The organism is Arenibacter sp. S6351L (genome assembly GCF_023016025.1).
Classification (GTDB): domain Bacteria; phylum Bacteroidota; class Bacteroidia; order Flavobacteriales; family Flavobacteriaceae; genus Arenibacter; species Arenibacter algicola_B.
Map to the genome: position 1 here is coordinate 1 of NZ_JALKBB010000023.1, position 57,671 is coordinate 57,671.

Annotated in this window: 36 protein-coding genes (1 of these 36 running past the window's edge); 18 read left to right on the top strand and 18 right to left on the bottom strand. The window is 38.0% G+C overall.

The window, feature by feature from the left end; translation table 11 throughout:
- The 3 genes from MWU82_RS16950 to MWU82_RS16960 all read left to right on the top strand — a co-directional run.
- On the top strand, positions 1 to 2,811 hold a 2,811-nt coding region (locus MWU82_RS16950; protein WP_247097291.1), incomplete at its 5' end, for a gliding motility-associated C-terminal domain-containing protein.
- A gap of 8 nt (positions 2,812 to 2,819) precedes the next feature.
- A complete protein-coding gene (locus tag MWU82_RS16955) occupies positions 2,820 to 3,812 on the top strand; it encodes a type IX secretion system membrane protein PorP/SprF (RefSeq protein WP_247097292.1) in 993 nt (330 codons plus the stop codon).
- A 13-nt stretch (positions 3,813 to 3,825) separates the two neighbouring features.
- Positions 3,826 to 5,757 (top strand): OmpA family protein, encoded by a 1,932-nt coding sequence (locus tag MWU82_RS16960; RefSeq protein WP_247097293.1) that lies wholly within the window; start codon positions 3,826 to 3,828, stop codon positions 5,755 to 5,757.
- A gap of 69 nt (positions 5,758 to 5,826) precedes the next feature.
- Here MWU82_RS16960 and MWU82_RS16965 read toward each other — a convergent pair whose 3' ends face one another.
- The 5 genes from MWU82_RS16965 to MWU82_RS16985 all read right to left on the bottom strand — a co-directional run bounded on the left by MWU82_RS16965 (position 5,827) and on the right by MWU82_RS16985 (position 10,127).
- Complete coding sequence (locus tag MWU82_RS16965) at positions 5,827 to 6,018, bottom strand: hypothetical protein (RefSeq protein ID WP_085496579.1); 192 nt, start codon at positions 6,016 to 6,018, stop codon at positions 5,827 to 5,829.
- A 139-nt stretch (positions 6,019 to 6,157) separates the two neighbouring features.
- Positions 6,158 to 7,417 (bottom strand): divalent metal cation transporter, encoded by a 1,260-nt coding sequence (locus MWU82_RS16970; RefSeq protein WP_281502447.1) that lies wholly within the window; start codon positions 7,415 to 7,417, stop codon positions 6,158 to 6,160.
- 23 nt (positions 7,418 to 7,440) lie between these two features.
- Complete coding sequence (locus MWU82_RS16975; protein ID WP_215950191.1) at positions 7,441 to 8,076, bottom strand: ElyC/SanA/YdcF family protein; 636 nt, start codon at positions 8,074 to 8,076, stop codon at positions 7,441 to 7,443.
- A 179-nt stretch (positions 8,077 to 8,255) separates the two neighbouring features.
- Positions 8,256 to 8,708, bottom strand: a complete 453-nt coding sequence (locus MWU82_RS16980; protein WP_215950192.1) for a hypothetical protein — start codon at positions 8,706 to 8,708, stop codon at positions 8,256 to 8,258.
- Between the two features lie 573 nt (positions 8,709 to 9,281).
- Positions 9,282 to 10,127 (bottom strand): DUF1080 domain-containing protein, encoded by an 846-nt coding sequence (locus MWU82_RS16985; protein ID WP_247097294.1) that lies wholly within the window; start codon positions 10,125 to 10,127, stop codon positions 9,282 to 9,284.
- 618 nt (positions 10,128 to 10,745) lie between these two features.
- On the opposite strand from MWU82_RS16985, the gene MWU82_RS16990 reads away from it, so the two are divergent.
- The gene (locus MWU82_RS16990) at positions 10,746 to 11,960 is read left to right on the top strand and encodes a site-specific integrase (RefSeq protein ID WP_247097295.1); all 1,215 of its coding nucleotides are present in this window, start codon (positions 10,746 to 10,748) and stop codon (positions 11,958 to 11,960) included.
- Positions 11,961 to 12,183: 223 nt separating this feature from the next.
- Here the strand turns inward: MWU82_RS16990 and MWU82_RS16995 are convergent, their stop codons facing one another.
- Positions 12,184 to 12,495, bottom strand: a complete 312-nt coding sequence (locus tag MWU82_RS16995; protein ID WP_247097296.1) for a hypothetical protein — start codon at positions 12,493 to 12,495, stop codon at positions 12,184 to 12,186.
- Between the two features lie 389 nt (positions 12,496 to 12,884).
- Between MWU82_RS16995 and MWU82_RS17000 the strand changes: the two genes are divergently transcribed.
- Positions 12,885 to 14,054 carry a PAS domain-containing sensor histidine kinase gene (locus MWU82_RS17000; protein WP_247097297.1) on the top strand — a complete coding sequence of 390 codons (1,170 nt, stop codon included), beginning with the start codon at positions 12,885 to 12,887 and terminating at the stop codon, positions 14,052 to 14,054.
- A 423-nt stretch (positions 14,055 to 14,477) separates the two neighbouring features.
- On the opposite strand, the gene MWU82_RS17005 is transcribed toward MWU82_RS17000, so the two are convergent.
- Positions 14,478 to 15,170, bottom strand: coding sequence for a LytTR family DNA-binding domain-containing protein (locus MWU82_RS17005; protein WP_247097298.1), 693 nt, complete (start codon positions 15,168 to 15,170; stop codon positions 14,478 to 14,480).
- A 700-nt stretch (positions 15,171 to 15,870) separates the two neighbouring features.
- Between MWU82_RS17005 and MWU82_RS17010 the strand changes: the two genes are divergently transcribed.
- The 4 genes from MWU82_RS17010 to MWU82_RS17025 all read left to right on the top strand — a co-directional run bounded on the left by MWU82_RS17010 (position 15,871) and on the right by MWU82_RS17025 (position 21,269).
- Complete coding sequence (locus tag MWU82_RS17010) at positions 15,871 to 18,204, top strand: TonB-dependent receptor (RefSeq protein ID WP_247097299.1); 2,334 nt, start codon at positions 15,871 to 15,873, stop codon at positions 18,202 to 18,204.
- Between the two features lie 101 nt (positions 18,205 to 18,305).
- Entirely contained in the window at positions 18,306 to 19,022 is a 717-nt protein-coding gene (locus MWU82_RS17015; RefSeq protein WP_247097300.1) for a DUF4198 domain-containing protein, read from the top strand.
- Between the two features lie 357 nt (positions 19,023 to 19,379).
- The gene (locus MWU82_RS17020) at positions 19,380 to 19,682 is read left to right on the top strand and encodes a hypothetical protein (RefSeq protein WP_247097301.1); all 303 of its coding nucleotides are present in this window, start codon (positions 19,380 to 19,382) and stop codon (positions 19,680 to 19,682) included.
- 3 nt (positions 19,683 to 19,685) lie between these two features.
- Complete coding sequence (locus MWU82_RS17025; protein WP_247097302.1) at positions 19,686 to 21,269, top strand: PepSY-associated TM helix domain-containing protein; 1,584 nt, start codon at positions 19,686 to 19,688, stop codon at positions 21,267 to 21,269.
- Between the two features lie 945 nt (positions 21,270 to 22,214).
- Here MWU82_RS17025 and MWU82_RS17030 read toward each other — a convergent pair.
- The 11 genes from MWU82_RS17030 to MWU82_RS17080 all read right to left on the bottom strand — a co-directional run bounded on the left by MWU82_RS17030 (position 22,215) and on the right by MWU82_RS17080 (position 43,182).
- Positions 22,215 to 23,639, bottom strand: coding sequence for an L-serine ammonia-lyase (locus MWU82_RS17030; RefSeq protein ID WP_247097303.1), 1,425 nt, complete (start codon positions 23,637 to 23,639; stop codon positions 22,215 to 22,217).
- 520 nt (positions 23,640 to 24,159) lie between these two features.
- Entirely contained in the window at positions 24,160 to 24,693 is a 534-nt protein-coding gene (locus MWU82_RS17035; RefSeq protein ID WP_247097304.1) for a sigma-70 family RNA polymerase sigma factor, read from the bottom strand.
- 1,196 nt (positions 24,694 to 25,889) lie between these two features.
- The gene (locus MWU82_RS17040) at positions 25,890 to 26,930 is read right to left on the bottom strand and encodes a carbon-nitrogen hydrolase family protein (RefSeq protein WP_247097305.1); all 1,041 of its coding nucleotides are present in this window, start codon (positions 26,928 to 26,930) and stop codon (positions 25,890 to 25,892) included.
- Between the two features lie 207 nt (positions 26,931 to 27,137).
- Complete coding sequence (locus MWU82_RS17045; protein WP_247097307.1) at positions 27,138 to 28,535, bottom strand: mandelate racemase/muconate lactonizing enzyme family protein; 1,398 nt, start codon at positions 28,533 to 28,535, stop codon at positions 27,138 to 27,140.
- Between the two features lie 36 nt (positions 28,536 to 28,571).
- Positions 28,572 to 30,908 (bottom strand): c-type cytochrome, encoded by a 2,337-nt coding sequence (locus MWU82_RS17050; RefSeq protein WP_247097308.1) that lies wholly within the window; start codon positions 30,906 to 30,908, stop codon positions 28,572 to 28,574.
- Between the two features lie 219 nt (positions 30,909 to 31,127).
- Positions 31,128 to 32,873, bottom strand: coding sequence for a RagB/SusD family nutrient uptake outer membrane protein (locus MWU82_RS17055; protein ID WP_247097309.1), 1,746 nt, complete (start codon positions 32,871 to 32,873; stop codon positions 31,128 to 31,130).
- Positions 32,874 to 33,167: 294 nt separating this feature from the next.
- Positions 33,168 to 36,566: a TonB-dependent receptor gene (locus MWU82_RS17060; protein WP_247097310.1), complete on the bottom strand. Its 3,399-nt coding sequence runs from the start codon at positions 36,564 to 36,566 to the stop codon at positions 33,168 to 33,170.
- Positions 36,567 to 36,872: 306 nt separating this feature from the next.
- Entirely contained in the window at positions 36,873 to 38,036 is a 1,164-nt protein-coding gene (locus tag MWU82_RS17065; RefSeq protein ID WP_247097311.1) for a FecR family protein, read from the bottom strand.
- 919 nt (positions 38,037 to 38,955) lie between these two features.
- Positions 38,956 to 39,996 (bottom strand): Gfo/Idh/MocA family oxidoreductase, encoded by a 1,041-nt coding sequence (locus MWU82_RS17070; protein WP_247097312.1) that lies wholly within the window; start codon positions 39,994 to 39,996, stop codon positions 38,956 to 38,958.
- A gap of 267 nt (positions 39,997 to 40,263) precedes the next feature.
- On the bottom strand, positions 40,264 to 41,577 hold the full coding sequence (locus MWU82_RS17075; RefSeq protein ID WP_247097313.1) for a gluconate:H+ symporter: 1,314 nt from the start codon (positions 41,575 to 41,577) through the stop codon (positions 40,264 to 40,266).
- Positions 41,578 to 42,615: 1,038 nt separating this feature from the next.
- Positions 42,616 to 43,182, bottom strand: coding sequence for an RNA polymerase sigma-70 factor (locus tag MWU82_RS17080; RefSeq protein WP_247097314.1), 567 nt, complete (start codon positions 43,180 to 43,182; stop codon positions 42,616 to 42,618).
- Between the two features lie 104 nt (positions 43,183 to 43,286).
- Between MWU82_RS17080 and MWU82_RS17085 the strand changes: the two genes are divergently transcribed.
- From MWU82_RS17085 to MWU82_RS17125, 9 genes are all read left to right on the top strand, one after another.
- Positions 43,287 to 44,426 (top strand): FecR domain-containing protein, encoded by a 1,140-nt coding sequence (locus MWU82_RS17085; protein ID WP_247097315.1) that lies wholly within the window; start codon positions 43,287 to 43,289, stop codon positions 44,424 to 44,426.
- Between the two features lie 112 nt (positions 44,427 to 44,538).
- Positions 44,539 to 47,970, top strand: a complete 3,432-nt coding sequence (locus MWU82_RS17090) for a SusC/RagA family TonB-linked outer membrane protein (RefSeq protein WP_247097316.1) — start codon at positions 44,539 to 44,541, stop codon at positions 47,968 to 47,970.
- A 32-nt stretch (positions 47,971 to 48,002) separates the two neighbouring features.
- Positions 48,003 to 49,562 (top strand): hypothetical protein, encoded by a 1,560-nt coding sequence (locus tag MWU82_RS17095; protein ID WP_247097317.1) that lies wholly within the window; start codon positions 48,003 to 48,005, stop codon positions 49,560 to 49,562.
- A gap of 215 nt (positions 49,563 to 49,777) precedes the next feature.
- Positions 49,778 to 50,506: a GDSL-type esterase/lipase family protein gene (locus tag MWU82_RS17100; protein ID WP_247097318.1), complete on the top strand. Its 729-nt coding sequence runs from the start codon at positions 49,778 to 49,780 to the stop codon at positions 50,504 to 50,506.
- A gap of 310 nt (positions 50,507 to 50,816) precedes the next feature.
- On the top strand, positions 50,817 to 53,177 hold the full coding sequence (locus MWU82_RS17105) for a hypothetical protein (protein WP_247097320.1): 2,361 nt from the start codon (positions 50,817 to 50,819) through the stop codon (positions 53,175 to 53,177).
- Between the two features lie 118 nt (positions 53,178 to 53,295).
- Complete coding sequence (locus MWU82_RS17110; protein ID WP_247097321.1) at positions 53,296 to 54,519, top strand: Nramp family divalent metal transporter; 1,224 nt, start codon at positions 53,296 to 53,298, stop codon at positions 54,517 to 54,519.
- Positions 54,520 to 54,525: 6 nt separating this feature from the next.
- Complete coding sequence (locus MWU82_RS17115; protein WP_247097322.1) at positions 54,526 to 55,689, top strand: M20 family metallopeptidase; 1,164 nt, start codon at positions 54,526 to 54,528, stop codon at positions 55,687 to 55,689.
- The gene (locus MWU82_RS17120) at positions 55,658 to 56,695 is read left to right on the top strand and encodes a hypothetical protein (protein WP_247097323.1); all 1,038 of its coding nucleotides are present in this window, start codon (positions 55,658 to 55,660) and stop codon (positions 56,693 to 56,695) included. The genes MWU82_RS17115 and MWU82_RS17120 overlap by 32 nt, the downstream gene beginning before the upstream one ends.
- A 113-nt stretch (positions 56,696 to 56,808) precedes the next feature.
- Positions 56,809 to 57,671: the 5' portion of a dihydrodipicolinate synthase family protein gene (locus MWU82_RS17125; RefSeq protein ID WP_247097324.1), read on the top strand. 205 nt of this gene lie beyond the right edge of the window; 863 of the gene's 1,068 nt are visible here — the first part of the coding sequence; the start codon lies at positions 56,809 to 56,811; its stop codon lies off the right edge, out of view.

The following is a 57,671-nucleotide window of genomic DNA, read 5'->3' on the forward strand; positions in this document are numbered from 1 at the left end:
ATTGTCGAGGGCACGGAGACCTTTACGGTCACTCTTACCTCTAGCAATTTAGCTGTGGACGATAGCGATACGGCCACAGGTACTATCACGGACAATGATTCGGTCGGCGTTACGGTATCTACGATCAGCGGTAATACAACGGAGGCGGGTGGCACGGCTACCTTCACGGTGGTTCTGAACAGCCAGCCTACGGCCAATGTGACCATACCCCTTAGCAGTAGCAATACCTCTGAAGGGACTATAGCTGTACTAAATGTAGCTTTCACGCCAGCTAACTGGAACGTAGCCCAGACGGTGACGGTGACCGGGGTTGACGATATGGTTGCTGACGGTAACGTTGCCTATAACATAGTTACCGGGAATGTAACCTCTGCGGATACGAATTATAATGCTCTTACGGCTGCCAATGTTGCGGATGTTGCGGTGACCAATGTGGACAACGATGCGGTCGGGGTTACGGTATCAGCGATAAGTGGTAATACTACGGAAGCAGGAGGCACAGCTACCTTTACATTGGTTCTGGACAGCCAGCCCACAGGGAATGTAACTATACCCTTGAGCAGTAATAATACTGCAGAGGGTACACTTGCGGTATCCACAGTGGTCTTCACACCAAGTAACTGGAACGTTGCACAAACGGTGACGGTCACCGGAGTAGATGATATTGTGGTGGATGGCGACATTTCCTATGCCATTGTTACCGGTAATGTTACCTCTTCGGACACTGGCTATGACGCACTAAACGCTGGAGGCGTTGCGGATGTTGCAGTAGTTAATATTGACGATGATACTGCTGGTATTTCCATAAGCGATGTAACCGTAAATGAAGGGGACGGAACTGCAACTTTTACGGTAATTTTAAATAGAGGTGTGTTATTTGGCACTTCGGTGAAATACGAAACCGCCAATAATACGGCCTCGGCGGGATTCGATTATGTTAGCAAATCAGGTACCCTTACCTTTTTGGGCTTAAATGGGGAAACAAAGACTGTTGTAATTGATATTTTGGAGGATGTTATTGTAGAAGGCACGGAATCCTTTTATGTAAACCTTTCCAATGTTACTGGGTTTGCCCAAATAGCAAAGGCACAGGGAGTAGGAACTATAACGGATAATGATAATTGTATTGAAGCTCCATTAATTAATGATACATCAACTATATTTTGTGGTGCCTTTACCCAGGATTTGGATGCTTATACGGATACTGCCATACCTTCTGGTTTTGAATTGATATGGAGCAGTAACAGTGATTTTTCAGTTACCGGCGCCAGGTTAAATACCAGCGTAATAGATTTTGAGGCTACCTTTTATGGCTTTTTGTATAATGAAGGTACGGGCTGTGTTAGTCCGCCGCTGGAAGTTACCCTGGTACGTAATGAACCTCCTGAAATATTAAGTACTACTCCAACCACTATTTGCGGACAAGGTATTGCTACAATTAGTGCTACGGTAACTGCAGGAGGTAGCTTGTTTTGGTTTGCTTCTGAATCAGGTGGGGATTCATTGGAAGAGGGAAGTAGCTTTTCGCCCAATGTCAGTGCAACTACTACTTATTACGTAGAGGCTTTTGCCAATGGTTGTTTCTCGGAGCGTGTTGCGGTAACAGTTACTGTTGCGGATCCGGTCGAGACTGGTACAACAACAGCTACTTCGGCTTGTAGTATAAGTGGTGGTGGAGCAACAACAACCATTGATTTGGATACTACTAGATCGGGAGGAGATACTGGAGTTTGGTCCATTGTAGGCACTCCCCCAACCGAGGTCGCAATAGCTGCTGGCAATATTGTTGATTTTGAGGGAGCCGCAGACGGGGACTACATTTTTAGATTTACGACGAATACCGCTGTTTCTCCATGTGTAAACGAAAGTGTAGAGGTGACCATTGCCGTAACTACTTGTACTATGGATAGTGATGGGGATGGCCTTATAGACAGGGACGAAAGAGCTTTGGGCTTAGATCCCAATGATCCGGATACGGACGCGGACGGAATCAATGATGGAGATGAAGTAGGACCCGATGTAAGCAACCCTATTGACACAGATGATGACGGAATAATAGATGCCTTGGATTCCAATATCTTGGATTCGGACAATGACGGTGTAGTGGATCAGTTGGATCCAGCGAACAATAATCCTTGTATCCCCAATATTTCTGATGCCTGCCAAATCGATCTTGGTATAGAGAAAGTAGTGGACATGGAAAGTGTATTGGTAGGACGTGAAGTTACATTTACAATAACTTTAACCAATTTGAGTCAGATCATGGTCACCAATATTGCGGTTAATGATCTTGTAAGTCCAGCACTGGGTTTTGAGTATATTAGTAGTGCGGTTACTAGCGGGGCATACAATGAAATGGCTGGAGTATGGCAATTGGATGAGATTTTGGCGGAGGAGGTGAATACATTAACCATTACGACCAGGGTACCTGAAGTCGGCATTTATCAGAATGTTGCAGCCATTGTGGACTCTTTTCCAGAGGACTCGGATGCTACCAACAATACGGCTTCCGTTACCGTAACAGTGACACCTAGGTCATCGAGCGAATGTGGATTCTTGTTCAATCAGATATCCCCCAATGGTGATGGAATAAACGATTCGTTGTATATTAACTGTATTCAGGATTATCCCAATAATACCTTACAACTTTATGATCGCTATGGCAATGAGGTCTTCACGGCCAGTGGTTATGACAATACTTGGATGGGGACAGGAAAAAATGGAGATTTGCCAAAAGGAACCTACTTTTATATCTTGGATCTAGGTGATGGAACGGAAGTTCGAAAAGGTTGGATCCAAATCATAAGATAATATAGATTATGAATTTAAGAATATACAGAATAGGGTATAGGGATATTTTATTGCTTTGTAGCGTACTGTTTTTTTCTGCGGGCATGCTTTTTGCTCAGAAAGAGCCCCAGTATACCCAATATATGTACAATATAGGCAGTTTTAACCCTGCCTATGTGGGTACAGTGGAGAGTCCGGATATTACCGGTCTGTACCGTGTGCAATGGTCCGGAATCCCGGGAGCGCCCAGAACCATGCGGTTCGGAGTAAATCTTCCCTTGGCCAATGAAAAAAATGGCTTGGGATTTAATGTGGTAAGTGATCAATTGGGGCCTACTACCCAAACGTACATAGATGTTGCTTATTCATTTCAAGTAAAACTGTCAGAGGAAACTAAGCTGTCCTTTGGTGTGGATGCGGGTGGTTCTTTATTGGATGTGGATTATACCAAAGGCGACTTTGAAAATCCAAATGAGCCCTTGTTGAATAATGCGGATACCTTTAATAAATTTTATCCTACTGTAGGTGCCGGTATATTTATGTATCAGGAAAACTGGTACTTAGGATTGTCCGTTCCCAACTTTTTAACCTCTGGCTTGTACGCGGATGAAGTGGCCAATATTGTGGAGGACAAGATGCAGTTTAATTTTATAGGGGGGTATGTTTTTGATTTTTCCGAAGGCCTCAAATTTAAACCGGCTTTCTTAATGAACTATTTAAATGGGTCGCCTTTAAACTTAAATTTATCTGCAAATTTTTTAATTAGCGATGTCGTAACTTTAGGGGCATCCTATAGATTGGATAACGCTATAAGCGGTTTGGCCGGATTGCAGATTTCCAATAGTCTATTTCTAGGGTATTCCTATGATTACAATACCAATGGACTTGGGGAGTACAGTCAGGGTTCACATGAGGTAATATTGAAGTTTTATTTAGGAAAGGGAAGTAGCAAAGTTAAAAAGGAGAGTAATAGAGATCAAAAAGGGAAACCTAAACAAATAGATACCCCTAGGTTTTTCTAAAATTAATATGAACATGAAGTTTAAATTAACAATTGTATTTTTTATCCTTTTGTCATCCTTCGTTTTTGCACAGCAAAAAAAATCTAAGGGGGATATACTGTTTTTTGAGTATTCCTATAATCAGGCCATTGTAGAATATCAAAAGGAATTAAGGGACGGGGTACTTAGCAATAAACAATATTTGAACCTAGCGGATTCCTATATGAAGATTGGCAACTTTAAAAAGGCCTCGGAAATTTATGTAAATATTTTCCAGAAAGACACTACTATGTCTTCCTTCCATTTTAATAAAATGCTGCAATCTTTGTCCAAAACTTCTGAAATTGAAAAGGTAAGGGCTTATTTGTCTACAAAAAAGGATGAATTGGCCCCAGAATTATTGGAAAACGCGGATTTTAATTATGAATTGATAGCAACCAACACTAATGAGGAGTTAGATTTTGAGATATTTAATATAAGTGGAAATAGTCCGCAGGCCGACTTTTCCCCTGCTTTTTATAAGGAAAAGTTATTGTTTTCCAGTAGCAGGCCTGATGGCACCAAGAGGATTTATAATCCTTCTGGTGAATCGTATCTAAATATATATGAGTCCAACATTGAGGCTCAGGGCGACATAAAAAGGCCTCAGGTTTTTAAAGGCATATCCAATACCAATTTTCATCGTGCAACGCCTTATTATTCTGAGGAGCTCAATTATATATTTTATGTACTTTCCAATGCCGATGGGGAGGTTTTACAGTTTAGTGAAAACGGTAAAAACACTTTGGCCATGGGGAGGATTGATGAAAGTGGGGCTTTTCAGTTCATATTAAGAGATTTAAACACTTCTTTTTATTATCCCTTTTACGAAGCAAGTACAGGAAAATTATTTTTTGCGGCAAATTTTGAAGACGGTTATGGCGGCACGGATATTTATTATGTGTACACCAACAATGGGCTTATTATGTCTGCTCCGGTAAATTTAGGTCCAAGAATTAATACCCCTGGTAATGAAATAGCGCCTTATATTTTTGAAAACAGCCTCTATTTTTCTTCGGATATTTTTTATGGGCTGGGAGGAATGGATATTTATAAATCCAATATTATTTCCGATAACAGTTTTAGTATTCCTATAAACCTTGGAGAGGGTATTAATTCTTCCAAGGACGACTTTGGGTTTATTATTAGGAATAATGATACTAATGGGCTATTGGGTTATTTTTCGTCCAATAGGGATGGCGGTAAGGGCAATGACGATATATATGGCTTTAATGTTACCGAAAAGCCTGGATTAAAAACCTTGGCCCTTAAAGGGAGAGTGGTGAATCTTACCTCCAATAATGGGATATCGAAGGCCCAAATCCGATTGTTGGACAAGAACGGAGAGCTTGTTAAGGAGGTGTTTACTAATGAAAATGGTGATTATAGCGTTGAGGTTCCTTTTCAAGATATCGTTACTATTGAATCGACTAAAGAAAAACATTCAATATTTTCTATGACCTATCAGGGCAAGGAATTGGACGAAATCCAAAATAAAGCTTTTAATATGGGCATTAAATTTTTGGATGATCTGGTAGAGGAACAAGAGGACCAAACCGTAGTGAAATTGAAAAAGTTCTATTTTGATAAGGGAAAGAGCAATATCAATTCAGACATTGCCCAAGAATTGGATAAGGTTGTAGATCTTATTGAGAGATTTCCCCAATTACAGCTTAGGATAGAATCCCATACCGATAGTAGGGGAGGGGGAAGTTACAATTTTACCTTGTCACAAAAAAGATCGGATGCCATTAAAGATTATCTTTTACAACAAGGAGTGCCAGCAGGGAATATACTCTATTCCGTTGGTTATGGGGAAGATAAACTACTAAACGGGTGTAAGAATGGTGTTTTTTGTTTGGATATGCTACACAATAAGAATGAGCGATCATTAATAGTTGTGCTTAATTACAATCTCCTGTATTAAGGGTATTTTGTAATATTCTAAATTCTTTGCCTTCGGCTTTGTGGTATATAATGAAGGACGATTGTAAGGTTACCTTGCTAAATTACAGGCACTACAGTCCTTGATTTCGCCGTAATAGGTTTCCCTGTATTTATGGAGAGTCCTCACGGGAATACCGAAAACCACTTCTTTTATATAGGTCACCCGTGTGTATAAGATCCCCATTTTAGAATTATAACGCTTTTCGTTCCTTGTATTTCTCTTTATACGTATCAATTTCATTATTCTGCGCTTCTTCTTCATATCGTACAAAGATTAAAGATAGAATTTCCAAAAGCAAATTTTGGGTGTTAAGTCTTTATTAAACACTTAGAAATGATCTAGATCCACTAATATGAATGTTGTTTATAGATGCTTTCTATTAAAACAATAGCATCCAACAATAATAAATGGAAAAGAGGGTGAGAAAGATTATACCGAGATAGGTTAATATTTGCAGGTTTCTGTTGGGCCTGTCTTTTACAGGTATTTCGAGGCTCGTGACGTTCTTTAGATTCATGTACCCTATGATTGGTGCCATAACAAATGAAACAAAAGTGGCCAGGGCAACGAGGATCCCCATATTGGCAGAAAAGATACTTATGACCATAAAATTTATTACAGCGAGCAACAACACTCCGATAGTAAAGCCTTTATTTTTTATAACCTCCTTTTCAGGGAACAGCAAGCTCAAGATGTCAACGCTTACCCGGCTAAGGGCATCGTGCGCTGTAATGCAGGTACTAAACATGGTGGCAAACGCGGCTATTGCTATTAAAATATAAGCCCAGGATCCAATATTAACAGTAAACAGTTGAACCAGTTGGTCTGCAAAAACTACTGAGCTATTACTCAATTCCGTGTTAGTTCCATAGAGGGTAAACCAGCCAATAATCATAAAAAAAATGGCCAAAATAGCTGTTGTAAAATAACCGAATTTAAATTCTTGGAGGGCCTCTTTTAGAGTGGGTTTTTGTTTGGAATTCTTAAATTTTTCAATGCTCCAAAGACTTATCCAACCAGAGGCCTCGACAGCTGTTGGCATCCATCCCATTAGTCCTATTAGAAAAAGGATTCCCACTTCATTGAAAATTGTGGGTGTTTCAAAGTTTTCTACTGCAGTAACCTTCCCATTGAAGATTACCAAAATTGTTGTGACCAAAAGGGCCGAAAATAAAATGGATATCACATACTTCAGTGAGATTTCCAGAAATTTATATCGTCCAACGATAAGTAGAACGCAGATTAGTATAAAAAGTCCGCCGGCTACAACACTTACAGGTGTATTGGTTAATTGAAAAAGATTTATTAGTAATCCGGAGGTAACCACATAGAGCGCGGCTAGAATGGTGAAGGTACTGAACAAGGTAATAATGGCATAGAAGATTAGATAAGCCTTGCCACGATTAAGATAACCTTCTATAAGTGTTTTGTTGGTGATATTCGTATATCTCACCCCAAATTCAAAAAAAGGATACTTCAAGATATTAGCCAATATAATGGGAATAACCATAATCCACCCATATTGTGCTCCTGCCTTGGTGGATAACACTAAATGGGAAGTTCCTATGGCCGTACTGGCAAAAAGCAGGCCAGGACCAAGGTTTTTAATTAGATTTTGTATGGAAGCCACAATTGACATAGCGGGAGTAAATATAGCTAAGTTTACTTGATTTCAATTTTGTCCCCAAAGAATTTTGGTTGGGTATTGAGTGCTAAATCAATAAACACTTTTACGCGGGCAAAATATTCCCTTATTTGTACTTTTAAACCGTGTTTTATGGAAAGATCTTCAGCATTGTAACCTATGGCAAACAATCCTTTTTGCTCTGCTATATAAATAGCGCGTTCGTTATGGAATTTTTGGGAAATAATGGTGACACTGTCCAATCCGAAAATAAACTTAGCCCTGACCATAGAATCCAAAGTGCGAAAACCCGCATAATCCAAAAAAATCTTTTCGCTGGGAATGCCTCCTTTTACAAGATCTTTTTTGAAAACGGTAGGTTCATTGTAGTATTGCGTACTGTTATCCCCACTGACCAATACATAATCTATTTTTCCGGCCTTATATAGTTCCAGGGTTGCTTTGATTCTATTCGTATAATAGGGGTTGGGGCCTCCCCCAACAAGTCTGTTGGAAGTTCCTAAGACAAGGCCCACCCTGTTTTTGGGGATATTTTCAACACTCCAGTAAGTCCTGTTTTCGGCCGCTTTTTTAATGACTTTGTTACAAGAAAGCAATATGACATATGTGGATAATATCCCTATAAGAATCGCAATGCCAATTTTCTTAATCATTCGTCAATATAATCAATATAAAAAAAATAAATCAAAGCTTATGCTTGGCCGGAACGTATGCGGTTTTGTTCAATCTTATTTAGGATATTAGGCAATAATAGTAATAATAAATACCAAAAAAAATAAACCCCAACTTTTATTTAGTTGGGGTTGAAATAGTTGTTTAAAATCAATAAAATTTAATTGGCATTGGCACCAATATTACCTTGAGTAATAATTATTTCAAGATGCTCCTCGTTTTGATGAATCTTAATATGACCATCAAATTTAAGCAATTGTTCGTAGGTAATGGGTGTGCCATCATCCAACGTAGTTACAATTGTGCTACTGGATTCGCAATCGCAATCAATCGGTTCTAGTGTTATCGCAATTTCACCACCTGTTGCCGCATTGTTAAAATAAATAAAAGCAGGATGCACGTCTGTCGAAGAACCGTTTATCTCCAATAGAACGGTAGTTGATCCGTCTTCATTCTTTTTAAAGGTAACTTTACCTGTAATTTTGGAATTGGAAACAGAGCTCAGTGTGTACACTTTAACACTTGTGGAAGATTTTGCAGTAGAATCATCTTTGCTACATCCAGTAATAATTAAAGAGATCGATATCAAGAATAAGTAAACGTATTTTTTCATTTTATGGAGGATTTATATGTCAAATTTTCAGAAATAGTTATTACAATATTCTATAAATACTTTTATCGGTATAAATAATCGATGAATTGTAAATAAATGCTCAAATACGGTGCATTTCATCCAAGATTATCGCCTTATATAGGGAAGGTCTAACCTAGTTAAATAAAAATAAGAGTGGTCTTAATTCTGTATTTAAGGAGTGTGGTCCTGGTTGGTTATGTATATATAAGCCTCTCTAAACTAAGGTTGATAACTATAAAGTTGGGGCGTATATTTTTTAAAATCTTTAAAAGGTAAAAATTGAGATGGTCCTACCTAATTAGGATTTTTTAGACTTCTTTTCTCTTTTTGCAGCTTTCTTTTCCTTGGCGGATAAAACTGGCTCCTTTTTCACATTCTTTTTTGCGTCTTGACTCTTTGCCATAGCGTTTGTTTTTATCAAAGATACTCAATAATCGCACCGCTATTATCTTGGAATCGACTTTTGTGCAAAAGCGAGGGCAAAATAAATTTTGGATGAAGTGCCTAAATTCTAAAACCAATATTGATTAACGTAGATGAAATAGGCTATTGTTACAGCGCTGTACGTTTTTTGGCCATTAGTTTTCCGATTACCTTTTTCAGTTTCTTGGGTTTATCGGCGTACTTTTCCAAATCAATAATTTCTACTTTTCTGAAGTCTACCGGGTGACTTTCACTTTGTAAGGAAATACTTCCGGACTTTAGGAGTTCTCCCTGCTCTAATCCCTTTTTGGGGTCCAACTGGGGTTTGGTATAACGCATAACTTCTTCTCCATTTACGTAGTGGATAATTAAAGAGTCCCTTAAAACAAGGACTTCTACCCTTGTCCATTGATCTCCGTGGTAGGTCTTGGAGGTGGAATTGATGCAGTGTTGTTTTATAATTTTTCCATCTTTTACAAATTGGGTGCCCGGGGTGCATAAATTGGCCGTAGAACGATCGTCCTTGCCATTTCCACCCAATAATTGCACTTCAATGGAATTTGGAAAATCCTGGTCTACGGTCATGGTTGCCGGTTCTTGGCCATGAACCATTATGCCACTGTTTCTATAGGCCCAACCTGGCCCTCCCTTAACTTGATCACCAACAAATCTATATTCAACCCCAATTAAATAGGATGAAAATGGTTCCTTGTAAAACAGATGTCCAAATTGCTCGTCAAAATTGGTATATTGGTCATATCTTACCTGTATATTTCCGTCGTTGACCTGAAAAGTATTGCCGAAGTTTTCGTTCAAATTATGGTGCCTTATTTTTATTTGCCAGTCATTTAAATCCTTTCCGTTGAACAGCTGTTTCCACTTCATATTTTTTTGTGCTGAACATTCAGTGGAGATTAGACCTAGTCCAATGATAAAGAAAATGGTGAAAAGTACTTTGCTGGATTTGGCTTTCATAAGATGAATTATAGTTTGAAGGGTCTAAAATAGTATTTTAAATTAATAGTCAAGCCTGAAAATACTGGGCATTTGTGTTATATCTTAAAATGTCGTTGGTATTCGGTTAATTGGGTAAGCTACCTAAACGCTCTATTCGTTTTCGCTCAAATAAATTTGGCTCATCGTCCAAAATAAAAACGCCCATGGCTTCCACTTTGGTATAACTAATAAGGGGTTATGTGATATTACAGTGGCGGGAATTACCTCACTTCGTTCGGTGAGTCCCGGTCGAACATGTTGATAAGAAAAGACCAGTCCTTGCAGGACTACTATTTTTGCTTCCTGCATTTTTACCCAAATAAATTTGGCAAAAATGAAGGCACAAAAAAACCAAAGCTTTCACTTTGGTCTTTCTTCATTTGTACTCGAGGCGGGACTTGAACCCGCACGGACTAATGTCCATTGGATTTTAAGTCCTCGAATTGCAATTCAAAATCGCATTAAATTATCTGATAATCAATTAATTATGAATATTTTAATATTTTATTATACCAAAGAATATCATATAATATCATAAAATGTTGTACCTATGTTGTACCTGAAAATTCCTATATTAGTATAGAAAATTAGTAAGCAATGTCTTCAAAAACAAAAATTGTTCTCAGAAAAAAGGCAAATAAAGAAGGTCTTTTTCCACTTGCAATTAGAATTACAAAAAATAGACGTTCCAGTTATATGTTTATTGGTCATTATATAGACCAAAAATATTGGGATGAAAAAAGGATGAATATACGTAAATCTCATCCCAATTCGGAATTGCTAAATACATTGTTGAGTTCAAAACTGGCCGAAGTAAATAAGACCTTAATGGAATTACAATTTGAAAACAATGATGTTTCTTCTTTCCGCATAAAGAAGGAGCTTTCGGCTTCTAACAGTGACAAAAGTTTCTCCAGTGTTTCAGATGAATATCTTAATGAATTGGAAAGTAATAATAAGCTGACCAGATTAAATGCTGACAAGGTTAGGGTTAATCATGTATTAAAATTTTATGAATCTAAACATTTAATGTTTCAAGAAATTGACGAAGGCTTTTTGGTAAAATTTCAAACATACCTAAGACGCAATAAAAAGTTGTCAGAAAGGTCAATAGTCAATAATCTTGTTGTAATTCGAACGCTTTATAATAGAGCTATTAAAATGGGTATTGTTGACCAAAAAGCTTATCCCTTTGGTGCGGGTAAAATTCAAATTAGATTTCCTGAGACCGAAAAAATTGGTTTGACCATAGTCGAGATAAAGATTATTGAAAGCTTGCAAAACCTCACCAAAATGGAGGAGCACACTAGAAACGTTTGGCTATTTAGCTTTTATCTGGCCGGGATAAGGGTAGCGGACGTTTTAAAAATACGCTGGAGTGATCTGTATGATGGTCGAATTCACTACAGAATGAATAAGAATGCTAAATTGGTATCATTAAAATTACCTGATAAGATCATACCAATCTTGGAGTATTATGAGCCGGATAGAATAAATTCAAATGATTTTATTTTTCCTGAACTTAAGCGGTCGAATTTTAGAGATCCAAAGGACGTATATGCTAAAACCAATACGGCTACGAGCAAGTTTAATAAACATTTGAGAGGCATAGCTGACAAGGCTGGTTTAGATAAAAAACTTACCATGCATATCGCAAGACATAGTTTTGGGAATATAGCTGGTGACAGGATTCCTGTACAAATGCTGCAAAAACTTTATAGACATACTACCATAACCACTACAATGCAATATCAAGCCAATTTTATTAGCAAAGAAACTGATAAGGCTTTAGAGGAAGTCGTTAATTTTTGATTCTTATGAATTGAAATTGGCCAGTATTGTTATTGGATTTTATCATAAAATGCAAATGGCAGCTTGTCGGAGCTAAATGTATAATATCAACTTCATAGATGAGCCCAAAAAAGTATATTAAAGGCATAATCATACTATTGAGGTTATATTTGGGGATAGAACGTAATTATTATACATTCATGTTCAAATCTTTTTGGATTACTTAGGGGCACAAATTCTCGATTTATAAATGTTTATTGTTTAGTTCTACATATTCGTTCCTAATTTCGTCATAAAGCTGGCCCAATCTTTCATGAAGGTCCTTGGTCATTTCTATTTGAAACTCTCTAATTCCTATCTGCAATTTGAAGTCTGAATCGATCTTTCCATATATGTAATCCAAAGGTAACTCCCGATGTATATCGGATTTGATCGGTTTGGCTGTAAAAAATAGGTTACTACAATCATTTCTCCTATAAGTAAAGGAAACAGTGAAGTCTATGGCCTTATAATGTCTTGTGTATTGAAATGAGCCTTTATCATTTATGGGAACCATTGAATACGTTTAATTAAAATGGATAGAAATTTAGTGCTAAATGTGCTGCTTTTCAATACTTCTTCGATAAGTTTCCTTAATAATAGCCCTATGACATTCGTTCGGTAATCACTGTATTTGGTGTAAAATGAAATTATCACTAATCTACTTAAAACTATAATCTGTTGATAGAGTTGTCGATATAATATCGGAATCTATTCCATTGTTCTTTTTATTTAAAATTAGTTATATTAGTAACTGTTGGTGAATGGGACCAAAGTTATAAATGCAATAGGTCCTCAAAATGTGCGAAGTGTTGGTCTCATCATTGAGTATAAATACTTAAATTGATGTTAAAATATTTTAGCTTCTGACTGCTGCAATTAGTAGGAATTACAAAGGATTTTAGTATGGAAAAGAATTTACAAGATAATTCGGACAAACTATATCCGTGGAATAATTTTCAACAAGTAGATGTAAACCGGGATATCTACAAACAGATTTTTAAATACTCCATTTTTCCTAAGATTGTCCATGACGCAGACATGTGTATTATTGATGCAAATAGTAGTGCCATCAAAGAATTCGGATTTTCGAGAAATGAATTGTTAAAGAAGAAAATAAATGACTTGCAATGCAGTTGTGATTTGGAGCATTCCGTTGAAGGTTTAGAGGAGAAACGAAAGAAAAAGCCGTCTAGTGAAAAAAAATATAAGCGCAAGGATGGATCCGTTTTTATTGCAGAAGTCACTCCTCGAAGCTATTTGGTCGGCGATAAACCGGTAGTTCATGTCCATATTCAAAACATCACTGAACGTAAACGGGCTGAAGAAAATATAAAGGAGTTAAACAAGGCCTTAGAAGCTGAAATTACCAACGTGGAGTTGAACGCCAAGCAAATTGAAATAAAGAATAAAGAATTTGAAGAGTTTGCTTATGTGACAGCTCATGATTTGAAAGCAACCGTTACCAATCTCCATTTGCTTATTGATATGATAAAGACGGATAGTATTATTAGCGATGTGAATGTCGATCTTTTCAATAAATTAAAGATAGGCATTGAACAGGTTCGTAAAACTGTTTTTACTTTAAATGACGTAATTAATTTTAAAACTACACTTAAAGACAAGAAGGAAAGGTTGGAGTTCAAGAAAGTATTTGAGGAAATTAGTCAGGGCTTAACCGAAGATCTAAATACTACAAATACCATCTTGGATGTTGATTTTTCAGAATGTACTGAAATAGACTATCCACCGTTACATTTAAAAAGTGTTATGCAGAACCTACTAGCCAATGCAGTGAATTATAAAAGCCCGGATAGATCTCTTGAAATAAAAGTAAAAACCTGTGAGGTAAGGGGAAATGTTTGCCTTACAGTATGGGATAACGGTATTGGTTTTGATGATGAAAAGTATGGGGAAAAAGTTTTCGGGCTGATCAAACGCTTGCATACCCATGTAGAAGGAAAGGGAGTTGGCTTGTATATGGTCAAATCTATTGTAGAGGCACATGGCGGACGGATTACAGTTAAAAGCAAACCGAATGAAGGTGCAATGTTCACCATTCAATTTAGTAATTGAAAAAAAGAATAAACTTTACTTAAATAGGTCAATGAATTTTTAAAGCCTATATCTTAACATTAAACAGAAAAGTTCAGGGTTTAAATTTCAAGATAAGGCCTTCTATAAAATGGTGGCCTGTAAACAAGGAAAGGAGTGCCCTGTCCTATTTTTTCTGAAGATCAAATTACCCATTATGACTGGGTGGTAGTTCTTGAATTAAAAAAAGGTAAAAGGCTTTTACCGGAAGGTGAAGAAATAGTTTTTTATATTGTCTTTACTCCCTGACAACAAGAAAAAAGCAGATAATTATTCCTGCTTAATTAAATATTTGGAGAATCCTCTTGCCAAGTAAAAAATTGACGAATTATTACAGAAATGGAGGAGTTATTGCCTACACATGCTGTTTAGGAATGGGATTTAGTTAATCAGGTTAGTAAATCGCTAAATATTGTCGAGCGCCTCCTCCAGTTCAGTTTTTTTGTGACGGCTCAAAGGTACCTGTGATCCGGCTACTTCAACTTTTTTACTATTAAACTTTTCAACTTTCTCCAAATTCACGATATAGGACTTATGAATCCTTAGAAATTTATCCTTAGGCAACTTATGTTCAAAGGATTTCATTGTTGAAAGAACAACAACATTGCCTTCATTGGTTACTAATTTGATATAATCGCCCAGTGCTTCTATCCATTTAATCTCATTGAGAACAACTTTCCTTTGTCTTAAGTTGCTTTTGACAAAGATATATTCCTCCTCCTCATTTATCCTATTAATTTGCTCATATGTAGTAATGGCCCTTTTTATAGAAGAGTCAAAACGCGATTGGGAAATCGGTTTGTACAGGTAATCGGTTACGTCGTAATCAAAGGCCTTAAGGGCATAATCTGGTTTGCCAGTAATCAGAATGACCTGTGGTGGGTTCTCCAAGGTCTCCAAAAAATCAAAGCCGGAGAATATAGGCATTTCCACATCTAAAAAAATAAGGTCGATTTCATCGTTCATGATTCCCTTATTTGCTTCAATGGCGTTGCTATAGTCGGATACCAATGTTAGGTTAATATGATTGTTGACCAATTTAGCTACAGCCATTCGTTGCATGGCCGAATCATCTACTATAATACTTCGTAATTTCATAATGTCCGTAACGTGGGTTTAACGGACAATTTACTTTAAGAGCTTTCCTTGCCCTAATAAATGATGTGAACAGAGTTTTATAAGTTGTGTAAATGGAAATATTTGTGGCAATAGAATTAGAACGGTGTTATATACAATGCATATTGTTTATTTATTTTTTCTGTACGAAAGGTGATAATAATCCTATGTCCGAATTACACAGATTTATGTTTCACGGGGCTCGTCAAGTGTGGGAAATACAAGGAAAGTGAACTTAGTCAAAATTCTGCATCCATCAACTTACTACTTACCCAATATTTTTTGAGAATAGGGGATTGGAGAATTTAGGTCCAATCCAAATACCATCTTTGTTTGGTTTGAACGCGGGCTTATCCTTGTAGTTAATGAAAATTTCAGAATTATGGACTTAGTTTGAGAATGGTCGTAGCTAGAAGGCTAAAACTACCCATTCACAGGGGGGTATTTCATTTGTAAATACACTTTCGAAATTCTTTTTCGGAACATTTTGGTGATAAGGACATTTGATTTAACCGGTTGCCATTATAAGGGAGCGATACCAATTCATGACCCATTTAGCAGATTGAAGTCTATCTTAAATTTAACATAATTATTATTTAAAATAATTCTAAATAAGCTTGTTTGGTTTATTTCTCCATTATATATTTGCTTCTCTATTTTTAATCAATCTAAATAAAAATAAATGAAAAAGAACACTTTCTTAATTGCAATACTCTTTATTGCAATGAGAACTTTTGGCCAATCAGGATCCATAAAAGGCAAGGTTGTTTCCGACGATAAAACACCAATTTCGAACGCTAATGTCATGCTAGGTAGTACAGGGATTGGAACAATGACCAATACCAATGGAGAATATCAAATTAAAAACATCAGCGTAGGAAACTACATCATAACAGCCACCTATGTGGGCTTTACGTCCCAGTCAATAAAGGTTGGTATAGCAGCTAATACCTCTCAAACTTTACCTGATTTTGTATTGCATGAAAAACAAGAGCAACTCGACGAAGTAATTGTGGAAGGACATCAAAATAATTATATTACAAGGGATCCCTCATCATCCCTTCGATTGAAGACCGAAATAGCCAAACTACCACAGAATATTCAGGTCATCAGTGCTGCACTTTTACAGGACCAACAGGCAACAAGTATTATGGACGGGGTAATTAGGAACGTCAGTGGCGTTACGATGTTGGAACATTGGGGGCATTTTGCACGGGTGAACATGCGAGGCTTTAGATTACCGGCGTTTAGAAATGGAGTAAATGTTCAAGATTCGTGGGGTCCATTATCTGAAGATATGGCTTTTGTAGACCGTATAGAATTTGTAAAAGGTCCTTCAGGCTTTATGATGTCCGCCGGTGAACCAGGTGGGTTCTACAACGTTGTGACCAAGAAACCATCCGAAGAATTTATTGGAAATGTTTCAGTAAGTGCAGGAAGTTTTGATTTCTATCGGGGAAATTTTGATTTGGGAGGGAAACTTTCGGAAAACGGGAAATTATTATACCGTTTCAATGCCCTATACCAAACTGGCGACAGCCACAGGGACAATGAAAATTCCGAACGTTGGGGCATGGCTCCAGCCTTGACATACAAGTTGTCCAACAAGACCAAAATAACAACTGAACTTAATTTACAAAATGCGGAAAGCTATATAGGTTCCGCCTACATATTTGCCCCCGTGGCCGATGGTTACGCAAGCTTGGATCGAAACTTCAAGTTTACCGACACAAATTACCCAGCATCTGACATTCAGGAGGTGTCCATTTTTACCAGCCTAAAACATGATTTTTCTGATAATTGGGGTATTGAAACCCAATATGCCTATCTACGCTATGATCAAGAAGGCCAATCGTTCTGGGCATGGTCAATTACGGATGAAGGGGATGCTGATAGAAGGGTCACTCAATGGGATGCTCTTTCTGTGGGGAAATATTTTCAGACCTATCTCAATGGCAACTTTCAAACAGTGGGTATTTCTCATAACATTTTAGGAGGGTTCGATTTTACACAAAAGGATTACTGGGCGGATTTTTCAAACACGGTGGCCATAGACCTAACACCTTTTAATATCTATAATCCTATATACGGTAATTCAATTCCGTTGAATTTTGACCGTTCCATTCCAATACAGCACCGGAATGGGGGAGTACCTTACAACGGCAACATAGTAAGGGCCTATTACCTCCAAGATGAAATGGGCTTTTTGAATGACAAAATTAGACTCACTCTAGCTGGAAGGTATACAGAGCTGATGACCAGGGGCAAGCAAAATCAAGATAACAAATTTTCGCCACGGATTGGAGTAAGTGTGGATGTTTCATCATCATTTGCGGCATATGCATTGTACGACCAGTCCTTTCTGCCGGCCAATGGCGTTGATTTTAACGGATATATCTTTGATCCTATTGAAGCAAATGATATTGAGGGAGGGATTAAAAAATCTTTTTTTAACGGGATGTTAAAAACCTCATTGGGAGCATACCAGATTACAAAACAAAATGTACTGGTAACAGATCCTGAACACCCCGATTTTTCCATTCAATTGGGCGAGGTACGGTCAAAAGGTATAGAATTTGACTTGCAAGGTGAGCTTACACCGGAACTTAACTTAATACTGAACTACGCCAACACCAATGTTGAAATAACGGAAAATACGGATGAAAGCGTAATAGGACAGAGGGTGGCCGGTCATGCCAAGCATGTCACCAATGGTTGGCTCAACTATAATTTTGCCAAAATCTCCAAGTTAAAAGGATTTGGGGCTTCTATTGGCTATCAATACCAGGTAGATCGCTCCACATGGGCGTGGGGAGCAGATAGCCAATCCGACCTTCCAAACTATTTGCGACTTGATGGAGGTCTGTCTTGGAAAAACAATAAGCTGCGTGTACAAGTGAACCTGAACAATATTTTGAACGAGTACCTCTACGCAGGGGCCAATTATGGGTCATATTTATATTGGCAGGCTGAACCTGGAATCAACGGAAGGGCGACCATAACCTATAGTTTTTAGATATTTGAATAGTTAGTTTGAGTTGTTAGTTTAAGTTAGTTAGTCAACAGTCCTTGGGTATTGCCCAGGGGCTGTTTACAATCAAAAAAAAATAATTAGATATGAAAAAATCAATTCTTATTACAGTATTTATGTTTGTGGTTTCATTGAAGGGGTACTCCCACTATCTTTGGGTAGAAACAGCACCGCAGGGATCGCTTAACCAGGAACAGGAAATTCGCGTATACTATGGTGAATACACCTATGGTGTTATGGAAGAGGTTAAGGGTAAAGCCTTTCCCGCTGTTAGTGAGTTTTCCCTTTGGGTATTAGATGGAAATGGTAGCAAAACTGAATTAGTCGTAACCCCTAAGGAGAACTATTATCTTGCCCATTTCACACCTAAATCCAATGGGACGTATACAATATTGTTGGACAATGACAATATAGATGTAATAGATTATACCCAGTATGACTTCGGCATTTTTAAGACCCATTACCATTCCGTAACCAGGTTTCAGGTAGGGGAGTACGTTGGTGAAACCACATCACTTAACGATAATGGAATTTCGTTAAAATACCTTCCATCACAGGGTGACGAAATCAAACTCCAGGTATTTTTCAAAAGTAAGCCCTTGGCCAACAACGAGGTTAAGGTATATGTTGCCGACCTTTGGTCAAAATCCTTGGAAACCAAAGAAGACGGTTTCGTTTCGTTCAAACTCCCGTGGAAAACCAAATATACAGTAGAGACAACCTTTAAAGAAGAAACGCCCGGAAAGTACAGGGGAAAAAAATATGATTTCATATGGCACTGTGCAACCACTTGTATTCAATAAAAAGTCACTCGATATATCGATCGACACCTTGGCACAATATCCAAAACTTGACGGGGTGGAATAAATTTCAATAGAAAATTATGCTCGCAGTAATTACTTTAATTATTTTTTTTGGGTTCTATTTCCTTTATAACACCTCCAAAAGGGCAGTATTAAACGATACCCAGTTCGATCTATGGTTACAAAAACATACAGAATTTGCAAAATTGGCAGGTATTGTCTTGATACTTTCTGCACACATTATATCATGCTTGCACTATGGTATAGCCGCCGGAATCTTTATGGCGCTCATTATCTTGATGAGTATTGCTAGTCTGTCAATTTTATTAATTCCATTAATGTTCAAAAATTAGTCCAATGCCGGCAAATCCTAAATATCTTACGCATTCACCATGGCAGCGTTTTGCTAAAATAACTGCTGTAATTATCGGGGGCTATACGGTTACCACAGTATTTCATCTTGTTTTGGCCTCTTGGATGAACAGGGTAGATGTAATCATTACCAGCACCTTTTCGTCTTTCATTCTTTGGGCTATTTTAATGGTAGTCACCTTTTTGGCTAAAAAAGGGTGGAGAATTTGGGGTATCTACATCCTGGTAACCATGGTTTTAGGTGTGCTAATGTATTTGGGCAAACTAATAAATCCAACAATTGTATAAGCTATGGGGCAACGTACTTATAATATTCTATTCCATACCCATACGGTTAGCGGCATTATCATAAGTGTGGCATTGTATATTATTTTCTTTGCAGGATCTTTTTCTTTTTTTAGGGATGAGATTGCAAATTGGCAATATGGACAAACTGTAAAGGTGTTGGACGAAATTCCGGATGACATCAATTCAGTAGTAATGGATATGGGGTCAGAGCACAAATTATTTAGCAGGGACATAACTATTGCGCATTATTACAATGAGCCAAAAATTAACGTAAGCATAGGTGCCTCCAAGGACACCTTGGTTTTGGAGGAAGACAGACAAGGCTCATTTTATTATTTGGACACTAAGAATGGCCAACACTCCAATTATAACGAGAGCTATAGTCTGGGAGAATTCCTATACAGGTTACATTTTTTTGATCAGCTGCCCTATCCCTATGGTCGGTACTTGGCTGGTCTGGTAGCTTTCTTCTTCCTATTTGCAATTTTTACTGGTATCGCAATACATTGGAACAAAATTATCTCCAACTTTTACCTTTTCCGACCTAGGGGCAAATTAAAAACGCTTTGGACAGATTCCCATACGGCCCTAGGGGTCATTGGCCTTCCATTTCAATTGGTGTACGCTGTTACCGGAGCCTTTTTTCTACTAAAGTTTATTTTGATAGCACCTAGTGTAATGGGTCTATATGAAGGGGATCAAAATAAGTTGTACGAGGACCTGGAGTACGTTCAACCAGTGTTTGAATTCATGAACAGACCCATACAAACAGAGTTTGATCTGAATTCTTATATAGTAAAAACCAAAGAGTACTGGCCTGCATTTAAAGTGACCAAAGTGCAGATATTTAATTATGGTGACGTGAATATGCACCTTTCAATTACGGGTAATTTAGACTATCGCTCTAAATTTAACGGTATAGGGAATGTGATTTTTAAGGTTGCAGATAACAGTATTGTCCATTTTAAAAATCCTTTGAAGTCCAGCTCGTATCTCGATGGAGTAAAAAATGTCCTGTTCAGATTACATTTGGGGGACTATGCCGGATTGGGACTTAGAGTAGTTTCCTTTGTATTAGGCCTTATTTCATGTTTCGTAATAATATCAGGCATAATGATCTGGTTGGTTGCACGTAACAAAAAAAATATTCCACAGAAAAAACGTCATTTTAATGAAAATGTCGTTCGCTATTTTTTAGCCATATGTTTAAGTATGTACCCAATAACCGCACTGGAATTTATTTTGGTAAAGATATTTCAGCCTAATGAGGGAAAAGCCTTTTTCTATAGTACTTATTTTATTGGATGGTTGATTTTGACCATTTTCTTGATCATCAAGAACAATAATGGTTTCACCAATAGAAGTACCTTATTGCTCGGTAGTGCTCTAGGCTTATTGGTGCCCATTACCAATGGATTTGTTACTGGAAAATGGATATGGAACAGTTACGCCGAGGGCCTCTCACAAATCCTCTTCATAGATGTTTTATGGCTAATATTATCCCTAATAGGATTCTGGGTGGCATTTCAACTGAACAGGAACCAAAATTCAAAAGTCTTATCAACAACCAAAAGAATAACTGAATGACATTAGTTTACAACAATGAATATGGAGCCATCTTTTTACTGGAAAATTCTCCAAATCCTCATTGTAAGTTACAAATGGTAATAGATAGCATCGGTATTTTTATGTGTAAGGAAGATTTGCAAAACTTGCTAAGGTTTGTACAAAATTCACATGAACCCTGCCATTGTACAGATTGCGGTGGTAAAGCCTGCAATAAGATATGGTGTTCCAATCCCTTGGTCGATATTTGCCTTAAATTAAACAAGCGCTCTTTGGACTTAATGGAAGACCTAATCAAAGGGACATTATTTATGTTGAATTTAGATGAAAATTTGGATGAAATTTGTCGGTAGAGTAATTTTTTTCAAAAAAGAAATACAATACTTCTACCTTAACATTTTTGGTTAACTATTACTTCAACTTAAAAGGTAAGGCTACATCTAAATCGAACTTTTCAAGTATAAAATCCAAAGGCAATTTCCCTTGATTACGTTATTCAAAATGTTTGATCCTAGGTTCGAATCCTAGTTCCGTCAAATATAAACCTATGATTTTCGAGAGATTGATGTCCTTCTTTTTCGGTAAAATATCATATTAGGTTCACTTTTATATTTTAACCAAGCTGTAATCAAATTTGACCCACAATGGGAGTGTTCGAAATTCAATTTTATTGTAGTCATATTCCTATTTGGGTAGGCTATAAGAACTATGAGATACGTTATACATATGTCCCGGGCTGCTATTGAGAGTGGTGCTTCTGTACAATTGTTGGGAGGAATACTACCAGAAGAAGCCAAGTAATTCAGGGGATGTCTTAATTAGTCAGAAATGGATTCATATTGCGAAATTGATACTAAAATTATTAGTCGTTGGTTGGGTTATCTCTAGAAATCTTTACAAAGGTTATATTAACCCTTAATGAAGTCCATAGAAAAATATGGTTTTTAGTGCATCATGTTCGAATTGTCAACAATCGGTTATAAATACACCTACGGCCAGTCCACCTTTCGAGGTCTCTTTGTATTTGTGGCTCATATCCTTGGCGGTTTCCCACATGGTGTTCACTACTTTGTCCAAAGGAACTTTGGCATTGGCAGGGTCGGAGTCCATCGCCAATTCCGCAGCGTTGATGGCTTTTATGGCCCCCATGCAGTTCCGTTCTATGCACGGTATTTGAACAAGGCCACCAATGGGGTCGCAGGTAAGTCCCAAATGATGTTCCATAGCAATTTCTGCTGCCATAAGTACTTGTTCCGGGCTTCCACCCATAAGTTCTGTCAGTGCGGCAGCGGCCATGGCAGAAGAAACCCCAATTTCGGCCTGACAACCGCCCATGGCTGCGGAAATGGTAGCTCCCTTTTTAAATATGCTACCTATTTCTCCTGCAACTAAGAGGAACTGTTTTATGTGCTCAAAGGAGGCTTTATGGTTTTCAATGACCATATAATACATAAGGACTGCAGGGATTACGCCAGCACTGCCATTGGTGGGGGCTGTGACCACTCTTCCCAAAGAGGCGTTTACCTCATTAACGCTCAGTGCAAAACAGCTTACCCATTTAAGGATGGAACGGAACTTAACTTTAGTCTGTCTAATGGTAACAAGCCATTCCTGTGGCGTGGAATAGGGGAGATCCCCTTTTAGTTTTAAGTGGGTGTCGTATGCCCTTCTTCGTACATTTAATCCGCCGGGAAGTTTCCCTTCGGTGTGGCAGCCAATGAACATACACTCCAACATTGTATTCCAAATTTGTTTTAAGCCCTGATCTATTTCGGCATCTGATCGCAGGGAGCGTTCATTTATAAGTATCAATTGGGAGATGGATTTATTTTCTTTTTTGCAGGCGGCCAAAAGATCTTCTCCTTTTTCTATGGAAAAAGGGAAGGAATTGAAAACTTCACGTTTTTTTTCGGAAAGTTTCAGCTCTTCCTTGACTACAAAGCCCCCTCCAATGGAATAGTAGGTTTCCCTTATTAATTTCCCGTTGGAAAGATTGGCCGAAAAAGTGAGTCCATTGGCATGAAATGGCAAAAATTCCCTCTTGAACATTATATCCAAATTAGGGTCAAAGGAAATTTCAAGGCAGTTGTTCAAAAGCAACTTTTTATTTTCTTGAATTCCATTGATTATACTGCTGATATTTTCAATAGGAATGGTTACCGGGTCGGCTCCGGTGAGCCCCAACATGATGGCCAAGTCTGTGGCGTGACCTTTTCCGGTCAGGGAGAGGGAACCATAAACATCTATTTTGACGTGGGTAATTGAGGGAAACACCTTTTTTTCAAGCAGCTCCCCTAAAAAACGTTCTGCGGCCCGCCACGGTCCCAAGGTATGGGAACTGGATGGACCTACCCCGATTTTGAGCATATCGAAAACACTAATACATTCCATTTAGTTCTATTTTCTTTAGTTAAATATATGATTTGTTATTAATTGGATAGATTTAGGCGGATCAGCTTGAAATTCTGGACTGGTTTTGATCGTTCCAATCACAGTTTATTTCAACGACTTGAATTTGGTCCTCTACCGATATATACTATAGGCCTTAACATTAATTGATAGTTTCAAACCCAACGTTGTATTACTTAGAATTATTTAATAACCTCTTAAGTAAATAATCCCAATAATATGATCATAAGATTGGATTGGTATTTTTAAATTGTCTTGTTAACGTGACATATCTAAACCTCTCAGTTTTTAAAAGTATCCTCATGTATCCGAAATTGATAACAACTTAAAACATCTTCTTTTTAATGCAAGAATGTTCTTGAATAGAGAGGAAAAAATTTGTTTTTTGCTGTTGCTAAAGTTTTATTCATCGTAAGTTGCACAACTTAACTTCCATTTTAAATTGACCTCTTTAAGAGTAAGTGCCAAAAATGTAAATTAGGGTGATGATAATAAAATTAAATTATTGAAGTAAGTGGTATATAATGCCTAAAAGTGATATTTTTTTGGAACTATCACTTAAATTAATCCTTAAAATTCTATATGCCTTTTTCATTTGTGTTTTTACAGTATTAACAGAAATTCCTAAAGAATCAGCTGCACTTTGATATTTTTGTCCATCCAAGGCACATAATTCGAATACATTTTTACATTGCTCAGGAAGTTTGTCCATAGCCGAACGCAGGTTTGGCCCTAAATCTACATCCTTTCTAGGTTCGTCTTCGAACAAATCTTCAACTAGGATGTTTTCATAAATAGGTGTTAGCCTTTTTGTCTCCTTTATCTGTTTAATGCTTGCATATTTGACGGAATTCCAGATATATCCTTTTAGATTAGATATTTCAGTACTTTTGGGATTCATTAATATCTCAATAAAGACATCTTGAACAATATCTCTCGCCAAATCAGAAGATGATACATAACTATTGGATAGCAAGCAAAATTCTCGATAATGTTTCTTATAAACAATTTCTATCCTATGATGAATTGTTTTCATTTTTCTTGGTCGGTTAAAATATTGGTTGGCATTAAAGATCAAAAAACCTCAAAATAGGTACAAATCTAATCACTTCAAAAATATTTGGTTTTATTGGTTTAATTTCGGTATTAATATTAATAAATCAAAATAATTAGGGTCATGTAATAGAAATAAATGGCTTTTTTCTAAGGAAAAAACTTTAATCTTTTATTTGAGTTAAAACTGAGCCATTATTTAATGTAATCGAAATCTTTAAAAGGTAAATCCATTATTTTGCTTTCATTGTAGCCATATTATATTTTTACTTTTTTGCAGTTGCAGCCATACTTGTATCATAACTCGAAGAAAGACAACAAAACCCGCAAGCATATTAACACTGATTACTATATAAAGGGGCAGATGTTAAGTCATGTCCATTAGGTAGAATATGTTCAGCGTTATTTAATTCCGCGGTAAACCCATTAGGAACAATGAAAGGGAAAAACAGTCCGCGATGATTGCAAATAAAAGGCGAACGCCAAGTCATTAGGGATGCTGTCTTCGAGATCTTCTTCAAGTTTATAGGATTGTGGAAGATTAATATTTTTGGCTTCAATTTTCACAATTACAATAATGATATTTCTTTCATATTTAGTGGAAATGGACATGGTCTTTCCTTTCGAAATTTCTATTTAAGAGTTAATCCGTAATTTGTTTTTTGGTTAACATTCCATTTTAACAAACTCTTTTTTACATTATGTTAAACTCAACTTCTTCAAGGGACAATCTTTTTATTTCAAAAAGAACAAAGCTATTTTAGCCTGTATTTTGAATGTTGTATCTTTTTTCTATCAGCCTATTGCCGATATTTGTGTAATAGAACAAGAGTACTTGTTTAATCTCAACCTTTATAAAAGTTGGCAAAGGACACCTTGTAGCCCTTCACCTCCAGTTTTGGGTACTGGTCGCTATCCAACATTGTGAGTTCAACGCAGTGCGAAGCGCCTAACCTTGTTATATCCATCCTTCCCATTGGAGAAATGTTATAAATCCACTTGATGCAAATGCCAAGGACATTCCAAGATAAAGGCAGTTCTTTTGATAAAATTAAGGAAATCATCATTTTTACCGGGTTTCCATTCTAGTTCTTGCAAGAAGGTAAATCATATTCGCTTTAAGCTAACATAGCTTTTTGTTGGATCTATTTCCTTCTTGCAAAAAGTATACATCAATGCTTAATCCTTGATTTGTCTAAGTCTATAATTCCTGGATCGATTGAAGTAATCATCAAGAAGTTCTATATCGAACTCCCTTATCATTTGGTTGGCACTTATATCTTTTTTTTCGCTAGAAATCAATACTGCACCAAGTTTCCCAGGATCCGATATAGTCACGAATTCACCATATTTTTCCTTTAAAGCTCTAAGTTTTTGCCAATTTCCATCCAAATGAGCTAGTTCTGCATCTAAATTAATGGTTGCAACGACATAATGAAAGTAGTTAGTACTTGAAGCAATGACCTCTCCCAGCGGATTTCTGATTTCTGAAATCAACTCATTGGGCCCAAGGGAACTTACAAAAAAAGACCTGCTGGAATAAGCCCAATTGCCTTGTTCCAACCCTCCGTGATACATGGATGGAAATAAAATAATATCGGGCTTTTCTTGCGCATATTTATCCAAAAGTTCCATAAAATTCAAATCAAAACATATTGCTGCCGCAACACGGCCAAAATCGGTTTCGATAATCGGTACCTCAGTTCCTGCGACAATACCTTCCTCCATCTCACGAATAGTAGGGAAATTCTTATCATATATACCTACAGTTTTCCCAGATCTATCCAGAATGATGCAAGAATTTCGTAGATTACCTTTCGTGTCTTCCCTTCTCGTTCCGAATGCTATATAACAGTTATTGGTTTTTGCCACTGAAGCTAGATAATCCCGTACCTGATTTTTTCTTACTTCATAATATGTAATTTTCATTTCGCTGGACAAATACTTGGAAGGACGGTCGAAAACTTCTGGTAGGACAATTAAATCTGGTCGAAAAGGCAAGACTTCTTCGATTCTTTCATTCCAATAATCAATCATATTGTTAACCGCCACTTGTGGGGCCAGGTTAGCTTTGAGGACTGGTCCTTCACCACCAATACTGGCGATAGTTACATGATTCTGAGCTTGGCAAAAACACAAAGAAAATACTAGCAATAGGAGGGAGGTTATACTTTTTTCTTTATAATCAGGAGACCTCAATATTTTTAATTTTTCATCCATAATGCCTAATTTTTTAAGTTGATATTACCGCTTATTAAACCTATGCTACTTATTCCTGTACAAAATTGCCATCCTTCTGGACTGCTACGTTTTTTTTAGAATCTACAGGGTGGTTTCTTTTTATTTTTTTTGACATTTTTTAAGTTAATTGTAAATAACAAATACGTTCATGTCTTTTTATCCTATTAAATTATGCCTGCCCATAACTTAACGCTGTATATCCTTGAACAAATCTTCATAATGTTCCGAAGGAAGAAATATTCCACCACTTTCAGCATAAAATGACTTACCCGTTGTGTAAACACCATTTTGTGTCTGTGTCCAATCCGCACCAGCCTTAGGGTGGTATGTCTTAAGTTGATCCCAATTTTTGTAAAATTGATGACCGTTGGTTTCTAGTAGTCCGATATCCATCATGGGAAGGGGTGCTAGACGTGCAGCAATCGATTTGTTCCAGTCCACCAAAATCGGATTTACAGTAAGATCGGCACAAAAACAAGGTACGTTTCGTTCACGACAGGCTTGAACAATCTTTAAGGTCATACTTAGGGTCTTGGCAATGGCCTTTACAACTATAGTACCGTAACCCTGCTCTATACGATTTATAGCATCCTGAACCGTATGTGCACTTTCATCAGCGGCAATGGTTACCCCTAAATCTCCCACGTAAGATTCATCAGTTTCAGAAAGAGGTTCCTCAATTACCGCAATCTGGTCGAAAGCCCCTATTCTTTTGGCATGGTCCAAAAAGCGTAACAGGGTGTCCTTGGATTCATACCTTCCATTGGGGTCAATATAATATGGAATCTTGCCATTGATGGTATGAGGAGTTTCATAATACCCAACTGCCTTGTGTACCTTGGATAAGAACTCTTTATCACGGGCCAACATTTCTTGTTGGGTGCCTTTGGAACCGGTCTTTAATTTCATAATATAAAAACCTTCATCGGCGGCTTCAATTATTTTTTTAATCGTTGTGCCTACAGGAAAAGACGGTATGCTCGCTACTTTTTTATGTCTATATGATAGTCCTTGGCGGTATTCTGCTGGTACCATTTCATCGAAGGTACGGAGGTTGTTTTCATGAGCATAAAGTAGCCATGCTGCGTTATCAACACATACCAGAGAGTTCAGTGCAAAAGTCTTTCTTAAGTCCTTTTCACCTGTTATTTTTTGACCATATGCGTGGACTTCAGGTAAAATTTTGTCCAGCAATTGTATTGGGTCAGTAAACGAACTGCCCTTTATTAGTTGCAATGCCATTTCGCTCATCGCGAACATCAGTGCGTTGGCGCCGTTCTCAGAATGGGCACTAGCCACACTGCCATCGGACCATAGAGGACTCTGGGTGCCCAGCCCTATTTTAGAAACCCCCGATTCGCTTTTTATCAAAGCAGCTGTCTGCCAAAGCTGTGTGACGGCACTCCCTCCAAAACGATAAGGATTTAGGGCTTCCCTTTCAAAATTAGCGCTAACGTTCTTAATCTTGATTTTTGATTTCATTTTTTTCTCTTTTCCCAGTAAGTTGTTGTTTAATGGCAGCCCAAAGGTTCCAGCGATCGTAGCCGCTGCAGTTTTGTTTAAAAACTCCCTACGCTTCATCATCCTAATGTATTCTTTTGGACATTGGTTCTTCTTTTGTTATTTTTTTGGAATGTTGTTCAAGGTGTACCAGGCTTCGGAAGTCCATAGGTTTTGGCCATTGGCACTCTGAAGATTATCTGGAATCCTTAAATATACAACATGTTCTTTTTTCAATCCTGGGACCTCTATATATAGTTTCTTACGATCAAGGGATAAGTCTGTTGTCGTTACAGATAAGCTCTCCAAATTCATCTTGGGGCCTCCGTAATCCTCGGTGGGTTTATACCACCATTGGGTTAAAATAAAGTCAGACGAGACAATTTCTTGGGTATTGATCAAAGGTTGGGTGAACTCTATTTCGAAACCTTCGGGCCTCGCCCGTACAGCCAACATTTCGAAAGTAGGTTTACCGTTGAATTTTATCCTTTGTAAGCCGTATTTCTTTTCCCTCCATGTCCAACCACCAACCATACCTATTTCCCCGATATAAAGCGCTCCGTCAGGGCCCCAACAGAGTCGGTTGACTCCTGCATGGAGTCCTTGTGTGAATCGGAAAACCGCGCCTTGGTAGCTACCGTTTATTTTTTCAAGAAAATCTCGTTTTATGCCACCATGACTTACATCTCCATGTAGCATCTGACCCTTGTAGGGGCCATCTTTCATAATAATTGGCTCTGATGGCGAATTACCGATTTCAGTGTCTGGAAGCCAAAGTGTAGGTTGTACCATTTTGGGAGGTTCTTCCAATCGATCTAACAGACCCCATGCCATACCGTGATACTCTCCCTTTTTAACATGTATTAGTTTATTAGCCGGCAGCCACTCTCCCTGATTGTCGGTTACGAAGAGTTCACCGTCAACACCCCTACCGATTCCATTGGGGGTACGCAGGCCAAAATTTATTCTCTCAAAGCTTCCATTAGGTGCTATTTTTAATGTTCTGCCACGATCCTTTTTTTGCTTTTCAGTAGCCAACAATCGCATGGCCATCGACAGAGAAACATAAAAATATCCCTTATCGTAAAGTAATCCGAAGGCGAATTCGTGAAAATCGTCAGTAACCCCCCATGTGTTACAGATGGCCCTATATTCATCAATAATATCATCATTGTTGACATCTATCAACTGGGTAAGTTCGTGTTTTTGTACTACGAATATTTTTCCGTCTACAACTTCTATTCCCAGAGGTTCCTGAAGGCCTGCAGCAATTCTTTTTTTATTTATCTTGGTGCTGTCTCCGTCCTGAAATCCATCGAGAACATACACTCCGCCTTCAGTATCCCAAGTCGTAAAAAGCAGTCTGCCGTCGGGTAGAAAGGCCAGCCCACCTATTTTTGGCTTTAAATCTCCTCCATGAAGGGTTGTCAGATCATAACTAGGATGAACCCTATCTAGAGGCATTCCATGTCCAGGTTTGGGATTGTGTACTTTGGCTACAACCTCAAAATTTCTGACGTATGGTTGATATCCTACCGTATCTTCCTCTTTCCTTAGACTTAATACGTAGTCCAGCATCATTTTAAGTTCTTTTTCCTGGAGTTGCGGATGTGGGTTCATAACACTTTGTCCCCATGCCCCTGAACCGCCTTTCCGTATTTTCTCACTTAAATAAAGTATATTTTCCTCAACATTGGGATAGCGTAGCGCGATATCCGAAAAGGCAGGCCCTACATTATTTTTATCCATCTCATGACAGGTGAAACAATCACTTTCCTCCATCCACATCCTCCCCAAGTGGTCATAGGATATCTTATTGTCAGGAGGACTTTGTTCCGGAAGGATGTCAAAATAATCAGTTTTGACACTCACATCGTTCGAGGCGAGTTTGAAATAATCATTATCCAGTTTTAATAGTAGCTTAGTATCCTCGGGTACCCCGTCCGTACTAAACCATCTTTCAAGACCGGGCCTACCTTTTGGGTCTTTTACGAATTCAGGGCGTTCCTTTACCTGAACGGAATCGCCAGAACGGAGAACTAAGGCATAATTTAAATACACCTGTTCATTTCTATATTCATACCCCTTATTGATAATTTTTAAAGTTTCCGCCTTCCCATTGCGTTGGACAATCCACCGTTGCTGTTGGGAATTTTCGGAAATATAGGAAGTACCCCAAGAGATTGGCTGTATGTTCTTTTTGGCAGTGTAGGGAGCCCCCTCCATGGCAACACCCCCCTTCCATGCTTTATAAAGTGTACATTGAGCAAGATCATATGCTACGTACATTTGAGAATCTAAGGCAACTGTCAACATTCTGGGCCTCTTATCCAACACCGACCTGAAAGTCCAGACATCTATGGGACGCTGGCTTTCGATTTCCCTTATTTCTTTACAGGCGGACAATAAACATAGTGGAAAGATAACTAAAGTTATATTTTTGATTTTTAACTTCATATAACATACTTATTATTACGAGTTTTTTTAAGAGTGAATATATAAATAGGGAATAAGCTTGAAGATGTTTATCCTTAGGGCTATTATTTAATCATTATATATTCACTCTTATACTCAAGTTGACATTAACTTTTTAGCTCATGAACACTTTTAGTTCTAAGTGGAATTAATTCCACATAAAAGTCCATGTGAACTTATCCTGTCAAATTCAATTGTTTATTACCAACCTGGGTTTTGTTCCAATTGTGGATTTAATGTAAGTTGATCTTGAGGTAAAGGCAATAGATAATCACGATCAATTTTGAAATTATACCCATTAGGCAAGGCAGATTGGTAGGGGTCCATAAATCCTTCAGAGTCATCAGGATACGGATTATCGGGAAATTGTTCTCCAAAGAATATTCCTTTAGGTCTAATCCCGGCAATTAATTTATCGGCTACGGCCCATCTTAGAATGTCATCTAGCCGGAACCCTTCTAAGGATAGCTCAACGCGACGCTCACGACGAATTTCGTTAATAATTGGTGAAAGTTCAGGAAATTGCCAGTCGGGATCAATGGGGATATTTCCAAGATCAATATTTGGCATTCCTATTCTATCTCTGATAAGTTTAATGGAGTTATCAATGTCCAACTGGGTAATATCACCAAGCTCTGCTTTAGCTTCTATATAGTTGAGTAAGACCTCTGCATATCGGAAAAGAATTATGGGTTCATTATTACCCGCTTTATCATGTGTGCTAATCTGTGCATTATACCCTTTACGTTGTATATACCCGGCCGGGACAGCATAACTAGCAGAGCTAAATAGATTGGGGAAAATCATATCTTTCCAATATGAGATGGTATCCAGTTTATCAATTTCGTAGGGTGCATTAGGAGTAATAATGGTTTGATAGTATCTGGGATCGCGATTTTCTGCTTCGTCAGCATACGAGTCGTGTCCTTGAAAAAGGGGACTAATTGATATAGGATTTCCATCAGCAGACAGGAATGCGTCTGCTAGACTTTTAACAACACCTTGACCAGTAGGAAAAGCACCAACTATTGAGCGATAATTTTTAATACCCAAGGACTTATCAAATTTCTTCCAAAGTAGCACCTCCTTATTTGAAGAATAATCAGGAAGATTGAACAAATCATGATAATCAGTTTGTGGGTTGCTAGTGGAGGAAATATCAAATCTTCCGGAATCCATAATAATAGAGCAGGACTCAACGACTTTGTTAAAATATTTATCTGGATCTGGATTGCTCGCTTTAAAAGGGTCATTTGCATGATACTTCTCCCAGGTTCCTTCATATAATGCCACTCTTGACTGAAGTGCTAGGGCAGTCCATTTATTCAAACGTAGGCCGTTATCATTTTTTTCAGTGGTCAAATAAAGTGCTGCTGTATCTAAATCGGCAATAATATTATCTATTACCTCATTTCTGGGTGTCCGACTGTTAAATAATTCTTCTGAATCTACATCAAGCACCTTATCATACCATGGCACATCTCCAAATCTTTTGACGAGATTGAAATAAATTAGCGCTCTGAAAAAATAAACCTCCCCAACATATTGTTTGTAATCATCAAATGGGTCGGTGCAAAGATCGTAGTTTTCCAAAAAGTAATTGGCACGCCTAATCCACGTGAAATCCCATCTGCCCCCAGTTGATGGTACAACATTTTGTCCATTCATGCGGGTGTCAATACTTTCAGTAATAAAATTGTCTGTTCCAGCTTCACTAGAAAATAGAAGTAAACTGTAATTGAGACCGCCGTTGCCTCCATAGTCTAATAACATGTCATTCGGAGTATAGAATTGATTCACATATAGCTCAAGATTTGAAGATTTTTCAAAAAAAGATTCTTCGGGCACCTGATCTAACGGTGGTCTATCAAGGAATTCTCCTTTTTCGCATGCAAAAAGTGTTAAAATAAGGGTGAAAAGAGTAAATATTGATTTTATATTTTTCATTTTGATAGTTTTTATATTACTAATTACTAATCCTGTTATCAGCATGACAGGCCTCTTTATTACTATTGAGCTCCTGTTCTGCAACTTTTAACCAAAGATTCGCCTATTAAGCTTGTAGAAATGGACATCACGATATATCTTTAGATATTTTTCCTTGATTTTCATCTCTTACTTACGGTAAATTCCAACCACGTTTATCTTAGTGAGGGAAATGTTCAATAAAGTGTTTTAAGTTCATATCTGTCTTTAATATATTAACCCTCAATTGTGGTTAAAGTGTCGAAAAATCCTTTTCTAAAAAGTAATATTTAGTCCAAATGAAATCGTTCGCGCTAAAGGATATAGTATACCAATTCCCAACGATCCCTGTGACCCCTGGCTATTTGGAATATTCGATACTATAGATGTTTCTGGGTCTAGTGTTTTTGGAAACCCAGTGAATGTCAAAACATTTGAAATTGATGTATATATCTTAAGCCTTTCGATCAATATCTTTTGCGAAAGCTTTGATGGCATAGTATACCCTATTTGAATATTTTTCAAACGTAGATATGCCGCATCAAGTAAATATCTGGATTGAACCTGTAAATTTTTATTTCCTTCAGAGGTTAGGTAGGGCTTTGGAAAGTATGCATTAGTATTTGGACCGAGAATACTTGCATCATCAGAAGGTCTCCAAAAATCTTTCATACCTTCATATAGGGAAGCCTCTCTTCCAACCACGACTCCCCAAAATTGACGATTTGCACTTGTCGCTGGAACCCATAAGTCCGCTTTGCCGACTCCTTGCCAGAGCATGCTGAAATCAAATTCCTTCCATTGTAGTCCTGCAGAAAGACCAACTGTATAACCAATCGAACTGTTCCCAATTACACTTAAATCACCATGATTGCTCAAGGTTCGATTGCCATCGTCGATAATGCCATTACCATCCAAGTCTTTATATTTAATATCCCCAGGACCCCATGATGGCCAGAACTTAGACTGATCAGGTATTACTTCACTTTCTGATTGAATTAGTTGGTCTGTTTTATAACCCCAAATTTCACCTATTGTTTTACCGACATAAAAATTATCTATTAAACCTAAAGGGTTTAAGTATTTGGTCACCACTGATTTATTATTTGCTAGAGTCAATCTAAGGTTGTAGTTGAGATTGTCGCTGGGGTTGTCTTTCCATGTTAACGTAACCTCCCAACCCTTTGTAGACATAGAAGCATTATTGGCTTGCGGTGGAACAGTTCCTAATACGGCAGGTAGACTCTCCACTGGGCCAAACATATGGGTAGTGATTCGGTTGTACCAATCGAAGTTAAGCCCAAGACGATTCCTTAACAACTCAGTGTCAATCCCAAAATCAAGCATTGTTATCTTTTCCCAGGTTAAACCAGGACTAATTATGTTTGGCATCCCTGCATAATTAGGTCTTGAATCATTTAGAATCCACTCAAGGTTGCTGTTAGTAGTTACAATTGGTGTATACAAATAATTATCAACATTTTGATTTCCCAAAGCTCCATATGACGCTCTAAGTTTTAAATTATTTATCGTATTTTTTAAAGGTTCCCAGAATTCTTCCTTATCGATTTTGTAGCCGGTGGAAATAGAAGGAAAAAAGCCCGTCCTGGAATTCTTGGCAAATTTAGATGACCCACTATATCGACCATTAAATTCAAACAAATACTTCTCTTTGAAGTTGTAGTTTATTCTGGTAAAAGCGGCTTGAGTAGCCCAATGATCCATAGCGTCATTAACGGTATATGGGCCGGCAGAAGTTTGAATAGAGGGAACATCATCCGTAATTAAGTTTACGCCACTACCCAGAATACTCGAATTATATTGATACTCTTCTTCATACCCCACCATGGCTTTAAAGTAGTGGTTATCAATTTGTTTTTCATATCCTGAAATAGCAGATAAGGTTTTATATATATTGTTGCCCCAGTTTTGAGAATAACCGTTTACAGGGGCACCAATGTTGCCTACGAGTCCTGCAAATGATGTAGTAGGTACTCGTACTCGATGATTTGAATATTTACTGGAATTTAATTGATAGCTATAAGAAAAGTTCGTTTTCCATCCTTTCAAAGGTTCTATTTCAGAGCCAAGACTGATGACTAAATCATTTATAATGTTATCATCTAGTCCAGCCCCCTTTAATGCATTTATATTAGGATTGCGCATCTCCCCGTGATAATCTTTAGCTGTAGCATCGTACACATAAATTGGGTCGGTTGGCCACATTTTTGTAAACTCGTGGAGTGTTTGATATTTAGTAAGGCCGAATGCACCATTTGGTTGTCTAGCATGGCTATTGGCAAATTTTGTATTAAGGCTAAAACTGATCCACTCAGTTGCTTGGGCGTTTAGGTTCACCATAAGGTTGTACCTTTTATAGTCATCGTCTATATAATTATATACCCCATTCTCACTAGAATAACCTGCCAGAGCATAATATTGGAATTTTTCGCTACCCCCACTAATATTGACCGAATGTGATTGTCGTAATGCATGTTTTCTGTAAAGGAAATCAAAAAGGTTATAATTTGCATTTCCTTGGTGTCTGCCCTGTGCAAATGTCGACGGTGGATTAATCGTATCATATTCTGGTAGATAGGTCCCATTTATATATCCTTGGATTCTGTCGACCTGACCTGGACTAAATTTGGGAGGTTGACCCGAATTTGCAGAAGCTATATTCATAGCCGTTACGAACCTAAGCGAACTTTGCCATTTTGGAACAAACATTGGGCTTGAAACTCCAAAATTAGAATTATATCCTACCGATACCTCATTATTCTTATTGCCCTTTTTGGTTGTGATCAATACGACGCCAAAGGGGGCTCTAGATCCATAAATTGCTGAAGCTGCCGCATCTTTTAAAATGGATACACTTTCTACTGAATTCGGGTCTAAGTAATTAACATCCATTTCAATTCCGTCCACTAATATCAAAGGAGCACTACTCCCTGAAAGACTTCCTGCCCCTCTAATGTTAAAAGACATTCCATGGCCCGGTTCTCCACCATCCTGCGAAATGGAAACATTCAAATTTGGAGACAAACCTTGCAAGATTGTTCCTATATTAGGCGAAGGCCTATTTTCTATATCTTTTTTAGAGATAACATCAACGGAGCCGGTTAAATTTATCTTCTTTTGGCTGCCGTAACCAACTATTACAACTTCCTCCAAATTACTGACGTCTTCTTCAAGTACTACATCTAAAGTGGTATTATTACCTACCTCTACTTCTTTGGTCTTATATCCAATATAACTGAAGATAAAGGTATCTCCCGCCACAACATTCTCAAGAACATAGTTTCCATCAAAATCAGTCTGAGTGCCGTTTATAGTACCCTTCAAGAGTACATTTACTCCGGGCAATGGACCCTCGGCATTGGAAACAGTCCCGGAAACTGACTGTTGAACTTCACGTTCATCATCTATTGATGATCGATCCTTGTTATTTAATATAGGTGATTTTTCTGCATTGCCCAATTTTAGTAGAACCTGTTTTTTTTGAATTTCATAATAAATAGTTGTGCCCTGAAATATTATATCCAGAACATCTGATACCGGGGTGTTCACGACTTCTACCGAAACCAGTTTTTTTACATCGATCTTTTTGTTATTATAAAAGAATTTTAAATCGGTAAGGGATTCTATCGATTCAAGCACTTTTTTAATTTCCACACGTTCAAGGTTTAAGGTTACCTCGTTTTTTTGGGAATAGACATTGGCTTGGACTGAAAAAATCGAAATAACCAAAAGAATGGCGGTTAATTTCATTGCCAAATTGAGTTTAAGAAAATTAGGCTTGAAAAAGCACTGTTCATCATTTTTTTCCATATTTTTGTAAAGTTTTTTAGTTGACTATTAATAGTCGATTAACAGTAATCGGGAAATGCTCCAACATTTTCCGATTTTTTGTTCTGTCTGTAACCGACGGACGATAAGTATTCAATTTATTTCATCAGGTTTCTTTCATAAGTCTAATATTTAGTTGGTTTTAGGTTCGTAGATAATAATATTGTTTCCTTCTATTGTATATTCAAAAGGTGTTTCCTGGTCAAAAATCTTTAAGGCTTCCTCAATGGTCTCTATATCGAAAGTAGCCGTAAACACTTCATTGTTAAGTTTTTCATATTTGTTGTCAATGGATACTTTATAATGACGTTGTAACTTTTGAATTATATTCCTAAAGGATGTCTCTTTAAGAATAAGTTTTCCCTGTATCCAACCGGTATAAATATCTGTATCAACCTCCTCAAGCTCCGTGTTTTCATAAAGCCTGTCCCAAGCAGCTTTATATCCAGGCTCAAGCTTGAAGGCTTTTTTTGGATCATAATTACCTTTGGCACTATAAAGGCTTACTGCCCCCTCGACCAAAACAGTGTTGATTTGTCTGTCTTCTGGATATGAGGAAATATTGAATTTTGTTCCTAGGACCCTTACATCTAAAGTGCCACTAGTTACAATAAATGGATTTGACTCATTTTTGGTTACATCAAAAAATGCCTCACCATTTAAAAAAACTTGCCTGTTTTGATGTTCAATAAATTTCACTGGATACTTAAGCGAAGATCCGGCGTTAAGGTGGACAATAGTACTGTCGGAAAGAACAACGCTAAATCTTCTGCCATTCGGTACAGTGAGCGTATTATAAACTAATTTCTTGGTTTTTGTCGGGTTGGAATAGTCTAAATGATCACCTTTTTGTTCACCCAAAATTTTTCCTTGTACATTAGTAATTGTTTGTTGACTTTCCGGAGAAATTGTGAGTGTCTCTCCGTTTTCCAATAATAAAGTAATCGAATCTTCTGGTTCTGTAGTTTTCTGCGCTTCTAAGTTGAAATGCCAATATCCATACCCTAGGCCGATGAGACCAACAAAAACCGCGGCATACCTAAGCATGGATTTTACATGTTGAGCTTTGTTATTCGCCAATCTTTTATTGTTATATTTTTTCCACGTTTTCTCCCATTCCTTATTGTCGTCGAGTTGGGCGATGACCGAAATATTACGCTCATCTCCTGATGCCATGATGCGTAGAAACAAATTTTGATTTTCTTCCGATTCGTTTATCCAGAGGTCTAGAAATTCTTGTTCTTTATCGGAAAGGTGCCCTTTTATTTTTTTGGCTATTATTCTAGCAATATCCATTACCCTTATTTTAAATTAACGGCCATTTAACGACCCTTTTAACAATAAGTGTCAAAAAAGTAAAATAGGGTGATGTAATAAATGAGAAAAATCTAAAAATGTGGCTGTTATGGGAAAAAAGTCCTAACCATGTTAGGTTCATTGGTACATAATTTCAATTATTCCTTAAAATGATATATGCTTTTTACGAATGTTTTAAGGAGTTCAATAATTGGTCACCAAATAATTGTTGTCATTATACTGCCAAAACTAATTTTAAATTTGAATTAAGGTCAAAGTTGATCAAACGATAGGATCCCCAAAATTTAATAAAAGCGCCCTCCTGTCAAGTAACCTTTGACCATTTTGTAGAGATTGTTTTCCGATTTTGTCTAAGGCTGCCCATCTCAGTTGCAAAGGGAGTAGGTCGCTGCAAGGGTAATATGCTTTTCATTTTAGGGTGATGGTCATTTATATCTTCAAAGGACACCGGATTAAGGTTTTTAAAACCCCGGAAAGCTTTGAACGTAATTTGTATTCGTTAATACTTTTAAGTGTAATTCCCCTATGGAAAACAAGAGTTTCATTTCCTTTGCTTCGTTAACTCTTTACAATCGATACTCATTTTATCCACAGACCAATAAAAATATAATCATATGCTTGGTTTTGATGCAACCAAATCAATGACCTCAATGATTTTGGCTTATACAAGTGCGATATGGCCATAAAATTGACCAACCAAAACATCCGACATGTATGAAATATGATGAAAATTATTTATATGCCTTACTGTGGGGAGGCATGGTGTTTTTAACTAAAATACCCTCAAAATTTGAAACCATGACTTTAAGTTCAACCTGAATTTTAAAACACTGGATATTGACTCGATTTTGTTAAAAAGTATGTTGTAGAGCGCACTATGTGGACAACATATTTAGGCCTATTTTTTCGAACCAACAGTTGCCTTTTTCATCATCTCAGCTAATGAAACCGATAATCCTCCTCGAAGTTTGCTTTCATCTGCCGCTTTCATAAAGGCAAATATCTCAAGAGTTTCTACATTGCTTACAGGTGTTACACCGGTGCGAAAATATTTTATGATCTCTATAAGCAGAGGGTCGTAGCCCCCTGATATTTCTATATTTGCCTTCACACCTGTACTTCCATGGACAAGGCCACCAAAAGTAGCTTTCCCTCCTTCAGGAGTTGCTGTAAAGACACCTATTCGGCCATCTTCCCAAACTCCCGTGACAACTGTGGATACCGGTGTGTCAACCCTTGTGACTTGATTACATCCAGGTCCCATAAGTGTAAAAAGAGCTTCAATACCATGAATTCCATAGTAGGCGAGATCCAGATGTCCTATCGCTTTTTTTGCGGAGCAATATGTATAGGCTCCAAGTACATTTCCCACATCTTTATTTCCCCTTGCTATTTCAAGTGATTCTGGGGAAAACCTGGTACTTGAAGCGGAAAATATAGGAACCTTATATTTCTGAGATGCCTTAAAAATGGCTAAAGCATTTTCTAAGGAGTTGGAGATGGGTTTATCTATAAACATGCGTTTTCCTGCCTTTAACACGGGTAAAGCTTCCTTTAAATGCCTTCTGGCATCTACGGATTCCAATAGAACTGCATCTACTTTTTTCAATAGTTCATCAATGGAGTTCACAATCTCAATTCCAATTTCTCTGATTTCATCGGTAAATTTATTCAATCTGTCAATGCTATCAGGGAGGTCGGCACTGCCTTTTGTAGGATAGGCCGCAACCACTTTGGCTCCATGAAACTCGGGTCTTCCCGAATGGTTTATCGACTTGGTAAAAGCGATAACATGTGACGTGTCAAGACCAATAATACCTATCTTTAGTCCTAGGTTTTTACTTTCCGTCCCATACATTGAGCCAATATTTCCAGTGATGCTCAACCCCAATCCTGCCATGGCGGTGGTTTTTATAAAATTACGTCTTTTCCGTTCCATTGATTTACGTTTATTATTTTAGTTCTAATGATAATGTCATCTAGGTTTTCACGTCTCAAGTCAAACTAGTTTATTCTTAATAACACCTTCTTTCTTATACAGCCTTTTCTGTCGAGATTTTTTGATTGGTTGGATTGTTCTCGGCACTAACTAAACCAATACGATCCACTTACCTAAAGCTTTTTTTAAACGAACGTTGTCGGTTCGTCATAGTAATTCCACGAGATTTGCCCCATTAACAAAGAGCTGTTCTTGATTGCAATTTTTTTAAACAAATAAGTCTAACAATAAAACCATTAGAATGCCAACTACACCAACAATGGTTTCCATAACAGTCCATGATTTAAAAGTGTCATTAAGACTAAGATTAAAGTACTCTTTGAACATCCAAAAGCCAGAATCGTTTACATGGGAAAACATTAAACTTCCTGCGCCAATGGCAAGTACCATAAGATTTGGGTTAGCCCCTGTCACTGATATTATTGGTGCTATAATACCTGCGGTAGTTAGACCAGCAACAGTTGCAGAACCCAAACAGACCCTAATTATGGTTGCCATCAAGAATCCTAAAATTAGTGGATTTACGTTCCATCCTCCAAGTAAATTTGCAATTTCAGTACTTACTCCACTGTCTATAAAAATTTGTTTAAGCGCACCTGCACCGGCAACTATTAAAAGGATCATGGCTATATCCTTGACAGAATTAGTATAGCCGTCCATAATATTTTTCATTTTCATTTTTTGCTTAATTCCAAGTGTATATGTTGCAATAATTAGTGAAATCAGCATCACATTTACAGGGTCAGCTAAAAATATAAAAATATCTTCCAGGGTTTTATTTCCAGAGGTTAGGTACGGCAATATTGCGGACACCGCCAATAAAAATACTGGTAACAAAGCTGTTATAAAGCAGTTAATTCCGCTAGGTAATTCTCTATCCGAAGTCTCTTGGGGAATGAATAAGTCTAAAGGTTGTGATTGAACTGTTTTTAACGTTTTTGCAAAAATGGGCCCTGCAGTGATCATACAAGGCACTGCAACTATAAACCCATAAATTAAGGTTGTGCTCAAATTAGCTTCGAAAAGATTGTTCAAGGCTGTAGGCGATGGGTGTGGTGGTAAAAAACCGTGGGTTACTGATAATGCTGCTAACATTGGGATGCCAATGTATAGGGCAGGTAATTTATATTGATATACTAACGAAAAAATTAACGGTACCAAAAGTACAAAACCTACGTTGTAAAAAAGTGGAATTCCAACTATGAATCCTGTAATCATTAAGGCCCATTGGATGTATTTTGCGCCAAAACCCTTCATTAGAACTTCAGTGATTTTTTTGGCAGCACCACTATCCGCTATAATCTTGCCAAACATTGCGCCCAAACAAATAATTATAGCTAAGGAACCCAACATGTCGCCAATACCTACTTTTAAAGATCTAGAAATATCTCTTAAAGGAATACCTAAGAGCGCTCCAGCTATGATGGATACGATAAGAAATGCTAAAAAAGGATTTATTTTACCCCAAGTGATTATTAGAATTAGTATAAATACGCAGAAAACTACTATTAGTATGGTCATGTTAAGTTAATACTTGGTTTGATTAATTTGTTTTGAGAACTCGTGTTTAAATATTTGGGATTGGAACTGACTTAAAATTTCAGAAAGATTATATTCAAATTGATAGGAGAGGCACCATGTTTAATTTTTATCTATTGATGGAGTTATATCAACATTAGATTTTACAACTTAACGATCTAACAGAAACAACCTCTTTTGGTATTAGTGCCAAAAAAGTAGAATAGGGTGATGTTAAAAAATGATAAAAAATTAAATTAAGTAGGGAAATCACAAATAACCGCGACAAGTAAAATTTTCTTACCCGTTGTAAAAGAATGTTTAAATTGAATTCTAATTTATTGATGGCTCAATAATTTATGAACGTGTTAGTGTTTTGTTTTGGCCGTTAATTCGGTAATTTAGGATGTCGTACCAGGATTTAATTCACCAAAGGACTTTGAACTGCTGAACTATTAGCTATCATAAATTTATCTTGCATTTGTAAGAATATGGGCTCTCTATTTTTCCTCTTTTTTAAATTTAATAGCATGGTCTCCTAGTTTTAAACGAATATGTTTGGCACTAAAATCATGGGAATACGAACAATACCTACAATTGCTTCAATTACAGTAGAATAAGATTAGTTCATCACGTTTTGTTATAATACACTGTTAATGGAAAAATACTATTTCAATAATTATAATATCATACTCTTTTTTTATATAAAAAGTACATATAAAAAAGGTTGCTCTTAGTGGTTGACTACGGGAATCCAGGGATTTGGGAGTAAAATTTTTGATGGCAGGGTAAACTCAAAGTTGACGGCGGAAAAAGTCGAAATCAGAACTGAGAAAAAGATTAATGGAGGGCTCATTCTAAATGAAACGATAACTTTGTTAACCTAGGCGAAAGAGGGATATAAGCTCATGAATATCATTTTTTGCGTTGGAACACGATTATTTTGAAATTGAATACTATTACTTTTTACAATTAGATTTAGAAAAACAATTAAGTAAAATTTGAACAGTTAAAATGCTAATGGTTATTTCCGCCTTGAAACTAAAAAAAGATTGATAGAAAATTTAATTTTGCGGCTTTTACGCGTAATCGCTTCAGGACCCGACCAATGTGGCTTTCAACTGTATTTTCCGAGATATTCAACATATTGGCAATTTCCTTAGATGTTAATCCTCTCTTTTTATTCATAATAAATATCTCCTTGGCTTTTTTAGGTAATGATTGAATTTCATTGTCAACCCACTTTAATCTGTCCATAATTTTTTCATCTTCCTCTATTGCCAGTTCTTGAAGGACTTCCCCGTGTATTTTATGAAGAATAGTTATTTCTTTTTGGGTTCGTAAATAATCATTTATAAAAATATTGTGAACAGATGTATATAAGTAGTTTTTTATAGATGTTGTAATTATTATATTTTCCCGATTCAACCATAATTTCAGGAACACATTTTGGACGATATCTTCCGATTTATACTTGTTTTGAGTTAAACTTTTTGCATAAATGAAAAGCAATTTGTAATAAGTCTCGAAGAGCTTATGATATGCATTTTTATTGCCTTTCTGAAGCTCCTCAAGCAAATCCTTTTCATTTGAAATAAAATCATGCATGGGTTGAATATTTAACTTTTAGATAACAAATAAATAAAAAAAAATATTAAAAATGCATGGTATTCACTTTTTCGATTGTCTAGAGTTATAGATAATCTAATTGAATGGAAAAAAGAATTAAGAAGATAATTGACCTTTTTTTGGAAGATGATGTTACCGAAAAAGATTTGCAAATTCTACAAGAATGGATTAGGAAGCCTAATCATGAATTATTGTTTAGGGAATACCTAAAACATTATTATGGAAATTATAAATTCGATTTCAATGTAGCCTTTGAAAAGTTTGAAAATAAAATTTCTTCACCCAATTTATTGATTGCTAAAAGAAAAAAGGGATTGCCTGTATTCTTCAAGTATGCGGCGGTTCTACTCGGTCTGGTATTTACTGTAGCCGGATCATTCCTTTTAAACAAGGAGGATAATAAGGTTGATCCCTATCAATCTCAAATTACGTTGGAGTTAGAAGATGGCAGTTTGCATATTTTGGACGAATCACAAGTACAGAACATCACTATCAACAACGGAACCGTAAAGGTTAAACAAAATCAGAATCAGCTTTCGTACAACAGTAAGAAAGGTACAAATGTTACTTTAATCTATAACACCCTAAGAATACCAAATGGACAAAGATTTTTACTGCGACTTTCTGATAGTTCTGAGGTATATCTAAATGCGGGATCAAAAATAAAATATCCAGTAGAATTCGTTGAAGGGCAACCACGGGTAGTTAGCTTAGAAGGTGAAGGCTACTTTAAAATAGCTAAAAACAAAAATAGTCCTTTTGTAGTCAGGGCCAATGGAATAAATACAGAAGTTTTTGGCACGGAATTTAATGTTTCCTCCTATACTGACGATAGTTTTAAAGGCGTTGTTCTTGTCGAAGGAAGTGTAGGTGTATTTGAAGAAGGAAATCGTTTTAAAGGGGAATTGGGAGTACGGTTAAAGCCTAATGAGATGGCCTATAAGTTTAAGGATACTCTTAAAGTTTCACATGTGGATGTTAGAAGCCATATTGCCTGGGTGGAAGGAAACTTACATTTTAACAATGAAAATTTCAGTTCCATAGTCAAAAAAATTGAGCGCCATTTCAATCTTTCTATTGTTAATAATTATGAAGACTTGGAGCAAAAAAGATTTACAGGAAAATTCGACAAAGAAAGCATTGAGCAGATTCTCCATACATTTCAGAGGACCAATAAATTTAATTATATAATGCTGGAAAGTAAAATCATTATTAACCCTTAATTCATTTTTAGTATGACATAAAAATCAATAAAAAAATCGAGAAATGGTTGCAACATTTCCCGATTTAAAAATTCAATTTAAAAACCTTACAATCTTTAAATCAAACAAAAATATGAAAATAATCAAGGAGTATTACATCTGGGATGTACTCAAATTAGATTTAAAAATGAAACTTTCCTTTCTGTTTCTTTTCCTCTTTCTATTTCAAACAAATGCAAGTACCTATTCTCAAAAGACCAAAATATCTTTGGATGAACAGGAAAAAAGTATTCAATCCATTTTTGATAAGATCGAAAAAATCACGGACTTTAAATTTTTTTACGAAAATGAACAGTTTAGTCTTGATCAAAAAGTGACCATCAGGGTAGAAAAAAAGCAAATCGATGAAATTTTGCGAATTCTATTTTCAGGTTCTGATGTCCTCTATGAAATTATAGAGAAGCAAATCATTCTAACCAAAAAAAAGGATATACCGCTAAAAAAGATTTTGTCCAGTCCAAAAATAGAGGTGCGCAAACAAATCCAACAGAATAATGTAAGTGGAACTATTGTTGACGAGAATGGCGCCCCTTTAGCAGGGGCCAATATTCTGGAGAAGGGTACAGTCAATGGTACCCAAGCGGATTTTGATGGTAATTTCACTTTAGAGGTTAAGGATAAAAATGCCATTTTGGTAATTTCATATATAGGTTATGGAACTAAAGAAGTAGGGGTAAATGGACAGACAACTATAAATGTGTCGTTAAGTGTGGATGCGGCAGGTTTGGAAGAGGTTATTATTACAGGTGTTGTTGGAGGAACCAAATCCAAGAAAATGCCATTTACCGTAGGTAGGGTTACCAATGAAAAATTAGAGTTGGTTCCTAGTTCTAATGCCGCTAGCGCACTGCGTGGGAAAGTATCGGGAGTTTCCATGTCCCAAAGCAATGGCAGTCCTGGGTCTGATGTTGATATCATATTAAGGGGGGTAACTAATGTGTTTAGCAACGATAATTCTCCATTGTATATCGTAGATGGCGTTATTTTAGCTGGGAGTGCCGGGGATATAGATGCATTGGACATTCAAAACATAGAAGTGGTCAAAGGTGCTGCAGCTTCTAGTTTATATGGTTCCAGAGCAGCGAATGGGGTCATAAACATTACCACTAAAAGAGGTAAAAATATAGAGGAGGGGATACCTCAAATTGCAATAAGGAACGAGTTTGGTGTGAATCAACTGCCAAGCACTCCGGCTACGAATAACTCCCATGCCTATAAGCTAAGTGGAGACTTGGATAAGCCATGGGTGGATCTTGATGGTAATCCTACATCATCACGTTTAGGGCGAGCTCTAGTAAGTACTCCATCTACTGCGTTTATGGATCAAGAATATCCAGTAAAGACCTATGACCACCTCGACAGGTTATTTAATCCTGGATATTACTTTTCAAATTACATATCTATAGCGCAGCGTACCAGTAAAGTGAATTATCGGGCTTCCTTTAACAATACACAAAATAGTGGAATTATGAAGGATGCAGATGGATACAGTAGAAGAAATATACGTTTAAATCTGGATGCCAGGATCACAGACAACTTGACTATGGCGGTCAGTGGCTATTATTCCAAATCAAAAACTGATGATATCCCGATAAATAATGAATTTAGTCCATTTTTTGGACTTCTAATCCAGGGACCTGATGTAGACTTGACATTAAGAGATGAAGCAGGAAGATATTTATATCTTTCAGATCCTTTACTTGCATACAATAACCCTCTCTATGATGTGGCATATATAGAGTCGACGACGAAACGAAATAGGGCGATGGGTAGTGCAAGCCTAAAATATTTCGCCACCGATTGGTTGGAGTTCTCCGGAAATATTAGTTATGATCGTAGTGGGGTCAATTCAGAGCGTTACGTGCCAATTTGGTATCAGCATGCCAGGGACAGAGACTTAAATGGAGGGCTGACACTAAATGAGAGTTATTCAGAAGCCATTAATTCTAGCATAATGGCCACTTTTAAAAAGCAGTTTGGAGACTTATCCACAACTACACAAATTAGAGCCCTGCAGGAACATACAGAATATGCTGGATCAAGTTTAGTAGGTGAGGCCTTCCAGGTTTCAGGAGTGAGAACGATAGATGCGACAGATTTAGACCGTCGGACAGGCAGCTCCTCTACTTCTGAAATCAAATCCTTGGGATATTTTTTAATAACGAATTTGGACTACAAGGACAAATATATTATTGATGCTGTGGTAAGAAGGGATGGAAGTTCACTTTTTGGGGAAGATGAAAGATGGCATACTTACTTTAGGGCCAGTGGAGCCTATAGGATATCCGAAGAGAATTGGTTTAATGTTTCAGGAGTGGACGACTTTAAACTCAGATTGTCCATGGGAACTGCTGGAGGCAGACCCAATTTCTCGGCGCAGTATGAAACATGGTCGGTCGCAGGCTCAATCGTGACTAAAAATACCTTAGGTAACAAAAAGTTAAAACCAGAGCTTGCAACGGAGATAGAGACTGGGTTCGATACTTTTTTATTCAACAAATTGAAGCTGAGCCTCACTTATGCAACTTCGGAAGCAGAAGATCAAATTTTACAGCTTCCACTTATAAGCCCTTATGGTTTTAATTCGCAATGGGTGAATGGTGGTACGGTCAAAAGCAATACCTATGAGGCGAGCTTAGATTATTTTGCAATACAGAAACAAAATATTAAACTATCCTTCAACCTGTTATTTGACAGGACAAGATCAGAGATAACGAAGTTTGATCGTCCAGCTATTCTTAGAGATCAATTGTTTTACTTAAGGGAGGGAGAAGAAGTAAGTACAATATATACCCAGAAATTTATTGAAACATATAATGAACTTGAGACTACCTATGGAGGTGACTACAGTAGTTATTTTGATAGAAATGACGAAGGATTCCTAGTTCCAGTGGGTGTCGGCAACAATTGGAAGTCTGGATTATGGGGTACCGATGTAATCGCTGATGATGGCACCGAGTTGGGAAATTGGGGAATCCCTAATTTATTTGTTTCGGAGAGTGGAGATACCAATGTAAGTCGGGGAAGAACGATGCCAGACTTTAATATGGCTTTCAGTACTACCCTTAACTACAAAGGTTTTACCGCCTACGCCTTATTTGATGGTCAGTTTGGAGGGCAAATCTATAATGATACACGTCAGCGAAGAGTCAGGGAAAACCTCGACATAATTAACGATCAAGCTGGGAAACCGGAGTTGGAGAAAAAACCTTTGGTTTATTACCAAAACATGATTTCTAACTTTAATTCTAGATGGTTGGAGGATGCTACTTTTGTAAAATTGAGAGAGGTATCCATAGGTTATAACTTTAACAAAGACAAATTGCAATCAGTTTTCGGAAATGCTTTGGACAATATTAACTTGAGTCTAATAGGTAGAAACCTTATTACCTGGACTAATTATACAGGAATAGACCCTGAGGTTGGTGACCTCGTCTATAGAAGAGATAGGTATCAATATCCGAATTTTAGGCAGATATCCGCTAATCTTGAAATCAAGTTTTAATCCCTAGGATCTAAATCATAAAATTTTAACAAATGAAAATATATAAAACAATACAGGTATTTTGCCTAATAAGCACAATATTTTTGTTCTCTTCATGTACAGATTATTTGCAAGTAGAGAATACCAATAACCCAGATACAGCAACCGCACTACAGAACATTAACGATATTGAAGCCTTAGTTGGGAATCAATATCAACAGTGGTGGACAGGAGTTCAATCCCGACCATTTAACGATAGGATTAGCCTTCTTGGACTAGAAAGCACAAATGGTTATAGTTTTGTGAGAGATTTTTTTCGAATACCGGCGACAGCTTATGAAAATACTCCAACATATCAATGGAAAGCCGTTGTAACCGCTCCATGGTCAAATCTATATACTGCTATATCCTCTGTCAATGATGGATTATTGGCAACAGACGTTAGAGGGTTGGGATTTGATGATGACTCAAGAACCCAACGCTTGAGGTCATTTGCAAAGTTTGTTCAAGGTATTTCCTATATGGCCTTGGCCAACCATTTTGACAAGGCTTTTATCCTGGATGAAAACTTTGATCTTACTACCGATAAACTTGAATTTAAACCGACTGAAGAGGTATTTAATTTTGGTTTACAAAAACTTCAAGAGGCTCGGGAAATTGCCAGCACAAATACCTTCACTTTACCCAACAACTGGATAATTGGCAATCCTTTAACCTCTGCCGATTTTGTTAAATTAATGAACTCTTATGAAGTTCGTTATACGCTGCAACAATGTAGGACCCCTGAATGTAGGGATAATCTGGATTGGAGTAGGATAAAAACTTTGGTAGAAAGTGGGCTTGGAGAACTTAATATCAATTCCAATTCTAATGTCTGGGGCGAAAGTCCAGGAATATTACAAGGAACAATTTTTCGTACCAATTATTATTTGATCGGCCATACCGATATTAGTGGGAAGTTTGAAGAATGGAAAAATGCTGCTCCAGAGATGCGTTCCGAATTCGTTCTGGAAACGCCGGACAAGCGCATTGCCGGGCAACAGGATGTAACTGTTATTGATGGCGAAGGCCAGACCGTTGTTTTAGAGGCAGGTAAACGAGCTCCAGGTACGGATTTTAGATGGAGAGGTCCTTCTCCATGGCCGGCTACCAACGGAGGTTGGTACGGTTCCTTATATATGCCTATTCGAACTGAATCCATATGGCTCAATGGTGGTATTGGGGAAATAAACCATATCAGGGCGGCGGAGATGGATATGTATTTAACTGAAGCGTTGTTGCGTGCAAGTGATCCGGCAGTTGATCCAGCAGCTATTGAACTTATTAATAAAACTCGGGTAGAAAGGGGGGGGTTGACCCCGATAACTACTGCGGATACTTTTAATGACGTATGGAATGCCATGCGCTATGAGTTTGATATTGAAACTACTGTTTCGGCCGCAGGATTGCTTTACTACCATAAAAGAGGATTGGGGAACTACCGTGGATTGGATTACGGCGGACTTGTACAAGGTACTCCCCTTCAGTTTCCTATACCGGCAGAGGAATTAGACCTATTGGAGTTGCCTTATTATACTTTTGGCGGGGTTGGGGGCACAAGTTCAGCACCTTAATCAGTATTTGAATGTATATTGCAATTATTGATTTTGAATTAATTTGATCTGTCCTATTGCCTAATAGATCCGGCAGATGGCAATAGAATTTTGTACATATTGAGCATGGTACTTTTAGGTATCAAATACGTACATAGAATGTGCCATGTTCCAATATGTGAGATTTGAATTTCAAAATATAAGGTAGCTGTTAGAGTTGCTATAAAAATCTGATAATGAACAATTTTAAATACTGTGGTTGTACACATAACTACCTTTTTATCCTAGTATTTTGTGTTGTAATTCAATTGGGTTACAGCCAAGATTCTTCAGTGAGCATTTCTAAAAACGGCACGTTGTTAGCACAAACGGCTCAGAACAATCGTTTTAGGGATGAGGTCGCAATTACTGTTCGGGCAAATGATTCTATTTGGGACAAGTCCAAAGAGACCATTGTATTTGTAGGGAGTTCCAGTATCAAGATGTGGGAGGAATTACAAGACATGTTTCCAGGCCATCAGGTCCTGAATTCTGGATTTGGCGGGTCACAAGCATCCGACCTTTTGATTTTTTTGGATTCCATTGTCCTAAGGTATAATCCAAAAAAGGTATTTATATACGAAGGGGATAATGATGTTGCGGCAGGGAAGGGTACCGATGAAATAATCGGGAATATGAAGGAAATTATAAAAAAAGTAAAGCGTCATAATGTGGCTACGGAAATAGTTTTGATTTCGACAAAACCTAGTATTGCCCGATGGGATCTTAAAGGAGAGTACAAGCGTCTTAACCGTCATTTAAGACGACTTGGCAAAAGGGCTGATTCTGTATTTTATGCAGATGTTTGGAAACCTATGATTAGTAAGGGAAAGTTGAAAAAGAGTATTTTTTTAAAAGACGGTCTGCATATGAATGCTACAGGATATAGACTTTGGTATGATGTATTGAAGGATTATATAAAGTGATTTTTAGGTAACGGCATATTGTTTTATTACTGAAAACTAACCTCATTGTATTAAGGAATAGGTGATAGATGGTCATTGTCAATGAGTTTATTTTGGCCATTGTTTTTTTCTTTTTTTTAAACATCACCCTATTCTACTTTTTTGGCACTTATACTTAAAGAGGGCGTTTTAGTAAGATTGTCTGGTTGTGAACTTGCTATGGATTTCGCAATTATAACATCTAAAAACAAAAAAAAAGACTCGCAATTAAAAACCAACTCTTCCATAAAAAAAAGATGTTTTAAGTTATTATTAATTTCAGATTTATACGATGATCCAAAAAACAAAGATAAGAGGCTTCTGTTTAAGCTTTGCACTATTTTTTGCTACTGCTTTTGTAAACTTATTGAACGCTCAACAAACTGGATATTTTGAAGCCCCATACTCTAGAGAATATGAAGATATTATGGCCAATCGAATGAAGATTGGCATAGACACTTTCCTAACGAATTATACTAAGCAGGTTGTTCGTGGTAGGGAGAATCTTTGGGACCGTAATTTTTCATCATGGGAAGCTTATGAGGCATCGATTTCCTCCAACAGGGAACATTTACGAAAAATAATAGGTATAGATAAGCCGAGATCGCTTCCCGATTTGAATGTTAAAAGTAGTCCAGGAAATGGAACCATGATCTCGGAAACCGAAAAGTGTATTATATATGAGATAGAATGGCCGGTAAAAGACGGTCTTGTTTCCGAAGGATTGTTATTGGTTCCAAAAGAAGGGGCCAAAACATCCATTGTGGTAGTTCCGGATGCTGATGAACTGGCAGAATCCTATGCAGGGATGGTTCCCGGTAAAGAAGCGCTTGCCTTAAGACTGGCGGAAGGGGGTGCCCAGGTTATCATACCCATTTTAATAAATAGGCAAACAGAATTATCTGGAAGTGACAGTCTTACCTCCCATGCTCCTTGGATGGGAGAAGGGGAAACAGCCTCTATTTGGACCAACGAAACACACAGGGAGTGGATCCATCGTCAGAGCTACATGATGGGGCAACATATTATAGGGCTGGAAGCGGAGAAGGTAATGTCGGCCATTGATTGGTTCAAGGAAACCCAGCCCGATCTAAATGTGGGCATTATGGGATATGGCGAAGGAGGTCTGCTGGCCCTGTATACGGCTGCATTGGATATCCGTATCGATGTGGCTTGGGTCAGTGGATATTTTGGACCTAGGGAGGAACTGTGGCAGGAGCCAGTGTATAGAAATGTTTGGGGCCTCTTACGGGAGTTCGGGGACGCAGAGGTCGCCAGTTTGATAGCACCCCGAAAATTGGTAATCGAACAATCGCCCGTTCCCAATGTTAAGGAGCCTCTGACACCTAAAAATGGGCAAGTGGACCATGCCCTTCCGGGTCGGTTGGAAACACCATCGAACAAAGAAGTAAGAAGAGAGTTTGATCGACTAAAAGAAATTTTCCCAAAATCAGGAAAGGTGCAACCCGATTTCTTTTTAACCTCAGTAAAAGACTACCATGGGTCGGAACAAGCGATTTCTAGATTTTCAAAATATTTGGGAATGGATACACCTTCTAAGATAGAAACCCAAATCCAACTGAAGGATTTAAGGCCTGGCTTTTCATCTCAACATCGGCAAAGCAAGGTATTCCATAATATGCAGGAATATATTCAAGATATGATTCCAGGGGCAGAACGTAATCGTTATGCTTTTTTAAAAGGAGACACTTCTTCTCCAGAGAACTGGGAAAAGGATATGGAAGTATATATAAAGAAATTCTATTCGGAATTGGTTGGTGAGATAGACGTTCCATTGTTGCCATTAAACCCTAGAATACGACAAGTTTATGACGAACCTGGATGGAAAGGGTACGAAGTAATTCTGGATGTATGGGAAGGAGTCTTTTCTTGGGGAATTTTAGCGGTTCCAAACGATATTGAACAAGGGGAACAACGACCCGTGGTAGTACTACAGCATGGAATAAGGGGATTGCCCTCTACGGCCATTGAAAGCAAAAGCTACAAGGGCGTGGTTCCGGCTTTAGCAAACAGGGGTTTTGTAGTATTTTCACCCCATAATCCTTATCAATTCACAATTCGCAAGGCGAACGCCATAAAGGCGACTGCGTTTTCTGTAATTATTCCTCAGCATAAACAAATACTCAAATTCCTTGGTTCGTTGGATTATGTGGACGCTGACCGAATTGCACTTTACGGAAAAAGTTTCGGTGGTAGGACCGCTTTAAGGGTGCCCATAGTGCTAAAAGAGTACCGTGCCGTTATCAGTTCCGCCTATTTTAATGATTGGGTTCGTAAAACAGTGAGCACGGAGTATAGGAATTCCTTTTTTTTCGAAAATTCGGGAGGTATCTATGAATGGAACATGGGGAATACCTTCACCCATGCCGAAATGGCTTCCGTGATTTGTCCAAGACCTTTTATGGTGGAAAGTGGTTATTTTGATGGAGTAGCGGCCCATGAAAGTGTGGCATACGAATTTGCCAAGGTCAAAAGACTTTATGGCCGACTGGGGATTGGAAAGTTAGCGGAACTTGAGTTTTTCTGGGGTGGACATGACATCAACGGAGAAGGAACCTTTAAATTTCTACACGAGCATTTGAACTGGCCAGAACCTAAAAACCCTACAAAGGAACAGCAAGTGAAAAAATAGGACTAGGAGTTCAGAAATATGAGGCCTGAACATTTTAAATATTTTTTACCGATTATTTTGACGGGGGTCTTAATTCAAATATCAATAGTACAGATTCCATGAAAATAAACCTAAATACATGAAAATTAAAGAATTGATAAGGTCATTGGGGCCTGGATTTATAATTGCCTCGGTGGTGTTGGGCCCGGGCAGTATAGCAGTGTCTTCCAGTGTGGGTTCGGCACAGGGGTATTCGTTTTTATGGGTCATTGTAATGGCAGCAATCTGTATGATGGTATATACTTCCATGGCCGTTCGTTTCGGATTGACGAATGAGGAATCTATACTACAGACGATTTCCAATACATATGGTCGTTGGTTTGCCATGATCATAGGGGTTTCCTCCTTTATTTCAGCTTCCTGTTTCCAGTTTGGAAATAATTTGGGGATTGGAATAGGTATGGAGGGAATTACGGGGATAGACGAACATATTTGGCCGGTTGTATTTACGTTGTTGGCTATTATATTGCTTTTTTGGGCCAAAAACCTGTATAAAGTGTTGGAAAAGTTGATGATGTTATTAGTGATGATCATGATTGTGGCATTTTTAGTCAATCTTTTGCTTACCAAGCCCGATATGGTTGAGGTGGTGAAAGGATTTTCGCCCATGTCCTTTAAGTTTGAGAATATGGATATTATTTCGGCTCTTGTGGCCACTACTTTTGCAATCAACGGGGCCATTTATCAATCGTATCTGGTAAAGGACAAAGGTTGGGATATTGGCCACCTGCGACGTGGTGTGAACGAAAGCAACATGGGCGTGTTTTTTTTGGCCCTCATATCAATGCTGATAATTGTTACCTCTGCTGCTGCGTTGCATCCTCAGGGAATTAGTGTAAAATCCGCTGCCGATATGGCCATACAATTGGAAGCACTTTTTGGAAGTTATGCCAAGATAATTTTTAGCCTCGGGCTATGTGCAGCTGCCTTTTCCTCCCTTATGGTGAATGCGGTAATAGGTGGAGGACTGTTGTCGGATGGTTTCGGATTGGGTCGCTCGATGAACCAAAAGATGCCGAAGGTCTTTACTGCTATTATTTTGATCTTGGGAATGCTGGTTGCCGTATTTTTCCGGGGGGATGTTATATACGCACTGATCCTGGCACAGGCGTCTACCATTTTGGCGGTTCCATTTATAGCGGGCGGAATGTACCTTATACTGAATAATAGTGAAATCATGGGAAAGTTCCGAAATACCAAAAAACAAAATTTGATTGCTGTATTTGGGTTTGTACTCATTGTGGCGATGGTCTATTTTTTGGTAATCAAACTAAGTACACTAGTTGTATCTGTAATTAATTAAAGGATAATGGATGGATCAAAAAACATGGTAGTAAAATTGACACAGGAGCTCATAGCCTTTGATACGGTGAATCCCCCTGGAAATGAGTATGCCATTGCCAAATTTATGGGATCCCTTTTGAGGGAAAATGGGTTTGATATAGCTTATGTTCCTTTTGAAGGAGATAGATTGCATGTGATTGCGGAAAAGGGATTGTCTAACGATACATTTCCAATAGTGTTCACAGGGCATTTTGATACGGTTCCTTTGGGAGATAGGAAATGGAGTATGGACCCGTTCGGCGGACAGGTTTTGGATGGAAAATTATATGGACGTGGTTCCAGTGACATGAAGGGTGGAGTAGCGGCCATGGTTTTGGCTGCTATTCAGGCCTTTGAGGAAGGAACCCCCGTCGGAGGAGTGCGTTTAGTGCTTACCTCGGGGGAAGAATTGGGATGTCAGGGAGCAAATGATCTAGTGGCCACTTACAAGAATCTGGGAAGGGCCAGTGGGTTAATTGTTGGGGAGCCAACGGCCAATATCCCTGCCATAGGTCATAAAGGAGGGCTTTATCTAAGATTGACCGCTACTGGGGTTACGGCCCATTCTTCTATGCCCCACCTTGGTGAGAACGCAATCTATAAAGTAGCACATGCTATATTAAAGGCCAAGCAATTTAATTTTAGGGATGAAAAAGATCCGTTGTTGGGATTGTCCACTCTTAATGTGGGACAGGTATTTGGCGGGTTAAACATCAATTCCGTTCCCGATCATGCCGGATTTACCATAGATGCCAGAACGACCAGTGTGGTAGATCATAAGGTTCTGTTAGCAGCGCTTCAAGATGAATTGGGGGACGGCATAACTATAGACACTTTGGTAGATCTTCCCGCGGTATCCACTGAAGATAATGATTTCTTCGTACAAATGGTCTACGAGGCTTGTGGCATTGCCCATAATACTGAAGGTTTTCCTAAATCAATGCCCTATTTGACAGACGGATCGGTGTTGCAAAAGGCTTATGGTGGTATCCCCACGGTTATATTGGGTCCGGGACAACCTGAATTGGCCCATAAGACAGATGAATTTTGCTTCGTATCCAAACTAGAAGAAGCGGTAGAAATATACAAACAGATTATATTAAAAAACAGAAAATTTTATGAATCAGTATCCAGAAGAAATATTGAATGAAAAACAGCTGGAAATGTTACTTTCTCGGCCAACCGAAGCCACAGTTGACATGTTCAAAGAAATGGATGGGGACATTATTTTCCTTGGCATAGCCGGAAAGATAGGCCCCTCCCTTGCACAAATGGCAAAAAGGGCCTGTTATATGGCAGGGGTTTCCAAAAGAATCATAGGAGTCTCCCGCTTTAGCAACCAGGACGAACAGGCCTATATTGCGGGAATGGGGATCGAAACTATTAAAGGAGATCTTTTGGACGAAACCTTTCTAGGAGGTCTTCCCAAGGTCAAGAATGTTTTCTTTTTGGCGGGGATGAAATTTGGATCTGAAGACAACCTTTCCCTTACCTGGGCCATGAACTCCTATCTACCTGGCTTGGTAGTCAGACACTTCAAGGATTCTAGGATCGTAGCCTATTCCACTGGCTGTGTCTATCCGTTGGTTCCAATAAGGTCGGGCGGGTCCAGAGAAAATGATAGACCGGAGGCCGTAGGGGAGTATGCCCAATCCTGTTTGGGAAGGGAAAGAATGTTTGAATACGGCAGCAAGACCAACAATACTCCTGTGGCATTGATTAGATTAAATTATGCAGTAGAGCCCCGTTACGGTGTTTTGGTGGATATTGCTACCAAAGTTAAGGAAAACCGGTCCGTGGATCTATCAATGGGACACTTCAACGCGATATGGCAGGGCGATGCCAACAATATGGTGTTGCGTTCCTTGGCACAGACCAGCGTTCCGGCCAATATTATTAACATTACGGGCAAGGAGACCCTTTCGGTACGAAATGTGGTCGCGAAATTTGCCCAGGTTTTTGGAGTAGTTCCCCTTTTAGAAGGAAAAGAGGCCGACACCGCGCTGCTCAGTAACCCCGACAAATCCCATGAATTGTTCGGTGCCCCGGAGGTGCCCATTGACAAGGTTATAGTATGGACGGCACATTGGATGGATAGTGATAAAAAAACATTAGGGAAACCCACTCATTTTGAGGTTAGGGATGGCAAGTATTAATGGGGGCAGGAACACAGAGTTTAACAAAAGACAACTTTGTAATTTCAACAAAATGATCCTAATAATATTCTATAAAAATTATATCTAAGAATAAGTCTAATAATATAAAAAAAATGCATTATACAGAATTACCTAAAGATGTACTAGAGGCCCTTCGGAGGGGGGTGGTCATACCAGCACTACCATTAGCATTAAGTATAGAACGGAAATTGGACGAGCGCCGACAACGCGCCTTAATGAGGTATTATTTAGATGCCGGAGCAGGAGGTGTTGCAGTGGCAGTACATTCCACACAGTTTGAGATACGTGAGCCTGAATTTGATCTATTTGATCCTATCCTAAGGATCGCAAAAGAGGAATTTGATTCATTTGTAAATAATACGGGAAAACCGATCATCCGAATTGTTGGGATTATAGGGAAGACCAAGCAGGCGCTCGGTGAAGTGGAATCGGCCTTGGCCAATGGCTACCATGTGGCACTGTTGAGCCTAGGGGCCTTTAAGGATGCGACCAACGAGGAGATTTTGGAACATTGTAGGGCAGTGGCCGAAAAAATCCCTGTTATCGGGTTCTATTTACAGCCAGCTGTAGGGGGGAGAAAATTAGATGTGGATTTTTGGAGGGCGTTTGCCAATATAAAAAATGTTGTGGCCATTAAGATGGCCCCTTTCAATCGTTATCAGACCTTGGATGTAGTCCGTGGCGTTGCGGAGTCGGATAGGCCTCAGGACATTACGCTCTATACGGGCAATGATGATAATATCCTCGTTGACTTGTTGTCCGAATACCAAATCGAGGTTGGGGGCAAAGTAGTCAAAAAAAAGATAGTAGGAGGGTTGTTAGGCCATTGGGCCGTTTGGACTAAATCGGCAGTAAGGCTTTTGGATGACGTTCAAAACGGCAAATATGATAACGCCACAAATACGATGATTACTCGCGCCATTCAGATTACTGACACTAATGCGGCATTTTTCGA

Bases quoted from the DNA above. Each gene is read 5' to 3' on its own strand.
- MWU82_RS17065 (WP_247097311.1), bottom strand. From the start codon at position 38,036: ATGGATATTGCTAGAATAATAGCCAAAAAAATAAAAGGGCACCTTTCC.
- MWU82_RS16985 (WP_247097294.1), bottom strand. From the start codon at position 10,127: ATGAAAGCCAAATCCAGCAAAGTACTTTTCACCATTTTCTTTATCATT.
- MWU82_RS17100 (WP_247097318.1), top strand. From the start codon at position 49,778: ATGAACAATTTTAAATACTGTGGTTGTACACATAACTACCTTTTTATC.
- MWU82_RS16990 (WP_247097295.1), top strand. From the start codon at position 10,746: ATGTCTTCAAAAACAAAAATTGTTCTCAGAAAAAAGGCAAATAAAGAA.
- MWU82_RS17005 (WP_247097298.1), bottom strand. From the start codon at position 15,170: ATGAAATTACGAAGTATTATAGTAGATGATTCGGCCATGCAACGAATG.
- MWU82_RS17015 (WP_247097300.1), top strand. From the start codon at position 18,306: ATGAAAAAATCAATTCTTATTACAGTATTTATGTTTGTGGTTTCATTG.
- MWU82_RS16980 (WP_215950192.1), bottom strand. From the start codon at position 8,708: ATGAAAAAATACGTTTACTTATTCTTGATATCGATCTCTTTAATTATT.
- MWU82_RS17120 (WP_247097323.1), top strand. From the start codon at position 55,658: ATGAATCAGTATCCAGAAGAAATATTGAATGAAAAACAGCTGGAAATG.
- MWU82_RS16975 (WP_215950191.1), bottom strand. From the start codon at position 8,076: ATGATTAAGAAAATTGGCATTGCGATTCTTATAGGGATATTATCCACA.
- MWU82_RS16955 (WP_247097292.1), top strand. From the start codon at position 2,820: ATGAATTTAAGAATATACAGAATAGGGTATAGGGATATTTTATTGCTT.
- MWU82_RS17055 (WP_247097309.1), bottom strand. From the start codon at position 32,873: ATGAAAAATATAAAATCAATATTTACTCTTTTCACCCTTATTTTAACA.
- MWU82_RS17110 (WP_247097321.1), top strand. From the start codon at position 53,296: ATGAAAATTAAAGAATTGATAAGGTCATTGGGGCCTGGATTTATAATT.
- MWU82_RS17035 (WP_247097304.1), bottom strand. From the start codon at position 24,693: ATGAAAACAATTCATCATAGGATAGAAATTGTTTATAAGAAACATTAT.
- MWU82_RS17030 (WP_247097303.1), bottom strand. From the start codon at position 23,639: ATGGAATGTATTAGTGTTTTCGATATGCTCAAAATCGGGGTAGGTCCA.
- MWU82_RS17020 (WP_247097301.1), top strand. From the start codon at position 19,380: ATGCCGGCAAATCCTAAATATCTTACGCATTCACCATGGCAGCGTTTT.
- MWU82_RS17010 (WP_247097299.1), top strand. From the start codon at position 15,871: ATGAAAAAGAACACTTTCTTAATTGCAATACTCTTTATTGCAATGAGA.
- MWU82_RS17115 (WP_247097322.1), top strand. From the start codon at position 54,526: ATGGATGGATCAAAAAACATGGTAGTAAAATTGACACAGGAGCTCATA.
- MWU82_RS17095 (WP_247097317.1), top strand. From the start codon at position 48,003: ATGAAAATATATAAAACAATACAGGTATTTTGCCTAATAAGCACAATA.
- MWU82_RS17105 (WP_247097320.1), top strand. From the start codon at position 50,817: ATGATCCAAAAAACAAAGATAAGAGGCTTCTGTTTAAGCTTTGCACTA.
- MWU82_RS17085 (WP_247097315.1), top strand. From the start codon at position 43,287: ATGGAAAAAAGAATTAAGAAGATAATTGACCTTTTTTTGGAAGATGAT.
- MWU82_RS16960 (WP_247097293.1), top strand. From the start codon at position 3,826: ATGAAGTTTAAATTAACAATTGTATTTTTTATCCTTTTGTCATCCTTC.
- MWU82_RS17000 (WP_247097297.1), top strand. From the start codon at position 12,885: ATGGAAAAGAATTTACAAGATAATTCGGACAAACTATATCCGTGGAAT.
- MWU82_RS17075 (WP_247097313.1), bottom strand. From the start codon at position 41,577: ATGACCATACTAATAGTAGTTTTCTGCGTATTTATACTAATTCTAATA.
- MWU82_RS17090 (WP_247097316.1), top strand. From the start codon at position 44,539: ATGAAAATAATCAAGGAGTATTACATCTGGGATGTACTCAAATTAGAT.
- MWU82_RS17025 (WP_247097302.1), top strand. From the start codon at position 19,686: ATGGGGCAACGTACTTATAATATTCTATTCCATACCCATACGGTTAGC.
- MWU82_RS17040 (WP_247097305.1), bottom strand. From the start codon at position 26,930: ATGGATGAAAAATTAAAAATATTGAGGTCTCCTGATTATAAAGAAAAA.
- MWU82_RS17080 (WP_247097314.1), bottom strand. From the start codon at position 43,182: ATGCATGATTTTATTTCAAATGAAAAGGATTTGCTTGAGGAGCTTCAG.
- MWU82_RS17045 (WP_247097307.1), bottom strand. From the start codon at position 28,535: ATGATGAAGCGTAGGGAGTTTTTAAACAAAACTGCAGCGGCTACGATC.
- MWU82_RS17050 (WP_247097308.1), bottom strand. From the start codon at position 30,908: ATGAAGTTAAAAATCAAAAATATAACTTTAGTTATCTTTCCACTATGT.
- MWU82_RS17070 (WP_247097312.1), bottom strand. From the start codon at position 39,996: ATGGAACGGAAAAGACGTAATTTTATAAAAACCACCGCCATGGCAGGA.
- MWU82_RS16965 (WP_085496579.1), bottom strand. From the start codon at position 6,018: ATGAAATTGATACGTATAAAGAGAAATACAAGGAACGAAAAGCGTTAT.
- MWU82_RS16995 (WP_247097296.1), bottom strand. From the start codon at position 12,495: ATGGTTCCCATAAATGATAAAGGCTCATTTCAATACACAAGACATTAT.
- MWU82_RS16970 (WP_281502447.1), bottom strand. From the start codon at position 7,417: ATGTCAATTGTGGCTTCCATACAAAATCTAATTAAAAACCTTGGTCCT.